Source organism: Actinoplanes sp. NPDC020271 (genome assembly GCF_044388125.1).
Lineage (GTDB): Bacteria > Actinomycetota > Actinomycetes > Mycobacteriales > Micromonosporaceae > Actinoplanes.
This window is the reverse complement of the sequence record NZ_JBIRWQ010000018.1, coordinates 116,404-173,416: the sequence shown is the minus strand read 5'-3', so window position 1 is coordinate 173,416 and position 57,013 is coordinate 116,404. Positions and strand designations below refer to the sequence as shown.

Annotated in this window: 52 protein-coding genes and 1 riboswitch (1 of these 53 cut by a window edge); of the genes, 31 read left to right on the top strand and 21 right to left on the bottom strand. The window is 71.8% G+C overall.

The window, feature by feature from the left end; genetic code table 11:
* Positions 1-391, top strand: partial view of a M20 family metallopeptidase gene (locus ACH442_RS32415; protein WP_396341940.1) — the 3' portion only. It extends 905 nt beyond the left edge of the window; the window shows 391 of its 1,296 coding nt (coding positions 906-1,296); its start codon lies beyond the left edge, outside the window; the stop codon is at positions 389-391.
* On the opposite strand, the gene ACH442_RS32410 is transcribed toward ACH442_RS32415, so the two are convergent.
* The gene (locus ACH442_RS32410) at positions 315-1,676 is read right to left on the bottom strand and encodes a sigma 54-interacting transcriptional regulator (protein ID WP_396341939.1); all 1,362 of its coding nucleotides are present in this window, start codon (positions 1,674-1,676) and stop codon (positions 315-317) included. The two genes, ACH442_RS32415 and ACH442_RS32410, sit on opposite strands and share 77 nt — an antisense overlap.
* Positions 1,677-1,971: 295 nt before the next feature.
* Between ACH442_RS32410 and ACH442_RS32405 the strand changes: the two genes are divergently transcribed.
* On the top strand, positions 1,972-3,213 hold the full coding sequence (locus ACH442_RS32405; RefSeq protein ID WP_396341938.1) for a hypothetical protein: 1,242 nt from the start codon (positions 1,972-1,974) through the stop codon (positions 3,211-3,213).
* Positions 3,214-3,286: 73 nt separating this feature from the next.
* Positions 3,287-3,368, top strand: a riboswitch (SAM riboswitch).
* Positions 3,369-3,412: 44 nt separating this feature from the next.
* Here the strand turns inward: ACH442_RS32405 and ACH442_RS32400 are convergent.
* Positions 3,413-3,919 carry a GNAT family N-acetyltransferase gene (locus ACH442_RS32400; RefSeq protein WP_396341937.1) on the bottom strand — a complete coding sequence of 169 codons (507 nt, stop codon included), beginning with the start codon at positions 3,917-3,919 and terminating at the stop codon, positions 3,413-3,415.
* Between the two features lie 5 nt (positions 3,920-3,924).
* Positions 3,925-6,987, bottom strand: coding sequence for an amidohydrolase family protein (locus tag ACH442_RS32395; RefSeq protein WP_396341936.1), 3,063 nt, complete (start codon positions 6,985-6,987; stop codon positions 3,925-3,927).
* Between the two features lie 50 nt (positions 6,988-7,037).
* Between ACH442_RS32395 and ACH442_RS32390 the strand changes: the two genes are divergently transcribed.
* Both ACH442_RS32390 and ACH442_RS32385 read left to right on the top strand, forming a co-directional pair.
* Positions 7,038-7,919, top strand: coding sequence for an LLM class flavin-dependent oxidoreductase (locus tag ACH442_RS32390; RefSeq protein ID WP_396341935.1), 882 nt, complete (start codon positions 7,038-7,040; stop codon positions 7,917-7,919).
* Positions 7,920-8,391: 472 nt separating this feature from the next.
* A complete protein-coding gene (locus ACH442_RS32385; protein WP_396341934.1) occupies positions 8,392-9,015 on the top strand; it encodes a PilZ domain-containing protein in 624 nt (207 codons plus the stop codon).
* Positions 9,016-9,017: 2 nt separating this feature from the next.
* Here ACH442_RS32385 and ACH442_RS32380 read toward each other — a convergent pair whose 3' ends face one another.
* From ACH442_RS32380 to ACH442_RS32365, 4 genes are all read right to left on the bottom strand, one after another.
* Positions 9,018-9,398 (bottom strand): hypothetical protein, encoded by a 381-nt coding sequence (locus tag ACH442_RS32380; protein WP_396341933.1) that lies wholly within the window; start codon positions 9,396-9,398, stop codon positions 9,018-9,020.
* Entirely contained in the window at positions 9,395-9,523 is a 129-nt protein-coding gene (locus ACH442_RS32375; protein ID WP_396341932.1) for a hypothetical protein, read from the bottom strand. Before ACH442_RS32375 ends, ACH442_RS32380 begins: the two co-directional genes overlap by 4 nt.
* Positions 9,520-10,644 (bottom strand): NAD(P)/FAD-dependent oxidoreductase, encoded by a 1,125-nt coding sequence (locus ACH442_RS32370; protein WP_396341931.1) that lies wholly within the window; start codon positions 10,642-10,644, stop codon positions 9,520-9,522. The genes ACH442_RS32375 and ACH442_RS32370 overlap by 4 nt, the downstream gene beginning before the upstream one ends.
* 74 nt (positions 10,645-10,718) lie before the next feature.
* Complete coding sequence (locus tag ACH442_RS32365) at positions 10,719-11,954, bottom strand: DUF4190 domain-containing protein (RefSeq protein ID WP_396341930.1); 1,236 nt, start codon at positions 11,952-11,954, stop codon at positions 10,719-10,721.
* A gap of 45 nt (positions 11,955-11,999) precedes the next feature.
* On the opposite strand from ACH442_RS32365, the gene ACH442_RS32360 reads away from it, so the two are divergent.
* Entirely contained in the window at positions 12,000-12,182 is a 183-nt protein-coding gene (locus tag ACH442_RS32360; RefSeq protein WP_396341929.1) for a hypothetical protein, read from the top strand.
* A gap of 101 nt (positions 12,183-12,283) precedes the next feature.
* On the opposite strand, the gene ACH442_RS32355 is transcribed toward ACH442_RS32360, so the two are convergent.
* Positions 12,284-13,399, bottom strand: coding sequence for a glutamate-cysteine ligase family protein (locus ACH442_RS32355; protein WP_396341928.1), 1,116 nt, complete (start codon positions 13,397-13,399; stop codon positions 12,284-12,286).
* Positions 13,400-13,694: 295 nt separating this feature from the next.
* On the opposite strand from ACH442_RS32355, the gene ACH442_RS32350 reads away from it, so the two are divergent.
* Together ACH442_RS32350 and ACH442_RS32345 are read left to right on the top strand one after the other, a co-directional pair.
* Entirely contained in the window at positions 13,695-14,261 is a 567-nt protein-coding gene (locus tag ACH442_RS32350; RefSeq protein ID WP_396341927.1) for a hypothetical protein, read from the top strand.
* Between the two features lie 111 nt (positions 14,262-14,372).
* Entirely contained in the window at positions 14,373-14,816 is a 444-nt protein-coding gene (locus ACH442_RS32345) for a hypothetical protein (RefSeq protein ID WP_396341926.1), read from the top strand.
* 217 nt (positions 14,817-15,033) lie between these two features.
* On the opposite strand, the gene ACH442_RS32340 is transcribed toward ACH442_RS32345, so the two are convergent.
* Entirely contained in the window at positions 15,034-15,564 is a 531-nt protein-coding gene (locus tag ACH442_RS32340; RefSeq protein ID WP_396341925.1) for a hypothetical protein, read from the bottom strand.
* Between the two features lie 180 nt (positions 15,565-15,744).
* Between ACH442_RS32340 and ACH442_RS32335 the strand changes: the two genes are divergently transcribed.
* From ACH442_RS32335 to ACH442_RS32325, 3 genes are all read left to right on the top strand, one after another.
* Positions 15,745-16,122 carry a nuclear transport factor 2 family protein gene (locus ACH442_RS32335; protein WP_396341924.1) on the top strand — a complete coding sequence of 126 codons (378 nt, stop codon included), beginning with the start codon at positions 15,745-15,747 and terminating at the stop codon, positions 16,120-16,122.
* A 417-nt stretch (positions 16,123-16,539) separates the two neighbouring features.
* Positions 16,540-17,580: a LacI family DNA-binding transcriptional regulator gene (locus ACH442_RS32330; RefSeq protein ID WP_396341923.1), complete on the top strand. Its 1,041-nt coding sequence runs from the start codon at positions 16,540-16,542 to the stop codon at positions 17,578-17,580.
* A gap of 228 nt (positions 17,581-17,808) precedes the next feature.
* Positions 17,809-18,156, top strand: coding sequence for a hypothetical protein (locus tag ACH442_RS32325; RefSeq protein WP_396341922.1), 348 nt, complete (start codon positions 17,809-17,811; stop codon positions 18,154-18,156).
* 139 nt (positions 18,157-18,295) lie between these two features.
* Here ACH442_RS32325 and ACH442_RS32320 read toward each other — a convergent pair whose 3' ends face one another.
* Positions 18,296-19,147, bottom strand: coding sequence for an alpha/beta hydrolase (locus ACH442_RS32320; protein ID WP_396341921.1), 852 nt, complete (start codon positions 19,145-19,147; stop codon positions 18,296-18,298).
* A gap of 119 nt (positions 19,148-19,266) precedes the next feature.
* Positions 19,267-20,226, bottom strand: coding sequence for an Lrp/AsnC family transcriptional regulator (locus ACH442_RS32315; protein ID WP_396341920.1), 960 nt, complete (start codon positions 20,224-20,226; stop codon positions 19,267-19,269).
* Between the two features lie 85 nt (positions 20,227-20,311).
* On the opposite strand from ACH442_RS32315, the gene ACH442_RS32310 reads away from it, so the two are divergent.
* From ACH442_RS32310 to ACH442_RS32280, 7 genes are all read left to right on the top strand, one after another.
* Entirely contained in the window at positions 20,312-21,721 is a 1,410-nt protein-coding gene (locus ACH442_RS32310) for an MFS transporter (protein WP_396341919.1), read from the top strand.
* An 85-nt stretch (positions 21,722-21,806) separates the two neighbouring features.
* A complete protein-coding gene (locus tag ACH442_RS32305; protein ID WP_396341977.1) occupies positions 21,807-22,373 on the top strand; it encodes a hypothetical protein in 567 nt (188 codons plus the stop codon).
* Between the two features lie 531 nt (positions 22,374-22,904).
* Positions 22,905-24,968, top strand: a complete 2,064-nt coding sequence (locus tag ACH442_RS32300; RefSeq protein ID WP_396341918.1) for a bifunctional aldolase/short-chain dehydrogenase — start codon at positions 22,905-22,907, stop codon at positions 24,966-24,968.
* Positions 24,965-26,344, top strand: coding sequence for a rhamnulokinase family protein (locus tag ACH442_RS32295; RefSeq protein ID WP_396341917.1), 1,380 nt, complete (start codon positions 24,965-24,967; stop codon positions 26,342-26,344). Before ACH442_RS32300 ends, ACH442_RS32295 begins: the two co-directional genes overlap by 4 nt.
* A gap of 2 nt (positions 26,345-26,346) precedes the next feature.
* Entirely contained in the window at positions 26,347-27,072 is a 726-nt protein-coding gene (locus ACH442_RS32290; protein WP_396341916.1) for a (Fe-S)-binding protein, read from the top strand.
* The gene (locus tag ACH442_RS32285; protein WP_396341915.1) at positions 27,069-28,487 is read left to right on the top strand and encodes a LutB/LldF family L-lactate oxidation iron-sulfur protein; all 1,419 of its coding nucleotides are present in this window, start codon (positions 27,069-27,071) and stop codon (positions 28,485-28,487) included. Before ACH442_RS32290 ends, ACH442_RS32285 begins: the two co-directional genes overlap by 4 nt.
* Positions 28,484-29,074, top strand: a complete 591-nt coding sequence (locus ACH442_RS32280) for a lactate utilization protein C (RefSeq protein ID WP_396341914.1) — start codon at positions 28,484-28,486, stop codon at positions 29,072-29,074. Before ACH442_RS32285 ends, ACH442_RS32280 begins: the two co-directional genes overlap by 4 nt.
* 317 nt (positions 29,075-29,391) lie before the next feature.
* Here the strand turns inward: ACH442_RS32280 and ACH442_RS32275 are convergent, their stop codons facing one another.
* Positions 29,392-29,724, bottom strand: a complete 333-nt coding sequence (locus ACH442_RS32275; protein WP_396341913.1) for a hypothetical protein — start codon at positions 29,722-29,724, stop codon at positions 29,392-29,394.
* Between the two features lie 131 nt (positions 29,725-29,855).
* Here ACH442_RS32275 and ACH442_RS32270 point away from each other — a divergent pair, with 131 nt between their 5' ends.
* The 6 genes from ACH442_RS32270 (at position 29,856) to ACH442_RS32245 (ending at position 35,348) form a co-directional block, all read left to right on the top strand.
* Positions 29,856-30,926 (top strand): efflux RND transporter periplasmic adaptor subunit, encoded by a 1,071-nt coding sequence (locus ACH442_RS32270; protein WP_396341912.1) that lies wholly within the window; start codon positions 29,856-29,858, stop codon positions 30,924-30,926.
* 57 nt (positions 30,927-30,983) lie between these two features.
* Positions 30,984-32,165, top strand: coding sequence for an efflux RND transporter periplasmic adaptor subunit (locus ACH442_RS32265; RefSeq protein ID WP_396341911.1), 1,182 nt, complete (start codon positions 30,984-30,986; stop codon positions 32,163-32,165).
* 3 nt (positions 32,166-32,168) lie between these two features.
* The gene (locus ACH442_RS32260; RefSeq protein WP_396341910.1) at positions 32,169-32,885 is read left to right on the top strand and encodes an ABC transporter ATP-binding protein; all 717 of its coding nucleotides are present in this window, start codon (positions 32,169-32,171) and stop codon (positions 32,883-32,885) included.
* A gap of 73 nt (positions 32,886-32,958) precedes the next feature.
* The gene (locus ACH442_RS32255; RefSeq protein ID WP_396341909.1) at positions 32,959-34,152 is read left to right on the top strand and encodes an ABC transporter permease; all 1,194 of its coding nucleotides are present in this window, start codon (positions 32,959-32,961) and stop codon (positions 34,150-34,152) included.
* Positions 34,153-34,184: 32 nt separating this feature from the next.
* Entirely contained in the window at positions 34,185-34,703 is a 519-nt protein-coding gene (locus tag ACH442_RS32250; protein ID WP_396341908.1) for a hypothetical protein, read from the top strand.
* A gap of 108 nt (positions 34,704-34,811) precedes the next feature.
* Positions 34,812-35,348: a hypothetical protein gene (locus ACH442_RS32245; protein WP_396341907.1), complete on the top strand. Its 537-nt coding sequence runs from the start codon at positions 34,812-34,814 to the stop codon at positions 35,346-35,348.
* Here the strand turns inward: ACH442_RS32245 and ACH442_RS32240 are convergent.
* The 4 genes from ACH442_RS32240 to ACH442_RS32225 all read right to left on the bottom strand — a co-directional run bounded on the left by ACH442_RS32240 (position 35,311) and on the right by ACH442_RS32225 (position 37,514).
* Entirely contained in the window at positions 35,311-35,538 is a 228-nt protein-coding gene (locus ACH442_RS32240) for an MMPL family transporter (RefSeq protein WP_396341906.1), read from the bottom strand. The genes ACH442_RS32245 and ACH442_RS32240 overlap by 38 nt on opposite strands.
* A complete protein-coding gene (locus ACH442_RS32235; RefSeq protein WP_396341905.1) occupies positions 35,532-35,774 on the bottom strand; it encodes a hypothetical protein in 243 nt (80 codons plus the stop codon). Before ACH442_RS32235 ends, ACH442_RS32240 begins: the two co-directional genes overlap by 7 nt.
* 126 nt (positions 35,775-35,900) lie before the next feature.
* A complete protein-coding gene (locus ACH442_RS32230) occupies positions 35,901-36,167 on the bottom strand; it encodes a DUF3040 domain-containing protein (protein WP_396341904.1) in 267 nt (88 codons plus the stop codon).
* Positions 36,168-36,356: 189 nt separating this feature from the next.
* Positions 36,357-37,514 (bottom strand): M20/M25/M40 family metallo-hydrolase, encoded by a 1,158-nt coding sequence (locus ACH442_RS32225; protein WP_396341903.1) that lies wholly within the window; start codon positions 37,512-37,514, stop codon positions 36,357-36,359.
* Between the two features lie 104 nt (positions 37,515-37,618).
* Between ACH442_RS32225 and ACH442_RS32220 the strand changes: the two genes are divergently transcribed.
* The 8 genes from ACH442_RS32220 to ACH442_RS32185 all read left to right on the top strand — a co-directional run bounded on the left by ACH442_RS32220 (position 37,619) and on the right by ACH442_RS32185 (position 47,830).
* Entirely contained in the window at positions 37,619-38,323 is a 705-nt protein-coding gene (locus tag ACH442_RS32220) for a GNAT family N-acetyltransferase (protein WP_396341902.1), read from the top strand.
* Positions 38,320-38,952, top strand: a complete 633-nt coding sequence (locus ACH442_RS32215; protein WP_396341901.1) for a MurR/RpiR family transcriptional regulator — start codon at positions 38,320-38,322, stop codon at positions 38,950-38,952. Before ACH442_RS32220 ends, ACH442_RS32215 begins: the two co-directional genes overlap by 4 nt.
* A complete protein-coding gene (gene menC, locus ACH442_RS32210; protein WP_396341900.1) occupies positions 38,949-40,049 on the top strand; it encodes an o-succinylbenzoate synthase in 1,101 nt (366 codons plus the stop codon). Before ACH442_RS32215 ends, menC begins: the two co-directional genes overlap by 4 nt.
* A 161-nt stretch (positions 40,050-40,210) precedes the next feature.
* A complete protein-coding gene (locus ACH442_RS32205) occupies positions 40,211-40,783 on the top strand; it encodes a DUF4956 domain-containing protein (protein WP_396341899.1) in 573 nt (190 codons plus the stop codon).
* Positions 40,780-41,514: a VTC domain-containing protein gene (locus ACH442_RS32200; RefSeq protein WP_396341898.1), complete on the top strand. Its 735-nt coding sequence runs from the start codon at positions 40,780-40,782 to the stop codon at positions 41,512-41,514. The genes ACH442_RS32205 and ACH442_RS32200 overlap by 4 nt, the downstream gene beginning before the upstream one ends.
* A gap of 191 nt (positions 41,515-41,705) precedes the next feature.
* Positions 41,706-43,373: a carbohydrate-binding domain-containing protein gene (locus tag ACH442_RS32195; RefSeq protein WP_396341897.1), complete on the top strand. Its 1,668-nt coding sequence runs from the start codon at positions 41,706-41,708 to the stop codon at positions 43,371-43,373.
* 99 nt (positions 43,374-43,472) lie between these two features.
* Entirely contained in the window at positions 43,473-44,549 is a 1,077-nt protein-coding gene (locus tag ACH442_RS32190; RefSeq protein ID WP_396341896.1) for a hypothetical protein, read from the top strand.
* Between the two features lie 140 nt (positions 44,550-44,689).
* Positions 44,690-47,830: an NB-ARC domain-containing protein gene (locus ACH442_RS32185; RefSeq protein ID WP_396341895.1), complete on the top strand. Its 3,141-nt coding sequence runs from the start codon at positions 44,690-44,692 to the stop codon at positions 47,828-47,830.
* A 45-nt stretch (positions 47,831-47,875) separates the two neighbouring features.
* Here the strand turns inward: ACH442_RS32185 and ACH442_RS32180 are convergent, their stop codons facing one another.
* The 5 genes from ACH442_RS32180 to ACH442_RS32160 form a co-directional block, all read right to left on the bottom strand.
* Positions 47,876-49,246 (bottom strand): transaminase, encoded by a 1,371-nt coding sequence (locus ACH442_RS32180; protein WP_396341894.1) that lies wholly within the window; start codon positions 49,244-49,246, stop codon positions 47,876-47,878.
* 39 nt (positions 49,247-49,285) lie between these two features.
* Entirely contained in the window at positions 49,286-50,014 is a 729-nt protein-coding gene (locus ACH442_RS32175) for an endonuclease/exonuclease/phosphatase family protein (protein WP_396341893.1), read from the bottom strand.
* A gap of 16 nt (positions 50,015-50,030) precedes the next feature.
* A complete protein-coding gene (locus ACH442_RS32170) occupies positions 50,031-55,640 on the bottom strand; it encodes a beta-propeller fold lactonase family protein (RefSeq protein ID WP_396341892.1) in 5,610 nt (1,869 codons plus the stop codon).
* Positions 55,641-55,856: 216 nt separating this feature from the next.
* On the bottom strand, positions 55,857-56,171 hold the full coding sequence (locus tag ACH442_RS32165; RefSeq protein WP_396341891.1) for a hypothetical protein: 315 nt from the start codon (positions 56,169-56,171) through the stop codon (positions 55,857-55,859).
* 148 nt (positions 56,172-56,319) lie between these two features.
* Positions 56,320-57,013, bottom strand: a 694-nt coding sequence (locus ACH442_RS32160) for a helix-hairpin-helix domain-containing protein (protein WP_396341890.1), incomplete at its 5' end; no start/stop codon positions are given.

Sequence of the window (57,013 nt, the reverse complement as noted above, 5' to 3'; positions counted from 1 at the left end):
CCGGTCACCGCTCCCGCCGGAGGAGATCCCGGCCGGGCGGGCCGGGTCGACCGATCTCGGCGACGTCAGCCACCTGGTGCCGGCGCTGCACCCCAAGCTCGTGATCGGACCGCCGGAGGTGGCCCAGCACACGCCCGGGTTCGCCCGGCTGGCGGCCGGACCGGCGGCGGACCGGGCCGTGCTCGACGGCGCCAAGGCCCTCGCGATGACCGCCGTGGACATCTGGCTCGACGCCCGCCTGCGTGCCGCCATGCAGGCCGCGTCCCGGCCCTCTCCTGAACGGCCGTCTCACGACCGGCCTTCGGGAGCAGCGCTCAGTCCGGCACCGCTGACAGCGCCGCCCGCGCGTCCCGCCACCCCGCGCGCCGCAACTGCAGTGCCCGCTCGGTGACCCCGAGGCGGGCGGCCGCCTGACGCACGTTGCCGCCCGCCTCGTCCAGCGCCACCCGCACCGCCGCGTCGGCCACCGCCTCCCTCAGCTCCCGCAACCCCATCCCGGTTCGCAACGCCCGGTTCACCACCTCGTCCAGGTCCGTCCCGTCCTGCTCACCGGGCACGCTCAGCGGACGTTCCTCCTCGGGAACGTCCCCCGCCGTGATCGGCCCCGGCCCCACATGCCGGCTGCTGAGCCGATGCGTCAACTGCCGCAGGTCCCGCACGTTCCCCGGATAGTCCCGGTGCAGCAGCAGATCCCGGACCAGCGGGTCCAGCCCCGGCGCCGGCCCGTCCGGGTTCAGTTCGGCCAGGAAGTGCTCGGCCAGCGGCAGTGTGTCCCCGGGCCGGTCGCGCAGGGCCGGCAACCGCAGCGTGGTCGCCGCGATCCGGTAGTAGAAGTCCCGCCGGAACCGCCCGGCCGCCTGCTCGGCGACGAGATCCCGGTTCGTGGCGCAGACCAGCCGGAACCGGGTCGGCTGCCAGCGGTTGCTGCCGACCCGCTTGAACGTGCCCTCCTGGACCACCCGCAGCAGCTCCGACTGCAGCTCCAGCGGCAGTTCGCCGACCTCGTCGAGGAACAGCGTCCCGCCGTTGGCCAGCGCGAAAGCCCCGTCCCGGGCCACCGAGGCCCCGGTGAACGCGCCGCGTTCGTGGCCGAAGAACTCGCTGCCGGAGAGCGTCGGCACCACCGTGGTGCAGTCCACGATCACCAGTGACCCGCGGTCCGGCCGCGGATCCAGCTCGTGGACCAGCCGGGCCAGCAACTCCTTGCCGGTGCCGCTCTCGCCGATCAGCAGCACCGGCGCGACCGTGTACCGCGCGACCTCCACCACCCGGCGCAGCACCGCCCGCCACGAGCGGCTGCGCCCGATCAGGCGCCCGGCGACGGCCGGACTGTCCAGCAGCGCGTCGACCTCCGCCCACCGGGTGAGCCGCGCGACGATCGCGTCGGCCCGGCCCGGTTGCCAGCCGACCACGTCCGCGGCCCCGGCGTGCAGCAGCCGCCACGCGTCGTCGGCGGCCGGCTCGTGTCCCGGACTCGACAGTACGAGCATCCGGGTCCGGCCGCCGTCGCTGAGCCGGGTCACCGCCGCGACGGCCTCGGCCATCGGCGTGGACGGGTCCAGCAGAAGCACGCCGGGCCCGCCACCGGACCGTTCGGAGCGCGTCACCCCGGCTGTGACCAGCGCATTCTCGATGTCGGTGCCGACCGCTCCGCCGAACCACGCGCTGACCCCCATCACGTCAGTGTCGGCCGCCGGACGTCCCCGCAGAAGTGACCGCTTCGTGCGTCGCACATTCTGACGACTGGTGACGGTGACACGAACGAGCTACACCGGAGGAGAGACCGGCGGCGCGGACCGCCTGGCGCTCGGTGCCGGGGCGTTGACTCCCGGGCCGGCCGCCGGCGGCGGGTCGTGCCGGCGGCCGGTCCCGGCGAGGGGGTGCCCTCGTGGCCGGCCCTGGTGGAGGGCGGTCGGCCGGAGCGCCAGCGTGCGCCTCGATCCCGACGACCAACCGACCGGAGCAACAGTCATGAACAATTTCGTCACCGAACCTGACAACGTCACTCCCGAAGAGGTGAAGGCAGCCGAGAGGATCGACAAGGAGCAGTTCGACAAGGCCCCGCTGCTGGCCGACATCATCAAGGACAAGGGCAACACCCTGACCGAGGCCGAGGTCCGGGCGATCGGCTCCGTCCTGGACGGCCTGGCCCGTCGTCCCGTCATCCGCCTGCTGGCCCGGCAACCGCACATCGCCGGCAGCTGCGTGGAGCGTTACGTCGCCGTCTACCCGGACGCCTCCCAGCGGACCGCTCAGCGGGGCGCCGACTTCGTGTGCGCCCGGATCGAGGACGCCGGCCTGCCGGAACACCTGGAGAAGGTCGTGCCGGTCATCCCCGGCTCGCCCTGCCAGGGCGGCAGCGTCGACCTGGGCGCGCTGGCCGTCCCGGAGTTCAGCAGCACCATCGACCCGAAACTGATCACCGCCGCGGCGGCCCTGGCCGACATCACCACGGTCGGTGACGCCATCGGCGTCTTCGAGGCCCGGGCGGCGCTGGTCAGCCGCTGGGCTGCCGGCGAGTTCCGGTTCACGAGCGACCGGGTCGAGACCCTGCTCTACTGCCTGCTGCGCGAGCCGCGGGACCTGACCGACGCCGATCGGCGCGGAGTGCAGGCCCGGGTGTTCGGCACGCCCGGCGCACCGGCCGGGACCGAGGCCAACCCGGCTTTCCCGGCGCTGTTCCAGGGCCTGGTCACAGCCCTGGTGAGTTTCGACCGCGAGCAGTACAGCACCGGCTACCCGGCCGGTAGGACGCCCAGCCCGGCGCAGGCCCGGGTCGCGGCCGAAGAGGTCCGCTACAACCTGGACCAGGCGGTCACCGGCGTGACCGGCCGCCAGATCCGCGACCTGCGGGCCGAACTCGACCGGGCGTTGTTCCTGCTGAAGAACGACGAGGTGATCCAGCAGGTGGCCGGCGGCGACCGGGACGGCATCTGGGCCGTGGTCAGCCGGCTGGTCGACCGGAACGGCGCCGGCTCCCGGGATCTCGTCGCGCAGTTCGCGGCGATGAAAGCCCGCCGGGCCATCTTCGCCTGGCTGGAGTTCGAGCCGGGCGTCGGCGGCGACCCCGAGAAGCAGGCCTTCGAGGCCGCGGTCGAGGCCGCCGTGACGCTGCGAGCACTCGAATCGGTGCCGCAGCGTCAGCAGATCCCCGCCACGATGAACGGCACCGACGGTCACGTGCCGCAGCGGCTGACCACCATGGCTCGCTGATCCTCGGCGAGGTCCGGCGGCGCAGTGTCGCCGGACCTCGCCGGAGTGCGACACCTCATACGGTGGCCGCCAAGGTCATGAGTGCCGGCGCAGAGCCCCGGCTTGCTGGCCGGCCACCCTCCAGCTTCACGGGTGGGGTGCCCCGGGTGACGACCGGGGCCCGTCGCGCGGTGCGCGGCCCCGTTGCCGGGCCGGGCTGTCACAGCGCCTTGCTGTAGATCCGGTACTCGGCCGGCCCCGTCAGCAGCGGGGCAAGCTGCGGATATTGCTCCTCCAACCGCCCCGCCCCGTGCAGTTGATACCCCAGCCGCGAGTACCACCCGTGCAGGAACTCTTTCGACTCCAGCCGAAACCCCCGCGGCACCAGCAGTTCGAGCCGCATCGTGTGATCGCCGAGCGACCGGCAGTGCTCCTCCGCCCACCGCACCAGCCCACCCCCGATCCCTTCACCGCGCCGCGCCGGGTCGGCGGCCAGCATCCCGAATTCCCCGATTCCCCCCGGTATCCGGCGGACCCGCACCACCCCGGCGAGCCGCCCGTCCCGTACGTCGGCGAAGACCTCACCCGCCTGGACAAGCTCGGTCACCTCAGCGACGCTGGTCCGATCAGTCCCGTCCTGCCACAACCCGCGCTCGGACTCCCGGTAGACCAGGTTGACCAGTGCAGCGGCGGTGGAGACGTGTTCCGGGGCGAGCGGCGTGATCATCCGCCCTACATTACGTCCGAGCAGCAGGCGTGCCGGCTGTGCTGCACATACGCCGGGTCGTGCCACCAGAACGCGGCCGGCGCCGGTTCACCTGCGATCGGGCTCTCGGCCGGCCCCGACCGCGGCGCGACGAACGGCGCCAGCAGCGAGGGCACGTCGTGCAGAACCCCGGCCGCCATCACCCGACGTACGTTCGCCGCCTGCTCGATATCGGTCAACGGGTCACCACCGAGGATCGCCAGATCCGCGTAGTACCCGGGCGCGACCCGCCCGATCGGCTCGTCGAGGAACTCTCCAGGTATCCGGGTGGCCGTGCTCAGCGCCTCCCACGGCGTCATCCCGTAGGCCACCATCGCCCGCAGGTTCAGGTGCGTGCTGACCGCGTTCGGCGAGATCGGCGAGTCGGTTCCGGTGATGACCCGCCCGCCTCCGCGCAGGACTCGGGCCACGTGTGCCACCTGCCGCGCGAGGTTGCGCCGGTTGACGGTCTGGTCGGTGGTCCGGGCCTCGTCCGCGATGGCTCGCAGCGCCGCCCGTTCCCAGCTCGGGTAGAGCGTCCGCACCCGCACGTCCTCCACGAGCGTGTCGTCGTCGCCGAGCAGCACGACCGCCCCGAACAGGGTGGGTGTGAGGGTCGCCCGGCTGTCCACGAAGATCCGGGCCACGTCGGTGTACGCCGACCCGAGCGCCGTGACCGTCCGCGAGTACCCGAACCGGTTGGTCGCCCCCACGTGCTCCTGCCCGTCCCCACCGAACGCGAAAGCCGGATAGTGGTAGTGCGACGTTGCGTGAATCCCCCGTCGATGCGCCCACGCGATGACCCGCCGCTGCCGTTCCGGCGACAACCGCACGTAGGACTTCATCAGGTCGTAGTCCAACGCCCCGGCCCGTGACAGTTCCAGCGCCACCTGCGCATCGCTGAACGTGGGCCGCATGAAGTTGTAGAAGATCCGCGCCCCGTCCACGGCTTCCCCGGTAGCGAAGTAGCGCGGTCCGATCCGAGCCCCCGATTGGATCGACTCCCGTTCCTCGACCATGTGATAGGCCGGGCTGCCCGGCGACCGCGTGGTCGTGATGCCGAGCGACAACCACAGCCGCCCCTGCCGGCCCCCGTACGCATATCCCTGCATCTCCCGGTGATGATGCATGTCAACGAGGCCGGGCGTGACGACCGAGTCCCGCGCGTCCACCACCCGCCCGTCCGCCGGGACGGAGGCGCCCGCCGAGACGATCCGATGCCCTTCGACCACGACGGTGACGTCCCGCGCGAGCGTCCGGCTCACACCGTCCCACAGCCGTCCGGCCCGGATCACGGTCCGTCCCCGCGGCGCGGTGTTCGCCCAGGTCAACTGCATCGGCACGTCGCGCGCCGCGCCGCCCCGGGCCGGCACCAGCCGCAGTCGCCCGTTGTTCAGGTACAGCAGCGCCGACGAGTCCCCGCTCCAGCTGGGCGCGTCGGTCACCTCGTCGGTGAGCTGCCGGGGTGTGCCCGCGAACGTCCCGTCGGCGTCCACCCTCACCACCCACAACACGCTCGCGACCACGAACGCCATCCGCGTCCCGTCGGGTGACCACACCGGCCCGTCGTCGCCGCGGGTCTGCAACGACCGGGACGGGAGCGGGTCCACGTACCGCCCGGTCCCGGTCTCCGTGTCCACCAGCAGGATCTTGCTGAGCCCTTCGCGGTAGCGCGCCGAGTAGGGCACGATCGCCGCCAGTGCGATCGTCCGCCCGTCGGCCGACCAGCTCGGACGCCCCGGCTCGAACGTGGCCGCGAACAGTTTCCGCACCGCCCCGCTCGCCACCTCGACGGTGTAGAGCGCCCCGGTCTGGTCGAGGAACGCCAGCCGCGAACTGTCGGCCGACCAGCTCCCGGACACCGCCGCGGCGTTCGGCAGCACGGTCAGCTGCCGGTCCACCCCGGTCGCCAGTTCACGCAGCCAGATGTCGAGTTTGCCGCCCCGGTCCGTCGAGTACGACAGGTACTTCCCGTCCGGTGACCACGCCGGATCCGACTTCCACCAGGTCAGGTCCTTGGTCAGCGGCTGCGGCGGCTGCCCGATCCGCATCGTCCAGATGTCGTTGAGCGCGCGGAACGCCACCGACCGCCCGTCCGGTGAGAGCACCGGGCTGCCGATCCCGAGCACCGGCCGAGGCCGGGTGGACGTGAAGTCACGACGGCGTTTGCGGTACTCCGGCGTGGTCAGCGTGATCGAGGCCGAGAAGCCGACCACCGACCGGGTCGCCGACCCGAGCGTCCGGCGGTGGATCGCGCCGTCCGACCCGTACAGGAAAGATCTCCCACCCGGACCGAAGGAGACCCGGAAGGGAAAGACCTCCTCTCCGGTGATCTCGGGTTTGCCGTCACGCCAGAGCTCGCTGCGGCCGTCGAGCGTGACCTGGTAGACGATGCCGGTGCCGTCCGGTGTCCACTCCGGCCCGTGGACGACCTGCCCGGCCGGCACCTGGACCCGAGTGGTCCGCGCGCCGGTGGCCGGCGAGACCACGTCGATCCGGGTGTTCGCGACGACGAACGCGACCTGCGTCCCGTCCGGTGACCAGGCCGGCTCGTACTCCTCCAGGCTCGTGTCCGTGATCGCCTCGATCGCCCCGGAGGCGAGGTCGAGCCGGTGGATCCCGTAGCTCCCGCCGCGATCACCGGAGAACGCCAGCGCCCGCCCGTCCGGCGAGAACCGTGGCTCCCGGTGATCGAACGGCCCGCTGGTCAGTTTCCGCAGCCCGGAGCCGTCGGGCCGGATCGTCCACAGGTCGAACGAGCCGGCCCGATACGACTGGAACGCGATCGCCGAGCCGTCCGGCGCCCAGTCCGGTTGCGCGATGTCGAACAGGTCCCCGGTCAGTCGCCGCGCCGTCCCGCCCGGTGCGGGCAGCACCCACAGCACGCCGACCAGGTCCATCGCGATCCGCTTGCCGTCCGGGGACAACCGGACGGCCAGGCCGGTGCCCTGGTCCAGCCCGGTGCGCCGGGCCGGCGTGGTGGCCGGGGGTCGCACGAGCGCCGCGCCGGCTGCCCCGGCCAGAAGCTGTCGTCTGCTGACTGCAGTCATCTCATTAATAGACACCTGTTGATTGGTTTGGGCAACGATAGGGTTACCGTATGCGCATCTCCATCTGGCCCGGTGCAGGTCAGCCCTGGTCCGACATTGTCGCGGCCGGACGTCACGCGGAAGAGACCGGCTGGGACGGCATCTGGATCGCCGATCACTTCATGCCGAACGCCGGCCCCGGCCGCGACCCGCTCGCCCCGACCCTGGAAGCGGGCTCGCTCGTCGCCGCTCTCGCCGCCGCCGTCCCGCGAGTCCGGATCGGCACCCTGGTCTACGGCAACACCTACCGCCACCCGGCCGTCGTCGCGAACATGGCCGCCACCGTCGACCACATCAGCGGCGGCCGCTTCACACTCGGCGTCGGCGCCGGCTGGCAGGTCAACGAGCACCAGCAGTACGGCATCGACCTGCCCCCGACCAAGCAGCTCCTGGACCGTTTCGTCGAGGCCCTCCAGGTGATCCACGGCCTGCTGCGCACCCCGTCGACCACCTTTGCGGGGGAGTACTACCAGCTCACCGACGCCGTCTGCGAGCCGAAACCGCTGCAGGACCCGCTCCCGGTCATGATCGGCGCCAAGGGCGAGAAGCGGATGCTCGACGTCGTCGCCCAATACGCCGACCAGTGGAACACCTGGGGCCTGCCCGACGTGATCGCCCGCAAATCCGCGATCATCGACCGCTTCTGCGCCGAACGCGGCCGCGACCCGAAGTCGATCCTCCGCACCGCCCAGGCCCTCACCGTCGTCGACGGCCCGCTCCCCGAAGGCCTCCCTGTGCCCGCCATCGGTGGCAGCCCGGCCAAGCTCGCCGACGCCGTCGCCGAGTACCGGGCCGCCGGCCTCGACGAGCTGATCATCCCGGACGGCTTCCTCGGCACCGGCCCCGAAAAGCTGAAGAACATGGACACCGTGCTGTCCCTCGTCCGCGCCTGACACCCTGAACGATCACATTCAAGAGCTTCTTGTCCCACGTCCGCCGTGGTCCTTCACCGTCGCTCCCGCGGGGACCCTTCCGGGCTGAGCAGGAGCGCGGGGCGCTCCTGAACGCTCAGCCCGCAAGGGCGACCTCCGTGGGTGGTCCCGCTCAGAGCACAGAACCCGCCGACGGCTTCGAGACGGCCGCCCGCAGTGACGTCCGCGGTCTGCGCGGTGCGGCACGGGGGGTCCGCTGCGCGCTTGCGGGCCGGACCGACGGCGGGCCTCGCGGAGGCGATGCCAGGGGCCGGGCTCACGACGTACCCGAGCAAGGATCTTGGAAGTGGGCGGAGCGTGAGCGGCGGCCGGGCCGCGAGACGCCGGTACCCGGATCGCAACCCGGTGACCTCTTACGTCGGCGGGCGTCGAGCCGACCTTGGACATTGACCCGCGCGGTGCGGGCCAAGGCGAGGTGAAAGGCCGACGTGTGATGGAGCTGCCCGAGATCGGTGCCCCGATGTTCCTGGCTCTCGGGGACGGCGTGAACTTCCGGTCACGGCTCGAATCCGTGGATGGGGACACCTTCAGCGTGGCTGCCCCGCTGGAGACCTCCGGCCCCACGGGGTTCCTGCCCGGCTACGAGTTCGAGTGCTTCTGGGTCCCGCCGCGCACCCGCGTCGTGATGCCGGTGCTGCTGAAGAACGTCAGCGACGAAGCCCCGTTCCGCTGGACGCTGTTCCCGACCGCCGAGCCGGTGATCAGCAACCGCCGTGAGTTCGCCCGTGGTGGCGCCGGCGCCCCGATCCGCCTGTTCGGCGAGTGGGGCCCGTCGTACCTGCAGGGCCGGATGCTCGACATCAGCGAGGGTGGCCTGCGGTTCTGGGTGCCGGAGTCGAAGATGTTCAAGGAGGGCGACTACATGCGCGCCCTGGTCTGGCTCGGTAACGGCGAGGCCGAGCTGAAGGGCAAGGTCTACGCGGTCCGCGAGGCCGGCGACGAGCCCGGTTACCACGTCGTGCTGATCTTCAAGACCGTCGACCCGCTGGCGCAGATGATCCGGCAGTACGTGATCGCGTGGGAGATCGGCGAGCGCCGCAAGGCTCGCCAGAAGTAACGTCACAGGTCCCGCACCACTCCGCCCTGCACCGCCGCCAGTTTGTCCGGGTTGGCGGTGTTGAGGATCGCCGCGACCCGGCCGTCGTCGTCCAGGTCCAGCGTCATGGTCCCGATGATCCGGCCGGCGCCGCTGATCACCAGGCCGGGTCCGCCGTTCAGATCGACGAGTTGCGCCACCATCTGGTCGGGCCGTACCCCCTGGTACGGCCGTGACCCGACCCCGGCCAGCCACGCACCGACCCGGTCGGCGCCGTGGACGGGCCGCATCGCCTGGCGCACCTTGCCGCCGCCGTCGGTCCAGAGTGTCACGTCCGGCACGAGCAGCTCCATCAGCGTGTTGATGTCGCCGCCGGCCGCCGCGGCGAAGAAACGCTCGGTCACCGCCCGCTGCCGGTCGCGGGTCGCCGGGAAGCGGGGACGTTCCGCTCGTACATGTTCCCGCGCCTGCCGAGAATCCGGTACGCCACCGAGAACAGCAGATTGCGGTGCTGTTCAAAGGCGGTCACGGGCGCCACACCATCGCCGAGGCGGGCAGCCGCAGTGCTCGGCGGAACACCGGCCACGGCGTGGAACTCACCGTCTCCTTGTACCAGACCGCGGCCCGCCCGGTCAGCGCCGCCCGCCCCGGCGACCCGTCGGCGTGGGTGAACTGCACGACCGCGTCCCCGCGGCCCAGACTGATCGGCGAGTGGTAGTAGCCGAACCGGAACGGCCGCGGCTGCCTGCCGTTCAGTTCGCGGGCGATCTGCGCGGCCGCGTGCGCACCGGTCGGCATCCCGCCCTGACAGGTCCCGTGCATCACCCCGTAGCGCTGAGTGATCGCGGCCGAGTCGCCGACCGCGTACACCGACGGGTGCGAGACGGACCGCAGCGTGGCGTCGGTGACGATCCGTCCGTGATCGTCAACGGTCAGACCGGCCGTGGACGCCAGGGGCGACACGCGCACGCCACTGGTCATGAGGATCACGTCGGCCGGGATGCGCCTTCCGCCGGTCAGGGTGGCGCCGTCACGGCGTACCGCGGCGATCTCGGCGACCTCGACCGAGACGCAGAGCCGGCGAAGAGCGGAGCGCATGTGGTCGCGGGCCTTGGGCCCGAGGTCCTTCCCGGGCCCGGCCCGGCCCAGCAGTGTGACCGTGAGCTGCGGAAACCGCTCGGCGATCTCGGTGGCGGCCTCCAGGCCGGTCAGCCCGCCGCCGCAGACCAGGACGCGACCCTCGCTCAGCTCACCGAGGCGGCGCGCGAACAACTCCGCGCCGTCCGCCGAGTCCAGGGTGTACGCGTGATCCGCCGCCCCCGGCACCGAGGCCGTGTCGGCCGAGCCGCCGAGCGGGTAGACCAGCGTGTCGTACCCGATCTCCCGCTCGTCGTCGATCCGCACGGTCCGTTGCGTGAGATCGATTCCGGTCACCCAGCCGACCTCGAGGTCGTCGACGAGCTGCCTGATCCCGAGGTGCTGGAGCCGCTGTCCGGTAGCGACCCGGTGCAGCCGCAGCCGCTCGGTGAAGCGGTCCGTGGCGTTCACGACGGTGACCGCCACGTCGTCGCGCCGCCTGGTCCGCCCGACCAGGCTGACCGCCGTGAGCATGCCGGCGTATCCGGCGCCGAGGATCACGATCCTGTGCATGGCCCTGCCCCTTCCCGAGGTGTTGACCGCGAGACGGGGCAGGGGTGCCACGACGTGACGTGCTGTGACCTAGGTCACTTTTTGACCATGGAGCCGGTCCACTTGCCCGATTTCGGCGCGGCGATGCAGGTGACCTTGCGATCCGAGCCCCACAGCGACTGCGTCGGGTAGATGTACCAGTACTTCGCGTTGGAGAACTTGCCGACCGCGAACTTGTCGAGCGCCGAGTCGCAGCGCTTCTGCGACTCCGACTCGACCTTCGACTCGCCCGGGTACGTGCCCTTCGGGAACGTGTACGTCGAGTAGACCTCACCGCCGTGCGACGTCTTGCAGGACACCACCGTGAACTCGTCGGCACTGGTGTCGTCGCTGATCTCGCTGATGCAGTCACCGGGCACGAGGTTCTCGGTCAGCGTCGTGCCGTCGTCCTTCGCGGTCGGCGCCGTCGTCGGCTCCTCCGTCGGAACAGCCGTGGACTCCGCCGTCGGCCGCCCGCCGGCGACGCTGTCGGACGTCGTGTCGGCCGGAGTGTCCGGGGTCAGCGCGACCACCGCGATCAGGACCGCGAACACCGCGACCCAGAACCCGGACAGGCTCAGCCCGGCGATGGCCAGACCCCGGCCGCGCTCGCCACGCCGGCGGATCTGCGACAGGCCGAGGAGGCCGAAGATCACGGCGAACAGGACACCGCCGATGATGCCGAAGACCAGCGAGGCCACGGCGGACGCGTTGAGGTCACGCTTCGCCGCCGGACCGTACATCGGGTAGCCGGGGTAGCCCGGGGGCGGGTACCCGCCCGGCGGGGGATAGGCGCCGGGCGCTTGATAGGCGGGCGGCGGGTAGGCCCCGGGCGCTTGATAGGCGGGCGGCGGGTAGGCGCCGGGCGCCTGATACGCCGGCGGGGCGTAGGCGCCGGGCTGGTCCGCCGGCGGCTGATGAGCGCCGGGCGCGGGGAAGGGGTCCGGCGGCACGGGGCCCGGCGGCGGGAACGCGGCCGTCGGTGGATAGACCGGCTGCTCAGGCAGCGGAAGCGGTGCCGTGGGCGGGGCCGGCTCGGACGGCGACGCGGCCGGCGGGCTGAACGGCACCGTGGGCGGGGCCGGCTCGGACGGCGACGCGGCCGGCGGGCTGAACGGCACCGTGGGCGGGGTCGGCTCGGACGGCGACGCGGCCGGCGGGCTGAACGGCACCGTGGGCGGGGCCGCCAGTGGGTCGCCCGCGAGTGGTGCGGGGGCCAGTGGATCGGCCGGCGGTGGGGGTGTCGCCGAACCGGGCGCCGGAGTCGGCTGCCCGGGGATCTCCTCGTTCACGCCGGGACGTTATCCCAGTAAGGATTGCTTTCGGTCGTCGCGGAGGTGTCGATTCCGTATCGACGTCGCCCCGACGGCTCACTGCCCGGGACGAACGTGCCGGCCGGCAGCGACGCCCACCCGGTCAGCGTCGGCATGGTGACCCTCGGACGGCCGCCCACGTTCGACGCGGTGCCGCCCGGAGGCACGGCGAGAACCAGCGCGCCGGCGCAGCCGGCGTGCCAGTGACGATCTTTCCTGTGCGGCCGGACGGTAGGCCGGCCGGATGAACCCCGCGCAACTCGGGCCGGCGGCGGCGCGGCCGGTGTGGCTGTTCGTGAGGGGGTGGGTCACACGGCGCGGGCGCTGTGGTCGAGGAAGTCGTCGGCGGGGCAGCGGCCCCGGTTGACGTAGGTCTCGGTGAACTCGGCGACGGCGTCGCGCAGGGCACGGCTGGCGCCCTGGCGGGCGAGCGCACCGTAGGCGGCGAGGAAGCACGCGCGGGCGGCGTCGGCGAGGACCGGGTCGGTGAGGGCGTCGCGGGCGGCGCGTTCCCACAGGTGCGGTTCGGCGGCCAGATGCGCGGTCGCGGCGTACGCCTCGGTGGCGGCTCTGGGGTCGTCGAGCAGCGCGGTGATCACGGCGAGGGGGATGCGCCAGCCGTTGCCGGGCTGACTGTCCACCGCGTCGATCTCCAGGTGACCGCGGGCGGCGACCGGCGGGCGCAGGCCGGCCAGGTGACGGTCGAGATCATTCGCGGTCAGGCGGGCGCCGGCACGGAAGCGATCGCGGAGGCTGCGGCCGGTGACCGTGGGCGCGTCCATGACGTGGGCGGCCCACGACGTACGCGGATCAAGGGCGAACCTGGACCCGACGCCTGCCGCAAGCGAATCCGGGATGCGCTGGATGGGGAGATCGCCGGGGTGACCGGGGAGGACCGGAAGATCGCGGCGCAGGGCCTGCCGGACGCTGCGCCAACCGGTCGGGCGGCCGTGGCGCAGCGGCGCGTTGGCGAACGCCGCGGCCAGCACCGGAGCGAGGGTGTGGGCGAGCACCCAGCGGCGCTCCAGCCCGAGCGGGCCCTCCTCGTCGAGCCCGGTCTCGAGGCCGATGCGGATGCCGGCGGTGCCGGTCGCGTACGTGTGCCCGGGGTCGGCCGGGCTTGCCTCGGCCGCGACCGGCAGCACGGTGAGCCCGTGCCGGTCCATGACGCGGGTGGCGGCGGCGAGGTCGTCGGACATTCGCCGGAGCGCGACCTCGAGCCCGGGCGACGGGGGCGTGCTGACCACGACGACCTGCGGCGATCGTGCGTCGAGGAAGCCGTGGCGCAACGGGCGGCGCCCGGTCGGCGCGGACGCCGGATCGAGCAGCAGGTCGACCGCGACCCCGACGAAGCCCGGCAAACCGGGAGCGAATGCCCGCGCCGCGAGGTGCTCCTCGGCGGCCTGCTCGGTCAGGGGTGTCACGCGATGCCTCCGCTGGCGCTCGAGTAGTAACAGGCCATTCAGATATCGGTCGGCCGGCCGGCCGGTCAAGCGTCAGTCGCCGGGACGGCGCCGGAAGCGGTCGGAGCGCCTCTCGGCGTCTCCGCTGCTCCGGCCACCGGCCCCGTGGCGGCGAGCATAGCATTCCTATCTGTGCGATAGGAATAACTGCCGCCGCCTTAGGGGTAGTGGCGCGCATCCCTCAGGGCGGGAATCAGGGCCGGCTCCGGGAAAGCGCCGGTGCTCCCGCGCATGCCGTCGGTCATAGCGTCGGCGTATGACATCGAACCCGGTCATCATTCGCCGAACCGCCCTGGCCGCTCCGGTGCTGCTGCTGCTCTACGGAATGCTCCGTTTCGCCGACGGACTCGACGGTCACCGCGGGCCCGGGCTGCTCTGGAACGCCGGTCACGTCGCGTTCTTCGCCGCGATGGCGCTGTTCGGAGTGCTCGCCGCCGGAGTACGCGAGCAGTTCCCACCGCATCATCGCGTCGCGACCGTGGCGACCGGCATGACGTTCGCCGGCGTGCTCTGCTTCCTCTGGGTCATCGCCGGGGATCTCTCCACGACCCTGCGGCACGACGCACCGATCCCGGACGTGCTGGAGACCGTCGGGCCGATGCTCTTTCCGCTCGGCGTACTGATCCTTTTCGGGCTGCTGGTGGCCGGGCGGCGGCTCCCGGTCTGGACACCGCTGCTCTTCGGCGCCGGGATTGCGGCGATCACGGTCGACCTGGATCTGCTGCCGTTCGCGGCGCTGGGCATCTTCGCGGCGTTGACTCCGCTGCAGCGCGCTGCCGGGCCGCATCAGTTGCGCCCGCGAGCGGCGATGGTGCTGCGCTGACGCCGGGCCGGGCCGGGACATGGGCTGCTCTCACCGTTCCGCGGCAATCTTCGAGACGTCGCGGGGTTCGGCGACTCGAAAATGTCGTAGGGGAGTGGCAGGCTCGCCGGCATGGAGATTCTTCCCGGAAAGGGAGTCGAGCTGGTCCGCGTCGGCGAGACGAGAGACGTGGTGGAGGCGCGTCTCGGCCCGCCGCCGCACCCCGGCATCGCGGCCCGCTCGGTCTACGACACCGAGCCGGCCCTGGTGGTGGACTATGACGGCGACGTGGTCGAGTTGGTCGAGGTCGGCTCCTCGGGCGACGGGGGCGAGCAGGCGACGCTCGACGGGGTCCAGTTGACGTTCCGGTTCATGGACGATGTGGTGGCCGAGCTGGTCGCGCTCGGTCATCGGCCCGAACGGGGCGACCTCGGGTATACGTTCCCGGCCGGGTTCACGATTTTCTCGACGGGGTCGCGCAGCGCCAGCGACCTCGACCCGTTCGCCGCGCCCGATGATCCGCGCGAGATCGTCGAGGGTGTCGGCATTGCTCCCGCGGAGTTCTGGATGGGCTGAGCTCGTTTTCTCCGGCCCGGCGGCCCTGCTTTCCAGGGCCGCCGCCCCCGCAGCGGCCCTGCCCCGCAGCGGCCCTGCCCCGCAGCGGCCCTGCCCCGCAGCGGCCCTGCCCCGCAGCGGCCCTGCCCCGCAGCGGCCCTGCCTTCGCGCGGTTCTACTCCTTGCGCGGCTCTGCCCTGCGCGGCCCGGGGTTGCCGGCGGTGCGGGCCGGGGTGCGTCAGAAGTTGATGGTCACGCCGACGGTCTTGCAGGCGGTGGTGAGTTTGCCGCTCAGCTCGTCGAAGCCGGCGTCGGCGGCCGCGGTGATCGGGTCCTTCGCGGTCGCGGCCTTGTTCACCTCGTCGGCGACGGCCCGCGCGGCCACGGTCACGTCCGACGGCTTGGCGAAGGCGAGCGCCGCGTCCACGGTGCCGTGGAACGACACGAAGGCCTTCTTCGCGTCGGCGGCCTCGACGTGACCGTCCGCCTTCTGGGCCCCCATGATGTCGTTCTTCATCGTGCTGCCGGCCTTGTTCACGGTGTCGCAGAGGCCCTTGTCGCCGGTCTCCTTCACGCCACCGTTCGCGGCGCTGTAGTCGGCCGCGTCGTCGGCCGCCTCCTGTGCCGCCGCACTGCTGAGCGGGGCCGGGCTGGCCGCCGCCGGGGCAGGACCCTTGGGGGCACTCGTGGTGTCCGAATCGCCACAAGCGGCGAGGCCCGCCAGGCAGGCGCAGAGCAGGGCGACGGGAACGATCCGGGAAAGCTTCACGGCCACGGACGGTAGCCGACGATCCTGAGAGCTGCCAGCAGGGTGCCGAGCCGCCGGCCGAGTTGTGGCGCCGGCGGCCGGTCCGTCGCTGGCCTGTTCCGAACACCACCGGCGGAACCTGGCTTCTGCCCTCGGCAGAGGTGGACGGGGTGCGGGCGGAAACCTTCCTACGCTGGGGAGGTGAACAAAGAGGAGCTGACCGCCGCGCTGCTCTCCGCCGAGCGACGCCTCCAGGACGCGCAGCGTAACGGGGATGTCGGCGAGCTGGACCGGCTGCTGGACGACCGATTGATCGCGATCGGGCCGGACGGTGGGCGGTACACCAAGGGTGACGACCTGGAGGCGTACCGCTCGGGCGGTTCGGTGATCACGGCGTTGACGCAGGAGAGCCTGGAGTCGCTGATCGTGGGGACGACCGGGGTCACGTTCGTCGTGTGCGCGGTGACGGGGACGTTCGGCGGGGCGCCGATGAGCGCGCGGCTGCGCTGTACACGGACGTGGTCGTACGGCGAAGATGGTGTCTGGCGAATTGTGGCCGCGCACATCGTCGTTCTCTGAGCTCGTCTCGAAGGCCGCTCGGGCAGCGCTGGGTGCCGGCCGAGGTCTCGCGGCTGGTGCCCAGGGGTGTTTCGGGGTGGCTTCGACGGCGCTGAATGCGGGCCGAGGTCTCGTGGCTCGTCTCGGGGTGGCTTCGACGGCGCTGAATGCGGGCCGAGGTCTTGTGGCTCGTCTCGGGGTGGCTTCGACGGCGCTGAATGCGGGCCGAGGTCTTGTGGCTCGTCTCGGGGTGGCTTTGCCGGCGCTCCGCGCCGGCCGGGCTGGTGGCTGGGCGGTGGGCGTGGATTGCGTGGTTTGTCCCGCTGCGAGTACCGCGGTTGAAATGTTTCATTCTCGGTGCGATGCTGATGTCTCCGGATGGGAGCGCTCACCCTAGAATGCGTTTCAATCCATCGTTCAAACGAGGGAGCAACTCGGTTGACTCAGCAGCCGCGCAACGGCCGCGCGCCGTCGGTCAAGGACGTGGCGGCCGCCGCCGGCGTCTCCCTCGGCACGGTGTCGAACGTGCTCAACCGGCCCGCCGTGGTCAGCACCGCCACCCGTGAACGGGTCGAGCGGGCCATGGCCGACCTCGGGTTCGTCCGCAACGAGTCGGCACGTCAGCTGCGGGCCGGCACCAGTCGCGCGCTGGCCTACGTGATGCTCGACGGCGGGAACCCGTTCTTCCAGGACGTCGCCGAGGGCATCGAGAACGCCGCCGACGCCGCCGACCTGTCACTGTTCGTCTGCAACAGCGGTGGTCGCTCCGAGCGCGAGTCCAAGCACCTCGACCGGCTGGTCCAGCAGCGGGTGCAGGGAATCCTGATCACCCCCGTCGACCCGGACGCCCAGCACGTGGCCGACATCGCCCGGCGCGGCATCCCGTTCGTGATGGTCGACCGGCTCAGCAGCGCCGGCGACCACTGCTCGGTGGCCGTCGACGACGTGCTGGGCGGCCGGATCGCCGTCGAGCACCTGATCGATCGCGGGCATGACCGGGTGGCGTTCGTGGGTGGGCCGGAGAGCATCGGCCAGGTGCGCGAGCGGTACCAGGGCGCGCGTGAGGTCTGGGAGGAGTTCGGCAAGCCCGCCGAGGACCTGATCCGGCTGCCGACCGAGGCGCTGACCGTGAGCGAGGGACGGTCCGCGGGCGAACGCCTCGCCGGCCTGCCGTCGCGCCGCCGGCCCACCGCCGCGTTCTGCGCGAACGACCTGCTCGCGCTGGGTCTGCTGCAGCATGCCGTGACCGCCGGGCTGCGGGTCCCGGACGACCTGGCGATCGTCGGCTTCGACGACATCGACTTCGCGGCGGCGGCGGCCGTGCCGCTCACGTCGGTCCGGCAGCCGCGGCAGGAACTCGGACGGACGGCCGCTCGGCTGGTCCTCGACGAGGCCACGAACCCGGACCACCAGCACGAGCAGGCCACGTTCGTCCCGGCGCTGGTCGCTCGGGCGTCGACGGGGACGGTTCGTCGCTGACCTGCGCTTCCTGCTTCCCCGGTTATCCACACCGGCGGGTCGTCCACAGGGCTGCACCGCGATCATGCCCGAGGCGGCGACAATGGTCGGCGGGCGGTCTGCCCCCTCGGTCGGGGTGGGGTCGGGCAGTCGGGCGGGCCGGGCCGGGTGTGGTTGCGGGCACGGGCCGGGTGAACGGGAGCAGCCCGGATTGATCGGGTGTTCGGGGAACTGGCAAGCTGTCCGGCTGTGGAAGCACTCCGGTTGATCCTGCTCTTCGTGCATCTTGTCGGCTTCGCTCTGCTGCTGGGCGGGGCGATCGCGCAGTTCCTGTCGGGGACGTTCCGGATCAGTCCGGCGGTCCTGTGGGGTTCGATCATTCAGCTGGTCAGTGGGCTCGGGCTGGCGGCGCCGCTGCGTGGTGGCGGTGACCACGAGCCGGATCCGATCAAGCTCGGGGTGAAGCTCGTGATCGCCCTGATGATCTTCATCATGGTGTTCATTCCGCGGAAGCGGGCGGCGGTCAACAAGGGGCACTACCTCGGGATCATCACGTTGACGCTGGTGAACGCGGCGGTCGCGGTCTTCTGGCGCTGACCCGAGCGCGCCGGCCGCCTGCAACTGCCCCGGCCTCGACTCGTGCCGGCCGCGAACCACGCTGACTCCCGGCAGGCTGACCCCGGCAACGCCGGCGACCCACGGTCGCCGGCGTTGGTCGTACGGGGAAATCGGTTGGTCAGGAATGCGGGCAGGTGTCGCGGTATTCCTGGATGGCCGACCCGGACGGCGCCGGGCACAGGAACTGCTCGTAGCGGGTGTCGTTGTCGATGAAGCGCTTCAGCCACGAGATGCTGTACTTCGCGATGGTGACGTTCGCCGAGGTCGGTGCCGAGTGGGTGGCGTTGTTCAGTTCCAGGTACGCCTTGTCGAGGGTGCTCGGCAGGCTGGTGTAGAACGGCTCGGCGTGGGACGCGACGGGCGCCGTGGTGTCGTTCTCGGCGCCGATGATCAGGGTCGGGACCTGGTCGGTGGTCCAGCTCTTGGTGGTGTGCCACGGGGTGAGCGGCACGGCCGCCTGCAGGGACGGACGGGTTTTCGACGCCGACAGGCTTCCGCCGCCGCCCATCGAGTAACCCATGACGCCCAGCCGTGTCGCGTCGATGCGGGTGCGCACCGGGCTGGTGCCGGTCAGGTAGTCCAACGCGGCGAGCAGTTGCGTGCCGCGGCTGTCCGGGAAGTCGTACACGCTGAGGGTGTCGATGACGATGACCACGAAACCCTGCGAGGCGATGCGCGGGCCGAGCCAGGCGACCGCGGACTTCGAGTTGGTGTATCCGGGGGCGATCGAGACCGCGCCGAAGGTGCCGGCGCTGGTGTCGGTGGGGTAGTAGATGGTGCCGCCGCCGAACGTGCTGGTGCGGGCGACGGTGGTGGAGGTGGTGGCGAACGGGCCGGTGACGGCTTCGATGCTGGCGGTGGTGGGAGCGGGGCCCCGCTCGTACGGATTCGCGGCCTGCGCGGGTGCCGCGGGGAGCGCGATCAGTGCCGCCGTCACCGAGACGGCGGCCAGTAGGGAACGCAGGGACATGTGGTTCTCCCAACGGGGGATGGTGTGTGGGAGACCGATCTAGATCGATGCTGATAGATATTTTTAACGAGTTTCTTACTTGCGGGTAATACCAGCCGCTCCCTGCTGCCGGCGGTATGTCAACGCACCCCGCCCATCTGCTTCACGTGCTTGAGCACCGGCGCCGACTCGATCCGCTCCACGCCGTCGAGCTGGCTGAGCTGCTCGGTCACGTACCGGTAGAAGGACGGCATGTCCCGGCAGATCGCGGTGGCCTGCAGATTCGTCGGGCCGGTGGTCGCCGCCGCGAACACGATCTCCTCGTGCCGGGCCAGGGCGTGGCCGACCGACGCGACCCGCGACGGCGCGACCGACAGCCACATCACCACGATCGCGCGGAAGCCGTACAGCTTCGGCTCGATCTCCACGTCCGTGTAGAGCGACCCCGCCTCGAACAGCTCCTGGACCCGGCGGCGGGCCGTCGACTCCGGCCAGCCGGTCGCGGCGGCCAACTCGGTGAAGCTGAGCCGCCCGTCCCAGGAGAGCGCCTCGATCAGCCGCCCGTCGGCCTCGGTCAGATGCGCGGCGGAGCGGCCGGCGGCCGGCGGCGACGGGGTCAGCGCCGCGATCTGCTCCGCGGTGAGCGAGTCGTCACGCAGGTCCGGGCCGACCGCGCCACCCACGTAGTTGTGGATCACGCAGTGCGCGCTCACCGAGGCCAGGCGGGGTGTCCGCGGCAGCTTCTGCAGCAGCAGCGCTTCCCGGTCGGCCGACGCGGGGACGTGCACGCTCGCAGTGATCTCGGTGCCGCCGGACGTGATCGACACCCAGGTGGTGTCCGGACGGCGGGCCAGCGCCGTGGCGATCGGCAGGGCCGCGTCGGGCGCCGCACGGAGGCGGAGCGCCCAGGTCTCGTACCCCAGCTCGATGGGGTTGGGCAGACCGACCACCCGCAGCCGCGCCTCCTCGCGCAAGCGGCGATAACGCCGCGCGACGGTCTGGTCGGAGACGCCGAGGACCGTGCCGATCTCCCGGTACCCGGCGCGGCCGTTGATCCGCAGCGCGTGCGTCACCTGACGGTCCAGTCTGTCGATTTCCACCGCTGGAGCCTAGCCAAAGTCGAGATCCGCAGCTTCAGTCGATCCGGTACGTCTTCTGCAACCCCAAGGGGGCATCCTTCGGGGCATGCGCAAATGGTCACCACTGATCGCCGTCTGCCTCGGCACCTTCCTGCTGCTGGTGGACGTCACCATCGTCGTCGTCGCGTTGCCGTCGATCGCCGACAAGTTCCAGGCCGACTACACCGACCTGCAGTGGGTGCTCGACGGATATGCTCTCGCCCTCGCCGCCCTGCTGCTCGGCGCCGGCTCCCTCGCCGACCGCTACGGCCGCCGCCGCACGTACCTGATCGGCATCGGCATCTTCGCGGTCTCCTCCCTGCTCTGCGCGGTCGCACCGAACGAGCAGGCCCTGATCGCCGCCCGGGTGCTGCAGGGCGCCGGCGGCGCGGCCATGTTCGCCTGCACCGCGGCCCTGCTCAACGTGACCTATCACGGACACGACCGGGGCGTCGCGTTCGGCATCTGGGGCGCCGTCAACGGCGCCGCCGCGGCCGCCGGCCCGCTCGCCGGTGGACTGCTCACCGAGCATTTCGGCTGGCGCTGGGTGTTCCTGGTCAACCTGCCGGTCTGCCTGATCGCGGTCTGGTTCACGGTCCGCGGCGTGACCGAGTCGAAGGCGCCGTGGGGCGGCCGGTTCGACCTGCCCGGCACGATCACGTTCACGGTGGCGGCCGGAGCCGTCACGTACGGCCTGATCCGCGCCGGGGATGCCGGCTGGACCGACGGGCTCGCCCTCACCGCGTTCGGTGTCGGTGTGGTCGCCCTGGTCGCGTTCATCGTCGCCGAACTCCGCTCCGACCACCCGATGCTGGACCTGGCCCTGTTCAAGCGGCCCGCGTTCGCCGCGCTGATCGTGGCGGCGTTCCTGACCCAGGCGGCCGCGTTCGGCTGCCTGCCGTTCGGCACCGTCTGGCTGCAGCAGGTGCTCGGATACGGCCCGGTCGACGCCGGCCTCTACGGCGCGCTGCCGATGGCCGCCGCCTCACTTGTCGTCGGCGCCGCCGCCGGCAAGTTCCTGCAGAAGGTCTCGCCGCGCTGGACCGTCGGCCTGGGCCTGCTGCTGATCGCGGCCGGCGACCTGCTCCAGGCGCGCCTGGACCCGGGCAGCACCGGCAAGGTGCTCATCCCCGGGCTGATCGTTGTCGGTCTCGGCGTGGGCTGCGTGCTGCCGTCGCTGTCGTCGGCGGTGCTCGGCGAGGTGCCCCGCGAGCGCAGCGGAATGGCCGGTGGGGCGCTGAACACGTTCCGGCAGCTGGGCTTCGCGCTCGGCGTGGCGGTGTTCGGGACGATCTTCGCCAACAAGATCGCGGATGCGCACGGGCAGCCGGCCGGCTTCGCCGACGGTCTCAACGGGACGCTCTACGTCGCGGCCGGGACCGCGCTGGTCGCGGGCCTGATCGTGCTGGTCGTGGTGCGTCACCACGCCGGACGCGACGCTCACCGCGAGGCGCCGGTGCCGGCCGAGGTCGGCTGACCCGGGACTTTCGTCCCGCCGAGTCAGGTGGTCGGACCCGGGTGCGGCAGCCTCGACGAGAGGATTGTCAATGGCAGAGAGATTGATGGAGGAGGAAGCGATGACCACCGTCGCAGCTCACCGCCTCGAGCAGGTCGAGGCCCCGGGCGCCATGCTCACCAAGGCCGCTGCCAAGACACTCGCCGTGCTCAGGGTCGCCACCGGATTCGTTTTCCTCTGGGCGTTCCTGGACAAGACGTTCGGATTCGGATATGCCACCCCGTCCGCCAAAGCCTGGATCAACGGCGGCTCGCCGACCAAGGGCTTCCTGTCGAGCGTCGAAGCGGGCCCGTTCAAGGGCCTGTTCCACAGCCTGGCCGGCAACCCGGTCGCCGACTGGGCATTCATGCTCGGCCTGCTCGGCATCGGCCTGGCTCTGATCCTCGGCATCGGCCTGCGCGTCGCCGCCGGCTCCGCGATCGCCATGATGGCCCTGATGTGGGCCGCCGAATGGCCCCTGGCCAGCGGCTCCAGCAACCCGGTCGTCGACTACCACGTCATCTACGCGATCACCGCCGTGGTCCTCGCCCTCACCTACGCGGGCCACACCTGGGGACTGGGTCGCTTGTGGGCCCGCCTGCCCCTGGTCCAGAAGAACCGCTGGCTCATCTGACCCGCACGACGAACCTCAAAGCCCGGGCCGTTTCGGCCCGGGCTTTTCCGTTGCCGCCGACTCCGCTTTCCCGGGACCCCTCTTCCCGTACGCCCCCGCGCCCCTCGCCGCGATCGTTCGCCCCCTCCATGGTCGTCATCCACCCCGCCACGTTCTGCCCCGCCGCCCGTAGCGCCCAGGCCCGGTCGCCCGTCGTCGCGAGTTCCGAGGCCGCCCGCCCGCCGATCCGTGGACGGCGGCCCGGTCGGGGCCGCGGCCGGCGTCCAGAGTTGCTTCACGGCCGCTGATACACCGCTCATCGCCGGCCGCGGAGCACCGGCTGGCGTTCTGGGCGGTTTCCTGGAGGCCGGGACAGCTCCGACCGCCGGTTGGCTTGCCGCATACGACCGACTGCCGGGCGGGCTGGGGTGGAGGGGCTGGTTGTGGTGGTGGCGGGCGGGCCGTCCGGCGCCTGGCGCGAATGGGGCGCTGCGGCCTTGACCACAGGTGCCGCTCTGCGTAACCTGTCGGTAATTCTGAAACGTTTCATACATGACCACTGCCTGCCGGACCGAACTGAGGGACGTCATGACGAATGCCGCCGTCGCTGCGCTCATCGCGCGATCGAATCGCCTTGGGGCGGATCCGCGCACCACGAACTACGCCGGGGGCAACACCTCGGCCAAGGGCAGCGACCTGGACCCGGTCACCGGGGAGAACGTGGATCTGCTCTGGGTGAAGGGGTCCGGCGGCGACCTCGGCACCCTGACCGAGAAGGGCCTGGCCGTGCTCCGGCTGGACCGGCTGCGCGCGCTGACCGGCGTCTACCCGGGGGTCGAGCGCGAGGACGAGATGGTCGCCGCGTTCGACTACTGCCTGCACGGCCGGGGCGGGGCGGCGCCGAGCATCGACACCGCGATGCACGGCCTGGTCGACGCGCCGCACGTGGATCACCTGCATCCGGACGCCGGCATCGCGATCGCGACCGCCGCCGACGGGCCGGCGCTGACCAAGGAGATCTTCGGCGACCGGGTGCTGTGGGTGGACTGGCGGCGCCCCGGCTTCCAGCTCGGGCTGGACATCGCCGCGGTGCAGAAGGCCAACCCGCAGGCCATCGGCGTGATCCTGGGTGGTCATGGCATCACCGCCTGGGGCGCGACCAGCGACGAGTGCGAGGCCAACTCGCAGGAGATCATCAACACGGCCGCGGCTTACATCGCGGAAAAAGGTAAGGAGTCGCCTTTCGGGAAGGTGAAGCAGCCGCTCGCCACCGCGGAGCGAAGGAAGCGCGCGGCCGAGATCTTCCCGATCATCCGCGGCCTGGCCTCCACCGACCGCCCTCAGGTCGGCCACTTCACCGACGACGACGTGGTTCTGGACTTCGTCGGCAGCGAGCGCCTGACCGAGCTGGCCGCGCTGGGCACGAGCTGCCCCGACCACTTCCTGCGTACCAAGGTCAAGCCGCTGGTCCTGGACACCGCCCCGGACGCGCCTCTGGAGGACGTGACCGCGAGGCTCAAGGAGCTGCACGAGGCGTACCGCGAGGACTACCGCGCCTACTACGAGCGTCACGCCACCGGTGAGAGCCCGGCGATCCGCGGCGCTGACCCGGCGATCGTCCTGGTCCCGGGCGTGGGCATGTTCTCGTTCGGCGCGAACAAGCAGACCGCCCGCGTCGCCGGCGAGTTCTACCTCAACGCGATCAACGTGATGCGCGGCGCCGAGGCGATCTCGCGCTACGCCCCGATCGACGAGTCGGAGAAGTTCCGCATCGAGTACTGGTCTCTCGAGGAGGCCAAGCTCCAGCGGATGCCGAAGCCGAAGCCGCTGGCCACCCGGGTCGCGTTCGTGACCGGTGGCGGTTCCGGCATCGGCCGCGCCATCGCTCTGCGCCTGGCCGCCGAGGGCGCGTGCGTCGTCGTCGCCGACCGGGACGCCGCCACCGCCGAGACCGTCGCCGGTGAGATCGGCAGCACCGACGCGGCCGTCAGCGTCGTCGCCGACGTCACCGACGCCGCCGCCGTCGAGGCTGCTCTGGACGCGGCCGTGCTCGCGTTCGGCGGCGTGGACCTGATCGTCAACAACGCCGGCCTCTCCATCTCGAAGCCGCTGCTGGAGACGACCGAACAGGACTGGGACCTTCAGCACGACGTGATGGCCAAGGGCTCGTTCCTGGTCGCCAAGGCGGCCGCGCGGATCCTCGTCGCGCAAGGCATGGGCGGCGACATCGTCTACATCTCCAGCAAGAACTCCCTGTTCGCAGGCCCGAACAACGTCGCCTACGGCGCCGCCAAGGCCGACCAGGCGCATCAGGTGCGCCTGCTGGCGGCTGAGCTGGGCGCTCATGGCGTACGCGTGAACGGCATCAACCCCGACGGCGTCGTGCGTGGCTCGGGGATCTTCTCGTCCGGCTGGGGCGCGAAGCGTGCCGCGGTCTACGGCGTGCCGGAGGAGAAGCTGGGCGAGTACTACGCGCAGCGCACCCTGCTCAAGCGCGAGGTGCTGCCGGACCACGTGGCCAACGCGGTGTTCGTGCTCACCGCCGGCGACCTGTCGCACACCACCGGCCTGCACATCCCCGTCGACGCGGGCGTGGCCGCGGCGTTCCTGCGATGACCCACCGGTTCGCGGCGGTCGACCTCGGCGCGTCCAGTGGGCGCGTCGTGGTCGGCACGTTCGACGAGGGCACGCTGGAGCTGGACGTCGTGCACCGGTTCGCCAACGAGCCGGTCCGGGCGGGCGGCACCCTGCACTGGGACATCCTCGGGCTGTACCGGGGGGTGCTCGACGGGCTGACGAAGGCCGGCCCGGTCGACAGCATCGGCATCGACTCGTGGGCGGTCGACTACGGTTTCCTCGACGCGGACGGGAAGTTGCTGGGGAACCCGGTGCACTACCGGGACTCCCGGACGGCCGGGATCGCGGCGGCGACCCGGGACCTCTACGACGTCAACGGCTTGCAGACGTTGCCGTTCAACACGGTCTACCAGCTGGTGGCGGCGGCCGGGACGCGGCAGTACGCGGCCGCCCGGACGATGCTGCTCGTGCCGGATCTCCTCGCGTACTGGCTGACCGGCGAGATCGGCGCGGAGTTCACCAACGCCTCGACGACCGGGCTGCTCGATGTCCGTACGGGGAATTGGGCCTGGTCCTTGATCGAGGAATTGGGGTTGCGGGCCGAGCTCTTCCCGCCGATCCGACGGCCGGGCGACGTGATCGGGCATGTCGGGGGGACCCCGGTGGTCGCGGTCGGCTCGCACGACACGGCGTCCGCGGTGGTCGCTGTTCCCGCAGATCACGACCATTTCGCGTACGTCAGTTCGGGCACCTGGTCGCTCGTCGGCCTGGAGTTGGAGCGGGCGGTGCTCAGCGCCGAGTCGCGGGCGGCGAACTTCACCAACGAGGGCGGGGTCGACGGCACCGTCCGTTATCTACGCAACGTGATGGGCCTGTGGCCATTGCAGGAGTGCATGCGCGAGTGGGGCTCACCGGACATCTCGGACCTCCTCGCCGCGGCCGCGCGCGAACCCGCGTTGCGCTACGTGGTCGACCTCGACGATCCGCTCTTCCTGCCGCCCGGTGACATGACCGGCCGCCTGCGCAGAGCCGCGGGACTGCCGGACGACGCCGGCACCGCGACCGTCACGCGGTGCATCCTGGACAGCCTGGCGCTCGCGCAACGGCGCGCGGTGCGCCAGGCCCAGGAACTCGCCGGCACGTCACCGAGCGTGGTGCATCTGGTCGGCGGCGGCGCCCGCAACGAACTGCTGTGCCGGTTGACCGCCGACGCGACCGGGCTGCCGGTGCTGGCCGGGCCGGTCGAGGCCACCGCGATCGGCAACCTGCTGGTGCAGGCGCGCGCCGCGGGGGTGGTCGCAGGCTCGCTCGGTGCGATGCGCGCGCTGGTGCGGCAGACTCAACAGATCGTGCGCTACGAGCCGACCGGCGACGACGCCCCCTGGCGGGCCGCCGCGTCCCGAGTGGGGAGGTGACCGTGCGGATCGCGCTGTTCGCGACCTGCCTCGCCGACACCCTGTTCCCGGAGGCGGCCAAGGCCACCGTCCGGCTGCTGGAACGCCTCGGCCACGAGGTGGTGTTCCCCTTCGAGCAGACGTGCTGCGGGCAGATGCATGTCAACACCGGCTACCAGAAGGATGCGTTACCCCTGGTCAAGCGCTATGTCAAAACCTTCTCGCCGTACGAGGTGATCGTCGCGCCGTCCGGGTCGTGCGTCGGGTCGATCCGGCATCAGCACGCCCTGGTGGCCTCCGCGGCCGGGGAGGCGGGGCTGGCGGCGCGCGCCGAGGATCTGGGCGCGCGCACCTACGAGCTGTCCGAGCTGCTGGTCGACGTGCTGAGGGTGGAGGACGTGGGGGCGTACTACCCGCACCGGGTCACCTACCACCCGACCTGCCACAGCCTGCGGATGACCCGGGTCGGCGACAAGCCGCTGCGGCTGCTGCGCAACGTCCGTGGCATGGAGTTGATCGAGCTGCCGGCCGCCGAGCAGTGCTGCGGGTTCGGCGGGACGTTCTCGGTCAAGAACGCGGAGACGTCGGCGGCCATGCTCGCCGACAAGATGACCGCCATCGAGTCGACCGGCGCGGGCGTGTGCTCGGCCGGGGACGCGTCCTGCCTGATGCACATCGGTGGTGGCCTGCGTCGAAGGGATTCCGCTGTGAAGACGGTCCACCTGGCCGAGATTCTGGCCGCCACATGACGACCTTCCTGGGCATGCCGGCCACCTCGCCGCGCGGCGTCGGGCACCTGCGCGGGGACGAGCCGTTCCCGGTCGCCGCGCACCGGGCGCTCGCCGACGACCAGCTGCGGCGCAACCTGCGGCACGCGACCACCACGATCCGCGGCAAGTCCGGCCGGGTCATCGCCGAGCTGCCGGACTGGCAGGAACTGCGCTCGGCCGGCTCGGCGATCAAGGCCGACGTCATGTCCCGCCTTCCATCGCTGCTGGAAGAGCTGGAGGCTCGCGTGGTGGAACGCGGCGGTGTCGTGCACTGGGCCGCCGACGCCAACGAGGCCAATGCGATCGTCACCGGCCTGGTGAAACAGACCGGCTCCGACCGGGTCATCAAGGTCAAGTCGATGGCGACGCAGGAGATCGCGCTCAACGAGGCCCTCGAAGCGGCCGGGATCCAGGCCGTCGAGACCGACCTCGCCGAGCTGATCGTGCAACTCGGCAACGACAAGCCCAGCCACATCCTGGTACCGGCGATCCACCGGAACCGCTCCGAGATCCGGGAGATCTTCCTCGCGGCGATGCCCGGGGTCGACCCGGCGCTGACCGACGACCCGCCGGTGCTGGCCGCGGCCGCCCGGAAGTACCTGCGCGAGACGTTCCTGTCGACGACGGTGGCGATCAGCGGGGCGAACTTCGGCATCGCCGAGACCGGGACCCTCGCCGTCGTCGAGTCCGAGGGCAACGGGCGGATGTGCCTGACCCTGCCCGAGACGCTGATCACCGTCATGGGCATCGAGAAGGTCGTGCCGACGTGGCAGGACCTGGAAGTGTTCCTGCAACTGCTGCCGCGGGCGTCGACCGGGGAGCGGATGAACCCGTACACGACCATGTGGACCGGGGTGACGCCCGGGGACGGGCCACAGAACTTCCACCTGGTGCTGCTCGACAACGGGCGCAGCGCCGTCCTCGCCGACGAGGCCGGGCGATCGGCGCTGCACTGCATCCGGTGCTCGGCCTGCCTCAACGTGTGCCCGGTGTACGAACGGACGGGCGGGCACGCGTACGGCTCGGTCTACCCCGGGCCGATCGGGGCGGTGCTGTCGCCACAGCTCACCGGCGTCGAGGACAACGCGTCGCTGCCGTTCGCGTCGTCGCTCTGCGGGGCCTGCTTCGACGCCTGCCCCGTGAAGATCGACATCCCGTCGATCCTCGTTCACCTGCGCAACAAGGCACCGCACAAGGCGGCCGAGCGGGCGGCGATGCGGGTCGCGGCGTACACCATGGACCGGCCCGAGCTGTATGCCCGCGCGCAGCGGGCGGCCAAACTCGCGCGGATCGCCGGTCGGCGCGGCCGGGGACTGCCGCTCGGCTGGAACGAGGCGCGGGACCTGCCGGAGATCCCCGAGCAGACCTTCCGGGACTGGTGGGCGTCGCGATGAACTCCAGAGACGTCGTCCTCGGACGGGTACGGGCCGCGCTGCGGTCCTCGGCCGAGGCCGGGCCGGTGCCGCGCGACTACCGGCGGACGTTCCCCGCCGCCGACCTCGACGTGCTGGTGGACCGGCTCGTCGACTACAAGGCCACGGTCCGGCGGATCGGCGCGGACGAGATCGCGGCGGTCGCCGCGGAGATCGCCGGCGGGACCGTCGTCGTACCGCCGGGACTGCCCCCGTCGTGGCACCCGTCCGGCGCTCTCGTCGACGACGACCTGACGCCCGACCGGATCGCCGGGGCCGCCGCGGTCCTCACCGCCGCCGCGGTGGCGGTGGCCGAGACCGGGACGATCGTGCTCGACGCGTCACCCGACCAGGGGCGGCGGATCATCACGCTGCTGCCGGACGTCCACATCGTCGTCCTGCGTCCCGACCAGGTCGTCGCCTCCGTGCCCGAAGCGGTCGCCCGGCTCGACCCCACGCGGCCGCTCACGTGGATCAGCGGCCCGTCCGCCACCAGCGACATCGAGCTGAAGCGCGTCGAAGGCGTCCACGGCCCCCGCCACCTCCACGTCCTCCTCCTGACCTCCTGACCCCACCGCCCCGCCGCGGCCACTGCAGCCTGGCGTGGGCGGGTTTTTTGCTCTGAGCCTGACCCGCCACGGAGGCCGCCCTGGAGGGCTGAGCGTTCTGGGCGCCCCGCGCCCTGCTCGGCCCGGAAGGGTCCCCGCGGGAGCGGCGGAGAACGACCACCGCGGACGGAGGACCTGAAGAATTTGATCTTCAGGCGGCTCGGGCGAGTTCGGCGGCGATCGACTCCATGACGGTGGAGATCTCGCGGGCCTGGGTGTGCAGGTCGCGGAGGAGTTCGATGGAGTGGGCCGGGTGGTTGTGGTTCACCGCAGGTTCGTCACTCGCCGGGGAGGAAGCCGGCCGGTGCGACGACGTCGGACGGTGCGGCCGTCGGCAGCACGTCTCCCGGCGCACCGACCGTTCCGGCGCCGTTGAGGCCCGTGCCGCGCGGGATGAACGGGGTGTCGTCGTCGCTGCCGGAGCCGCCGCCGGCGCCGGAGGGCCGCGCCCCACCGCAGTCCTCGCCGGGCGGGGGACAGGATGACGACGAGGTGCTGGTGACCGCGGGAGTCACGTCGTTGTCGTCGGAGGTGGAGGAGTTGCCGCACGCACCGATCAGGAGAGCCGTGGCCAGGGCGACCACGGTGCGGCGGAGGTGCGTGCTCGGCATGGGGGCTCCCGGGATTCTCGTCCGTTCGCGTACTGGAACAGCCACAATCTACGAACATGAGCAACCTGTCGGGGCAAATCCGGTCTAAACGACGCATTCGGTGGATAGGCGCCGGGATCGTCGTCGTGGGCGTGGCCACCGGCGTAGGCGTCGCGGTGGTGCATCACCGCTCCACCGACAGGAAGACCGCCACGATCGTCGCCGTCGACGTCGCCAAGGGTGAGGTCACGCTGGACGTCGCCACCACGGGCACGGTCGAGCCGGCCACCACCCGGGAGCTGTCGTTCGCGGTCAACGGCACGGTCGAGGCGATCAAGGTACGGGCCGGGACCAAGGTCAAGGCCGGTCAGACCCTGGCCACCGTCGACGACATCGACGCGACCAGCGACCTGGCCGACGCCGAGGACAACCTGAGCGACGCCGAGGACCGGCTCGGCGACGCCAACGACCAGGCCGCCGCGGTCACCGCGTCGGCGACCGCCTGCGCCGCGACCGCCACCCCGACGCGCGGGCGCCTGGCCGGGGTCAGTCCGGAACCGCAGGTCGTCGCCGCGGCCGCCTGCACGACCCGGGGCTACCCGGACACCGGCAACGACGCGATCCTCAACGCCCGCCAGGCGGTCAACAAGGCGGAGCAGGCCGTCGACAAGGCGCGGGCGGCACTGGCCGGCACGGTGATCACCGCGCCGATCGCCGGGACCGTCGTCGCCGTCTCGGGCAGCGTCGGCGACACCGTCAGCAGCGGCAAGACGTTCCTGACCCTGGCCGACACGTACGCCATGCAGGTCGAGGCGGACTTCCCGGAGGCCGACGCCGGTGCGCTGAAGGTCGGCCAGGCCGGCACGATCACGCTCGCCGACCACGACGAGGCCCTGACCGGTACGGTCGTGCAGGTCGACCCGATCGGCACCTCGGACGGCACGCTGGTCCGCTACGGCGCGGTGGTCTCGTTCGCGGCCCCGCCCAGCGATCTGCTCGTCGGCCAATCAGCCCAGGTCACAGTCCGCGTGGGTACGGCCACCGACGTCCTCCGGGTGCCGTCCACGGCGGTCCACGACATCTCCGGCGGTTCCGGCACCGTGCTGCTGCGCAACGGCTCGGCGAGCTCGCGCCGCACGGTCACCGTCGGCCTGCGCGGCGACCAGTTCACCCAGGTGACCGACGGGCTCGTGGCCGGGGACCAGGTCGTACGTTCTTGGTGATCGGGAATACCGGCGAACACCCCACTACGAACCGGTCGCACCGGACATGATGGGATCGTGAAAGCGCTTCGCACTCCCAGCACGGCGATCAACGCCCTGCTGGCCCTACTGATCGTCGGCGCCGCGATCTGGGGCGTCAACCTGATCCGGAGCACCTCCTCCGGCAACGAGGCGAAGGCCACCGACGTCCGCACCGTCACCGTCTCGCAGGGCACGGTCACCAAGACCGTCAGCGCGGACGGCACGGTCGGGAGCGCATCGATCGCCGCGGCGACGTTCACCACCTCGGGCACCGTCACCAGCATCAAGGTCAAGGTCGGGGACAAGGTGACCAAGGGTCAGTTGCTGGCCACGGTCGATGCCACCGACGCCCAGCGTGACCTGGACCTGGCCACCGCGAACCTGGACGCCGCGAACGACTCGCTGGACCGCGCGCAGGCCGCCGGCACCGACACCACCACCGCGGAGAACGAGGTCACCTCGGCCGAGCTGGCCGTGGCCGACGCCAAGGCCTCGGTCGCCGGCACCAAGTTGGCCGCCCCGATGGCCGGCACGGTCACCGCGGTCAACGGCGCGCTGGGCGGCTCTTCCTCCGGCTCCACCTCGTCCTCCAGCGGAAGCGGAAGCGGGAGCGGCAGCGGCGGCTCGGGCGCGTCCAGTTCGAGCAGCTCGTCGTCGGCCGGGTTCATCACCATCCAGGACCTGAGCCGGCTGCAGATCACCGCGGCCTTCTCCGAGTCGGACACCACCGCGCTCAAGGACGGGCAGTCCGCCACGATCACCTGGAACGCGCTGGAGAACGCCGAGACCACCGGCAAGGTGGTGTCGATCGACCCGACCGCGACGACCAGCAACAGCGTGGTGACCTACGGCGTGACGGTCAGCCTGCCCGACCCGCCGGACGGCGCGAAGCCCGGCCAGACGGTCAGCGTCGCCGTGGTCACCGGCAGCGTCGACAACGCCGTGAAGGTCAACTCGGCGGTGGTCACGGCGACCGGCCGGCGTTCCACCGTCACCGTTCTGACCAGCACCGGCACGCAGGAGGTCCGGCAGGTCGAGGTCGGGTTGCAGGGCGACGACGCCGACCAGATCACCTCCGGCCTGACCGCGGGGGAGAAGGTGGTCGTCCCGACCGGCAGCACCACCAGCAGCAACAGTGGCACCCGCACCGGTACCGGGAGTGGTTTCGGCACCGGCGGCGGCTTCAGCGGTGGCGGCGCCCCGCCGGGCGGTCGCTGAGCCATGGCCGGGACCCGGGCGGTTCTCGACGTCCGCGACGTGCGCAAGGTGTACGGGGTGGGCGAGACCAGGGTGCACGCCCTCGACGGCGTGACACTGCAGGTCGATCGGGGCGACTACGTGGCGATCATGGGGTCGTCCGGGTCCGGCAAGTCCACCCTGATGAACATCCTCGGTTGCCTGGACATCCCCAGCAGCGGGCGCTACCTGCTCGACGGCGTGGACGTGAGCTCGTTGAGCGACAGCCAGCTCGCGCTCGTCCGCAACCGGCTCATCGGGTTCGTGTTCCAGAGCTTCAACCTCATTCCCCGTACGTCCGCGGTGGCCAACGTCGAACTGCCACTGGCCTACTCGGGGATGCGGGCGGCCGAACGCCGCCGCCGAGCGATCTTCGCCCTGGACGTGGTCGGTCTGGCCGACCGGGCCGACCACGAGCCCCATCAGCTCTCCGGTGGTCAGCAGCAGCGGGTCGCGGTGGCCCGGGCGCTGGTCACCGAGCCGGCGCTGCTGCTGGCCGACGAGCCCACCGGCAACCTGGACAGCCACGCCACCGAGGAGGTGCTCACCGTGTTCGACGACCTGCACGCGGTGGGGCGCACGATCGTGCTGATCACCCACGAGGAGGAGGTCGGCGCCCGGGCCGACCGGTTGATCAGGCTGTTCGACGGCCGGGTCACCTCGGACGTCCGTCACGATCACGTCGGGAGGCATGCGGCATGACCGAGCGTGCGAGCGCACCGGTCGGCTCGGTGATCGGTTCACGGCGACGCCGGAGCGGAGCGGAGGTGGCGGCGTGAACCTCGCGGAGATCGTCCGGTTCGCGCTGCGCGGGCTGTCGGCGAACAAGCTGCGCTCGGTCCTCACCATGCTCGGCATCCTGATCGGTGTCGCCGCGGTCATCCTGCTGGTCGCGGTCGGCAACGGCTCGGCCCAGGCGATCGCCGACCGGATCTCCGCCCTGGGCACCAACACGCTGACCGTGATGAGCACCAGCCGCGGCACCAGCAGCGGCGGCCTGACCATGAAGGTCGCCGACGCGCTCGACGACCCGGTGCTCGCCCCGGACGTGAAGTCGGTGTCGCCGGTGGTCAGCACGTCGGCGACGCTCACCTACGAGGGCAGCGACCACGACGTCGGTTCGTTCGTCGGCACCACGCCGGACTGGTTCGGCGCCTCGAACTTCCCGGTGCAGACCGGTGCCCTGTTCACCGTCGACGACGAGGCGCAGGCCCGCCGGGTGGTCGTGATCGGTCAGACCGTCGCCGAGGAGTTGTTCGCCGACGTGGACCCGGTCGGCCGGCAGGTCACCGTCGGCGGCGCGCTGTTCACCATCGTCGGGGTGCTGGACGAGAAGAGTTCCAGTGGCTTCAGCGACTCGAACGACACCGCGGTCGCGCCGATCTCCGCCGTCCGCCAGGTGCTCGCCGGGTACGGAACGCTCAGCTCGATCCTGGTCGAGGCCCGCAGCAGCGCTCAGGTCGACACGGTGGAGAGCGAGATCACCACGATCCTCGACCAGAAGATGCCGGCCGGCAGTGACGGCACCACGACGTACCGGATCCAGAACGCCTCCCAGCTGCTGGAGACACAGACCGAGACCGCGGACACGTTCACCACCCTGCTGGGCGCCGTGGCCGCGATCAGTCTGCTGGTCGGCGGCATCGGGATCACCAACATCATGCTGGTCACGGTCACCGAGCGGACCCGCGAGATCGGCATCCGCAAGGCGCTCGGCGCACCCCGGCGGGTGGTGCTGAGCCAGTTCCTGATCGAGGCGACGCTGCTCAGCGTGATCGGCGGCGGCCTCGGGGTGGCCGCGGCGCTGATCGGCAGCAAGTTCCCGATCGTCGGCGTTCAACCGGTGGTGGTGCCCAGCTCGGTGGCGCTCGCCCTGGGCGTCTCGGTGCTGATCGGCCTCTTCTTCGGCGGGCTGCCGGCGGCTCGCGCGGCCCGGCTGCGGCCGATCGACGCACTTCGCTACGAGTAGCAAAATATCACTATAAAACGGGTAGGAAGCGTATGAACGATGACACCGAGGTGCTGCCCCGCACGCCGACCGAAGCCGAGCACGACGACCTGAACAGTGCCATCGCCCAGGCCGCGCCGAGACGCTGGTGGAACAGCACCACGCTGGTGCTGGTCGGCGTGGTGCTGCTGGTCGGCGGGTTCGCCGGTGGCGCGCAGGTGCAGAAGCACTGGGGTTCGTCGTCCACCGCCACCGGCACCCCGAGCGGCTCCACACAGGGCGCCTTCCCCAGCGGCGCCGGGATGCCCAGCGGCATGGCCGGATCCGCTCAGAACCGTCAGGCTGCGCCGGGCCGCGCCACCGCCGGGACGATCAGCAAGGTCGACGGCAACACCGTCTACGTGACGACCGCGGCCGGGGAGACGGTCACTGTGCGGGCATCGGACACCACCACGGTCAGCAGGACGACCGCCGCGACGATGGCCGACCTGACCGCCGGGCAGACGATCACCGTCGAGGGCGCCGCCGACGCCGAAGGCGTGGTCACCGCCACCGCGATCACCGCCGGCTGATAGCGATTTGCTGTGGATCGGGTTGCAAACCCAGAGCTTGCCCGGACGATCGCCGATGACATCCCTCGACCGCGACGACAGGCGTCACGGAAGGTACGGGGAGTCACGGTGACCTCGATCAGCAGCATCAGCAACTCGACGAACTACCAGGTGGCGCAGGCCCAGGCCGCGTACGGCTCGCAGCCGCGGCCGAAGGACGACCCGATGGCCAAGGTCGCCGAGACGCTGGGCCTGAGCCGCGACGAGCTGAAGGAACAGCTCGCCGGCGGCAAGAGCCTCAACGACCTGGCCACCGCGGGCGGCACCGCGCACGACGACCTGATAGCCGCCATCAAGGCGGGCATGCCGTCGTCGACCGCGATCACCGACGACGTGGCCGAGAAGATCGCCGACCAGCACGCCCGCAGCCAGAGCACCCCGCCCCCGCCGCCACCCGGTGGCCCGCGCGGCGAGAACGCCGGCCTGGCCGACCCGCAGAAACTCCGCCAGGTCAGCGATCTCCTCGACATGGACTCATCCGACGTCACCAGCGCCGCGACCAGTGCGTCCAGCCTGGTCACGCTCCTGCAGGACAAGGGCGTCGACTTCAGTCAGCTCCGCAACGTCCTCAACCAGACCGGAGATCTGCTGGACGTGAGCGCCTGACCGGTGTCCACCGGTTCGACCGGCCGAGCAGCACCATCGTGGCCGGGACCAGCGGCCCGCGGATCACCGTGGCGTCGACGGCGACCGCGACCGCCGGCCCGACGTCCATCATCTTCACGACCGGGCTCGGGCTCAGCACGAAATCGGCGAACACACCCACCATGATCAGCGCCGCCGAGCTGATCACCACCCCGGTCGAGGCGAGTGGAAGGGCTTCGCCCCGCCGAACCGCGGCCCGCAGATCTGATCGGCGCGAGCGTCCCGCGCGGGCAAGAAGATGATCCCGGCCCGGAGCCCGTCGCCGCGCAGCCGCCGGCACACCGCCATCCCGTCGCCGTCGGGCAGCATGACGGCGAGCAGCACCGGATCCGGCGGGCGAGCGGAGGCGGCGGCAACCGCCCCCGCCGCGGTGGCCGCGGTTCCCACGGTGAAGCCGGTGGAAGCGCAGCACGGTGTCGAGCAGGTCGAGAATGTTCGGCTGGTCGTCGCCGACCAGGACACGAGGGCTCATGGCCCGCCCAGCACAACACGCCCGGATGAGAACCGGCGCGGTCAGCGCAGAGCGCGGCGCCGGATCAGAACGACCGCAACGGCCGCCGCGAACAGGTCGAGGACGATCAGGACGCCGGGCCAGCCGAAGAAGAGCATGACCAGCGGGACGGCGATGAACAGCAACGCGGACAGCACGGGGACGGCCGGGGACGCGGGCTCCGCGACGGGTATGCCGGCGAGGGTGTTCATCCGGGCAGCGAAGTCCGAGTCCTGCTGCTCCAGGTGGCGCTCCAGATCGGCCAGGGCGCGGCGCTCGTGGTCGTTCATGATCGGTGTCACCTCCGGGAGGTCCAGTGGCCTCCTCGCGGGTACCCGGCAGTCTCCCCCACTCAAACCCGCCCGCGAATTGGTGCAAAAACGACAGCTGTCCTCAGCAGTCACCTCGAGGCCGCTCCCACTACACCGCCGGCCGTCAGCCCTGCTGCCTCGGCCGGCCGCGGTGTATTGGCCGGCGGGTCACGGGGTCCGGGTGAGCAGGGCGGTGAGCAGGGTGATCCGCTCGGTGATGCCGGTGGCGGAGACCCATTCGGTGCGGGCGTGAGCGCCTCCGCCCCGCGGCGCCAAGCCGTCGATCGTGGGGCGGCCCAGTGCTCCTGTGGTGTTGGTGTCGGCTGCGCCGTCCGCGGGACGACCGTCGAGCCTCTGGCCGATGCCGGCGGCGACGGCGACGATCCGGGTCAGCAGTTCCGCGCCGGACGGGCTCGGCTGCCAGGTCGGCCGGTGCGAGAGCAGGCGGGTGGCGACGCCGGCGCGTGGGTGGATCGGCTGGAGCGCGGTGAGCTCGGCGAGCACGGCGCGCTCGTCGTCCGGGTCGGCGAAGCGGAGGCCCAGGTCGGCGTGCGCCTGGCCGGCGACCACGTTGGTGCGTCCGCCGCCGGCGATCGTCCCGGTGTTGATCAGGACGGGCCGGTCGCGCCGGAGTTCACGGACCCGGATCAGCTGGTCGACCAGCTCGTCGATGGCGTTGGCGCCGGCGTCCGGGTCGAGCGCGGCGTGCGCTTCGACGCCGGTGACCTCGATGCGGGCGCGGGTGCTGCCGCGCCGGCCGGTCTTCAGGTCACCGCCCGGGTGGGGCGGCTCCAGGCCGAGCACCGCGTCGGCGCGCTGGGCCTCGGCCGTGACCAGCGCGGTCGCGGTGGGCGAGCCGATCTCCTCGTCGGCGACCACGATGACCCGGATCTCCGGCCGCGCGCCGTCGAGGGCGACGACGCCGGCCTGGTTGCCGGGGTCGGCGGTGGTGGCGGTCGGGTCCGCGGGTGCGGCGCTGAGGGCCGCGGCGGCGAGCAGGGCGGCGATGCCGGACTTCGTGTCGTAGACGCCGGGGCCGCGGATGGTGTCGCCGTCGACGGTCCAGGGCATGTGGCGCAGCGTGCCGACCGGCCACACCGTGTCGTAGTGGGTCAGGAACAGCATCGACCCGGTGGCGCCGCCACGGGCGGGGAGGGTCCAGAGCAGGTGGTCGCCGGTCGGGTGCGGCTCACGGGCGGTGGCGAAACCGGCGGCGGTCGCGTCCGCCTCCAGCATCGCGGCCAGCTCGGCGAGCGCCCGCAGATCGCCGGTGGGCGACTCGGCGTGCGTGTAGCGGTGCAGGGCCGCGATCACAGGTGACGACATATCCGAACGCTAAGATGCGTCACGACTGTTGTCAACGAGCGAAAATGCCGCCACGATGACACAGATACGTTCGCTATCTCTGGTGAACCCGGGGGAGGGCACTGATGGGCGTCACGGTGCGCGAGCTGGACGGCATGGCCGAGTGGACCGGCGCGGCAGCCCTCTACCGCGAGGTGTTCGGCTACACCGAGCCCGAGTGGGGTCTCAGCCCACGGCTGCTGGCCGCGCTGGGGGAGAACGCCGGGACGGTGATCGGCGCGTTCACCGGCGACGACATGCTGACCGGCTTCTGCTACGGGTTCACCGGCATCGAGGCCGGCGAGGTCTACCACTATTCGCAGGCCGCCGTGGTCCGGGCGGGCTTCCGGGGCGCCGGCCTGGGACGACTGCTGAAGTACGCGCAGGCGCGTGCGGCCCGGCGGACCGGCGCGCGGGCGATGCGGTGGACGTTCGACCCCTACGCGTTGCGTAACGCGCACTTCAACTTCGCCGTCCTGGGCGCGACCGGGATCCGGTTCCTGCCCGACTTCTATCGTGAGCCGGGGACCGACCGTGTCCTCGTCAGCTGGGATCTGACTGATTCCGATCAGAATCAGGATCACCGGCGTACGCGCCGATGGGGTAGACCCGGCGGCGAAAGCGTCCTGGTCGCGGCAGGCGAATCGTTCGCGGCCCCGGATCCGCAGGATCGGGCCTGGTTGCGGCAGGAGCTGGTGACCCGGTTCGCGACGGGCCGGCGCCTGGTCGGCGTGGTCCGGCCGGAGGGCGATCCCGGGCGCGTCGCCTACCTGTTCGAGGAGGAGGCGTGACCGACCGGACCACGCCCGCCGACCGCTTCGACCGCAACGTCCAGCGCCGTTCGGCGAAGGTGCTCAAGCAACGCGTGCTGGATCAGCAGCGGACCGAATTCGATCAGGCTCTGGAGTGGGCCGCGGGGCAGGAGTCGATCGAGCAGGCGGCCGCGCTGATCGTGTCGGCGCGGCGGCGCTACCTGATCGGGTACGGGAAGTCGCTGAGCTACGCGTCGCTGTTCGCGTCCGATCTGAGCGCGGGGCTCTCCGGGGTGCATCTCGTCGACGGGGTGCCGCTGCGGGCGCTCGACGTGCTCAGTGACATCCGGCAGGGTGATCTGCTGGTCGCGGTCTCGCTGGAACGGTACCGGCGGGAGACCGTCGACGTCGCTTCGGCGTACGTGCGGCACGGCGGCGACCTGGTCCTGATCACCGACGCCGAGGACGCGCCGCTGGCGGGGATCGCGACGGCGCGGATCGTGGTGGGGACGGGCAGCGCGTCGTACGTCAACTCACCGACCTCGATCGTTCTGGCGTTGCACCTGCTGGCGACGCTGACCATCGCCAGTGCCAAGGGTGCCGGCCGGCGCCTGCGTGACCGTGACGAGCTCGCGGCCGAGCTCGGTCTCTACTGGGAGGGTCCGTGATCCGGATCCAGCGGGTGGAACTGCGGCGGGTGCGGCTGCCGCTGGTGCACGAGTTCCGGACGAGTTCGCACGCCAAGCGCGAACTGGAGCACATCCTGGTCGCGTTCACCGATGCCGACGGGGTGACCGGGTGGGGCGAGATCGCGTCGCCGAGCGGCCCGTTCTACTCGGCCGAGACCGTGGAGAGCTGCTGGGCGGTGGCCCGTGATCACCTGGAACCGATCGTGCTGCGGACGGAGTGGGAGCATCCGGCCGAGCTGGCGGCGGCGATGGCGAAGGTGCGCGGGAACCAGTTCGCCCGGGCCGGGTTCGACATGGCGGCGTGGGCGCTCTGGTCACTGCGCGAGGAGGTGCCGCTCGCGAAGGCGCTCGGGGGGACCCGGCAGCGGGTGGAGGCCGGGGTCTCGCTGGGGATCGAGCCCTCCCTGGACGACCTGTTGGCGCAGGTCTCGTTGCGGGTGTCGGAGGGGTATCGGCGGATCAAGCTGAAGATCGCCCCCGGCTGGGACGTGGTGCCGGTGCGGGCCGTGCGGGCGGCTTTTCCGGCGATTCCGCTTCACGTCGACGCCAACGGCGCCTATCCGGCCGACGAGCGCGACGTCTTTCGCAGGTTGGACGGTGAGGGGCTGTTGATGATCGAGCAGCCGTTCGCACCGCGCGCCTTCTTCGCCCACGCTGAACTGCAGGAGTCGCTGGAGACCCCGATCTGCCTGGACGAGTCGATCGAGGAGCTGGACGACCTGGTCACGGCGATGGTGCTGAAGGCCGGCCGGGTGCTCAACCTCAAGGTCTCCCGGATGGGCGGGCTCACCCCGGCGGTCCGCGCCCACGACATGGCCGTCGCGCTGGGCGTGCCGGTGTGGTGCGGCGGGATGCACGAGTTCGGGGTCGGTCGCGCCGCCAACGTGGCGCTCAGCTCGTTGCCCGGGTTCACGCTGCCGTCGGACGTCTCCGGCTCGGACAAGTACTACGCCCGGGACGTCACCACTGAGCCGATCGTCTGCGATGACGGGTTCGTGACGGTACCGGAGGTTTCCGGGATGGGCTGGACGCCGGACATGTCGTTCCTGGAAGAGTGCACCATCGCCCGGATTTGACAGCTTCGGCACAGCACTCTTTGAGGCGTTTCTGAGGTCTCCGCCGGTGACCCGGGCACGGGAAAGCGCTTACCGTGTCCATCGAAGTTCACCGATACGTAACCCTGCGGCCGGGTCCCGTTCAGCGGGCCGGCCGGGAACCCTCGGGAGGTCGCCGCGTCATGCACCGGATCGCGCTGTTCGGGATCGATCTTCTGGCGGTGTCCCTGCTCGTCTTCGGACTCTACTTCCCACGGCACCGGCGACGGGACCTGGTCGTCGCGTATCTCGGCGTCAACGTCGGCGTGCTCGCCGTGGCCGGGTCGCTCAGCTCCAGCACGGCCGGTGCCGGGCTCGGACTCGGGCTGTTCGGGGTGCTGTCGATCATCCGGTTGCGCTCGACCGAGCTGGACCAGCACGAGGTGGCGTACTACTTCTCGGCGCTCGCGCTGGGCATCCTCGGGCCGCTCACCGACGGTGACACGTGGCTCGGGCCGACGCTGATGGCCCTGATCCTGGTCGTCATCTACGTGGGTGACCATCCCCGGCTGTTCCGCTCCTACCAGCGTCAGGTGCTGGTGCTGGACGCCGCCTACACCGACCGGACCGCACTGATCGCCCAGGTCGAACGGGTGCTCGGCGCCCGGATCCACGCGGTCGCGGTCGAACGGGTCGACCTGGTCAACGAGACCACCGTGGTCGAGGTCCGGTACTCGACGCCGGTCGGTGCGCTGGTCGAGGCGGCGCGGCGGTGAACGCGGTGGCGTGCCTCGGCGCGATCGGGCTGGCCGAGCTGACCGCGAAGGCGGCGTTGCAGACCCGGGTCGACCGCAAATACGTGCTGCCCCTGGCGGACGCCCTGGACCTGTTGCCCGGGCTCGACCCGGCCACCCGGGTGCTGGAGATGCGCGGGATCCGGACGTTCCGCTACGCCTCCGTCTACTTCGACACCCCGGACCTGACCAGCTTCCGGCTCACCGCACAGCGCCGCCGGCGTCGATTCAAGATCCGCACCCGTACGTACGTGGACACGGCCGAGTGCTGGCTGGAGGCGAAGACCGAGGGCTGCCGTGGCGGGACGGTGAAGAGCCGGCTGCCGTACGACCTGGCCGACCGGGACACGGCCGAACCGGGCCGCTGGTTCCTGGAGGGTGTGCTCGGTGCCCGGGCCGTGACCCGGCTCGCCCTGGTCCTGTCCACGCACTATCGCCGGACCACGTTCTATCAGCCCGCGGGTGGCTCCCGGGCCACCCTCGACACCGATCTGAGCTGGATCGGCACGGACGGCTCCGCGCTGCACGTGCCGGACCTCGCGGTGATCGAGACCAAGACCGGCGCGGCCGCCTCCCCGGTGGACCGGCTGCTCTGGGCGCACGGGCACCGGCCCGCCCGGATCTCCAAGTACGCCACCGGGCTGGCCGCGCTGCGCCCCGAGCTGCCCGCCGTGCCCTGGCGGCGCACGTTGCGTCGGCACTTCACCCGCTGAGGATCTCCGGGGTGACCGTGCCCCGCCACGGAGGCCGCCCTTGTGGGTTTCGCGTTCTGGGCCGGCCACGGCCCTGCGAAGCCCGCAAGGGTCCCCGCGGGAGCGACGGCCCGGACCACAGCGGAGGCAGGACATCAGGATCCTGAATTTGATCTTGATGGTGACAACCGTCCCCAACGGAAAGGTTTCCCATGCCCAGCATCCCCCGGCTGGTCGCCCCGGTCGCCGTCGCCGCGGCCGCGGTCGCCCTGCTCAGCGCACCCGCGCAGGCCGCCGGAACCGCGGCCGCCACGGCGCTCGCGGCGAACCAGGCGAGCCACGACAGCGCGGCCGACCGCGTCTGGAACGAATCCGACGTCGCCACGGTCGGCCTCACCGGCAGCGGCGCGACCAGCACCAGTCCGAACGTGACGGTCTCGGGCAGCACGGTGACGGTCACCGCGGCCGGCACCTACCGGTTCTCCGGCACGCTCACCAACGGTCAGATCGTCGTCGACAGCACCGGCACCGGCATCGTGCGCATCCTGCTCAACGGGGTGACGGTCACCGGCAGCGCGGCCGCGGTGAACGTCGTGGCCGCCGACGAAACCCTGATCCACCTGCAGTCGGGCACTACCAACCGGCTCAGCTCGTCGGCCGGCAACGCGATCGACGCGGCCTCCGACCTCACCGTCGACGGGACCGGCGGGCTGGTCCTGAGCAGCACCGCCGGTGACGGGGTCAACAGCTCCGACGGCCTGGTGATCGACGGCGGGACGATCACCGTGACCGCCGGTGACGACGCGATCCGCGGCAAGGACTACGTGATCGTCAACGGCGGCACGATCACCGCGACCGCCGGCGGCGACGGGCTCAAATCGGACAACGCCGAGGACGCCACACGCGGATACGTGTACGCCGGAGCCGGTGCCGCTGTCATCACCGCGGGCGGTGACGCGGTCACCGGGCAGACCGACGTGCTGCTGGCCGGGGGCACGATCAGCGCCGAATCCGGCGGCGGGAGCACCGTCACCCCCGGTGAGGCGTCGGCCAAGGGGCTCAAAGCCGGCGTCCTGGTCGCGATCAGCGGCGGCACCGCGACCCTGGACGCCTCCGACGACGGGGTGCACTCGGACGGGGCGATCACCGTCGACGGCGGCGCGACCACCATCGCCACCGGGGACGACGGGGTCCACGCCGAAGGAACCGTCACGGTCAGCGCGGGGACGGTCGGCGTGACCAAGTCCTACGAGGGGATCGAGGGCCTGAAGGTCTACGTGACCGGTGGCTCGGTCAGCGCGACCGCCTCCGACGACGCGGTCAACGCCTCCGACCCGGCGTACGGGGAGATGCAGAACTCACCGAACGCGCTGGTCTCGGTCACCGGCGGGACCGTGGTGGTGGACGGCGGCACCGACGGGCTCGACTCCAACGGCGCCCTCACCATCGGCGGCGGCACCGTCGTCGTCGCCGGCTCGGCCACCCGGGGCGGCGGCGAGGGCGGACTCGACTCGAACGGCGCGCTGACCATCACCGGCGGTACGCTGATCTCGACCGGGATCAGCGCCACCACCAGCACACTGCCCAGCTCCGGCCAGGGCTGGGTGTCCGTCACGTTCAGCGCCGGCCAGGCGGCCGGGACGATCGTGCACCTGGCGACCACGTCCGGGACACAGCTCGCGGTGTACCGGTCGACGAAGGCGTTCAAGGGTGTGGTCTTCTCGTCCAGCCAGATCACGCGGGGGACGACCTACGCGGTCTACACCGGCGGCTCGGTCTCCGGCACCGCGGTCGGCGGTGGGCTCTACACCGGCGGCACGCTCTCCGGCACCCAGGTGACCACGGTGACCGCGGGCAGCCAGTCCGACACCCGTCCGTGACCAGCGGGTCCCTCCGGCGGTGGGCGGCCGGCGGGACCCACCCGGGCGGCGGCGAGGTGACGGCTCTCGATAGATTGGCCGGCACTGACGGGGGAGGACATGGCAGTGGACGGTACGGGGACAGCGCCCGGAGAAGACAGCAAACCGGATCCGACGTTCGTGGCGGGGCCGGTCGAGCCGCCGGTTCCGGATGCGGTCTCGCCGGCGCCTTCGGACGGCCCGGCCGCGGAGCCGGTCTCCGAGTGGGCGCGGCCGGCTGACCGGCCCGCGGTGCCGCCGCCCGTCGAGGCGTGGAGCCCGCCGGTTCCGCCGCCGAACGATCAGCCGGTTCCGCTCTTCCCGTTTCAGCCGCCGCCTCCGCCGTTCGGTGGCGCCTACCCGCCGCCCGGCTATCAACCCGGCTATCAACCCGGCTACCAGCCCGGCTGGCCGCCACCGGCCGCACGCCCCCGCCGGCGTGGGCTGCTGGCGGGCGTGATCGTCGCGGCCGTCGCGGTGATCGGCCTGCTCTGCACCGGCAGCATCTACCGGGTGGCCGAGGACCAGAAGGACACCACCCGGGCCGACGGCGGTTTCGCGCAGGACGATCCGTTCACCTGGCCGACCGATCTCCCGTTCCCGTCCGCGCGGCCGACCGGTCAGCCGGCCCCCGAGTCGACCGAGCCGCAGCCGGCCGCGAGCCCGCTGAAGGACACCTACGACCTGAACGCGGTCTGCGACGACAACGCCTACTTCCCGGACTCCCCGAAGCACACCGGCAAGGCCCCGCACCCGGTCGTGCTGCTGATCAAGGAGGGCGAGGACGCGATCCGGTGGAACAACCGGACCTACTACATGGACGACATCGGCACCGGCAAGGCGGCCTCCGACACCTGGGGCCCGGCCAGCCCGGCCAAGGTGCAGCTCGCCGCCTGCCTCGACCGGACCAGCCCGGGCGCCAAGCTGCGCACCTGCAAGTACGACGACCCCGAGCCGGACACCGTCACCCTCTACCGGGCGAGCTGGCGGCTGCGCGTCTTCGAGGTGGCGACCCACCAGCAGCTGCTCGACAAGAAACTGGCCAGCACCGAGACCGCGTGCCCGTTCTCGGTGCTCGTCGGCCCGGACAAGAAGATCTACGCCGAGGTCAGCGATCACACCCTGGTCACCACCCTGAAGACCCTGGTCACGAAGTAGGTCCGGTGCAGTGACCTGCCCGTCGCCACGCCGTTGGTCCAGGTGTGACAGACGGCTTACGGTGGCGGCGATGGGCCGGACGCCGGCGCAACCCCACGGTGCCCCCGGCGCCGGTCCCGCGTCCCCGCGAAGCGCCGTGGATGGCGGCCGGCCCCGGCGACGGCCTGGTGGAACGCTCCGCGCTTCAGGCCCGCCTGCGGGAACGGCTGCTCGCCGGGAACGTCGCACTGCACGGGCTCGGCGGCACCGGCAAGTCCACGCTGGCCCGGCAGGTCACCGCTGACCTGCGCGGACACTTCCCCGGCGGGGTCCTCTGGGCACACGTCGGGCAGGAAGCCACCGGCCCCGCCCTCGCCGCCGTCCTCGCCGACCTGGTCACGCACCTGACCGGGGCGCCGCCCGGCGTCGTCACCCCGGCCCAGGCCGGTGACCGGCTCGCCGCCGAACTGCGGTGCCGCCCGCCGGTGCTGCTGGTCGTCGACGACGTGTGGACCGCGGACCAGCTCACGCCGTTCCTCGGGGCCGGCGCCCGGCTGCTGATCACCACCCGGGTCGGCGGGGCGCTCCCGCCCGGGCTGTTCCGGATCGACGTCGGCGAGATGACCCACGACGACGCGACCGCGCTGCTCACCCGGGACCGGCCCGGGCTGCCCCGGCCGGACCTGACCGCGCTGCTCGCGATGACCGGGCGGTGGGCGCTGCTCGCCGCCGTCGCCAACGGGATGCTGCGCGACGGCGTGGCCGCGCACCAGCTGATCGACCAGGTCGGCGCGGGAGGCTGGGTGGCGCTGGACCTGACCGTGCCCGGCGAGCGCGAACGAGCGGTGGACGGGCTGGTCAGCGCCGCACTGGACCGGCTCGACGAGGCGGATCGGCGGCGATTCCTCGAACTCGGGATCTTTCCCGAGGGCGGGCCGGTTCCCGACCCGATCATCGACGCGCTGTGGTCCGGCACGGGCGGCACGTCACCCTCCGCGGCAGAAGAATTGCGTACGGCGTACGCGCGCCTTGGTCTCGTGCAACGGGACAAGGCCGGGCTGTGGATGAGTGGGGTGCTGCGGACGTACCTCCGCAATCGCCTGCCCGACCAGGAGATCGCGCAAGCGAACCGCCGCCTGGTGGAAATGTCCCGCCCGCGCAGCGGCGGGCCGTGGTGGACGATGCCGGCCACCGACCGCTACCTGTGGCGGCACCTCGCGTTCCACCTGCAGGAAGCGCGCTGGTGGGACGAGCTGTTCGCGGCCGTCACCGACCTGCGGCGGCTCGCCGTGCAGATCCCGCTCGTCGGAGTCGCGGCCGCCGTCGCCGACCTGTCCCGGATGCCCGACCCGCGCGCCACCGCCCTGCGCGCACGGCTGTCCCGCAGCGCCCACCTGCTGCACCCGATCAGCCCCGTGGACGCGCTCACCGACGTGCTGCTGTCCCGCCTCGGCGGAGCGCCCGAACTCGCCGCCGACGTCGCCGCACTCACCGCCGGCCAACGCTCCCGGGCCGGACTGGTCGCGCGCCGGCCGCTGCCCGACGTCGGACCGGACAGCCTGACCAGGGTGATCGCCGGCGACGCGGGATGGCTGGACTGCGTGGCGATCTCGCCCGGGCCGGAGTGGATCGCGACCGGCGGCGACAGCGGGGTGATCACCCTCCACGATTGGGCCGACGGGACGACGCTCACCCGGTTCACCGGGCACGTCGGAGCGGTGAAGGCGCTCGCCGTGACGTTCGACGGCGGCCATCTGCTGTCGGCCGGCAGCGACGGAACGTTACGGGTGTGGGATGTCGCCCGCCGCCAGGGGCGCGTGCTGTGGACCGCGGGCGGGGAAATCCTCGGCTGCGCGGCGTCACCGGTCAGCCATCGGGTCGCGGCGGTCAGCGCGGTCGGCGAACTCATCGTCCTCGACGCGGTCGGGAACTGGCGGATCCTCGGGCATCACGCCGGGGAGAAGCTGATCGGGTGCGCCTTCCTCGACGACGACCGGGTGATCACCGTGACCGAGGAAGGCGCGGTGTCCGGGCACGAGATGCGCAGCGGGCGGCGGAAAACGCTGGTCGCGGGCGGGAAGGCCGGGGTCACGGAGTTCGCTCTGGACCCTGCGTGGGTTGCGGTCGGCGGGATCGACGGGGAGGTGCGGGTACATCCGCTGCGCGGGGGCGGGGCGGCGGTGACGCTCGGCGGGCATCGGGGCTGTGTCAGCGCACTGGCCGCGTTCGGTGACCGGATCATCAGCGGCGGGGAGGACGGGACGGTCCGGGTCTTCGACCGGTACGGGGAGGAGGTAGCGGTCGTCCGGGCGCATCCGAGCTGGGTCACGGGGTGCGCGATCGCCCCCGATCGCCGGACGCTGGTGACCACGGGCAGTGACGGGTCGGCCCGGGTGTGGGACCTGCCGCGCCTGGTGCAGGAGACGGTGGGCGGCCCGGTCGACTGGCTCAACTCGTGCGCGGTCGCCCCGCGTTCCCCGGTGGCCGTCTCGGCGGACTCGGCCGTGTCGCTGGTGACCGGCGGGCAGGACGGCGTCGTCCGGCTGTGGACCGGCGCGACGAGCCGGCCCGTCTGGAGCTGGGACGAGCCCGTCCGCCGGTGCACGTTCGGCCCGGACGGCACCTGGCTCGTCGCCGTCTGCGCCACCGGCACCGCGCTGCTCCGCGACGTCGGCGACGGCTGGGCCGACACCGTGCACCCCGGAGCGGTCGACTGCGCGGTGGCCACGGACCTCTTCGCCCGCTGGGACGCCACCGGCCAGCTGGAGATCCGCTCGGTGAGCGGCCCGGACGTCTACCGCCGGGCGCATGACCACGCGATCCGCGCCGCCGCGTTCCTGCCGCGCAACCGCATGATCATCGCCGACGCGGCCGGCGAGCTCGCCGTCTGGCACTACACCCGGGACCGCCTCCGGCCGCTGCCGCCGGCCCTCCCGGGCGAGGCCCGGACGATCCACCAGGTCGCCGGTCAACTCATGGTCATCTGCGATGCCGGCCTGGCGATCGTCGACGCACGGACACTGCGTCCGCTGACCATCGCCTCGTTCCCGGACGCCGGAGTGACACACGGGTCCGTCTCCGGCGACGGACACTGGCTGGCCACCACCAGCTCGTCCGGTGACCTGCGGATCTGGTCCCTGTCGGACGCCGGCCCGGCATGGCAGCCGATCGCCGCGATGCGCGTGGACGGTCCGCTCTTCGAATGCGCCTGGCTCCCCGGCAGCCTCGACCTGTGCACCGCCGGCCGTCGCGGCCTCTACGCCTTCACCTTCCGTCCACCGCGCACGCCGTCGACCTCGTGACATCGCCCTCCGCACCCGACCCTGACCTCGTGGACCGGGTGCTTCTCATCCGGCCGTGAGCTCGGCCAGCGCCTCGTCGAAGATCTCGTGGTGGCGGGCGACGTCGTCGAGCGTCGTCTCCGGGCACATCAGCGCCATGTTGTGGAACGGGGTCAGCAGCACCCCACGGTTCGTCAGGTAGACGTGCAGGAAGTCCTCCAGCTCGGCATCCGCACTCGCCGCGGACTCGGTGCCGTTGCGCGGGGCAGGGTCGGCGAACCGGTATTCCACCCGTGCGCCGAGACGACTCACGGACCAGGGCACCCCGTACGCCGAAATGAGCTTTTGGATGCCCTCGGCGAACGCCGTCGCCGTGGCGATCATCGTGGCGAACGCGCCCTCGGTCAGCACCTCCGCCAGCGTCGCGCGCGTCGCGGCCATCGACACCGGGTTGCCGGCCAGCGTGCCGCCGACCCCGCCCATGTCGACCAGGTCGAGGTCACCGCGGCCGGTCAGCGCGTCGGCCAGCTCGGCGGAGAGACCGTAGGCCCCGACCGGCACGCCACCACCGATGGCCTTGCCGATGGTCAGCACATCCGGCTGCAGATCCCAGAACCGCGTCGCGCCGCCCGGCCCGGCCGAGAACGTGTGCGTCTCGTCGTTGATCAGATAGCTCCCGTATTTCCTGGTCAGCTCGCGGACGCCGGCCAGATAGCCGGGCTCGGGCAGCACGATGCCGATGTTGGTCAGCGCCGGCTCCATCAGCACCGCGGCGACGTCGCCGTGCGCCAGCTCGCGCTCCAGCATGGCCAGATCGTTGAACTCGGCGACCCGGCTCGTCGCGGTCACGTCGACCGGCGCGCCGACGTTGCCCTCGCGGCTGCGGCCGTGCCCGTCGGGGCCGACGACGATCAGCGACTCGTCCACCGAGCCGTGGTAGCAATAGCTGTTGACCAGCACCTTCGACCGGCCCGTGATCGCGCGCAGCAGCCGGATCGCCCAGCGGTTGGCGTCGGTGGCAGTCAGCGCGAAACTCCAGAACGGCAGCCCGAACCGGCTCGCGAGCTCGGCCCCGACGACCGCGGCGTCCTCGGTCGGCATCATGGTGGTGGCGCCGCCCAGCTCGCCGAGCCGGCGGGTGACCGCGGCGACGACCGGCGCGGGGGAGTGGCCGGCCATCGCACCGGTGTCACCCAGGCAGAAGTCGATGAACTCGTTGCCGTCGAGGTCGGTCAGCCGGTTGCCGCGGGCCGTCTTCAGGTAGACGGGGAAGCCGGCCGCGGTCTTGTTCATCCATGTCATCGGGACGCGCCCGAAGAGATGGTCGGCGCGCCCGTAGGCCGCCGCCGAGCGGGGGTGCCGCTCGGCGAAAGCGGCCCGCTCACGCTCGGCGAGCTTGCTGAGTCTGAGGCGGTCGACGCCGGATTCCGTTGCCATGCGGCGAAGTTACCAGGCGATCCCTGCCAGAAAACCCTTCTAAAGAACTATTTCCGCGGTCACTCCGAAGTGGTCGGATAGGTGCGCACGCCGCCCGCCGGGCAGGGCCACCTCGTCCTGCAGGACCAGATCGGCGTGCCCGATTCCGGCGTTACGCACCAGGAGATGATCAAATGCGGGTGGATGCGGCCATTGCGGCAACGGGCGATAGGTCGGGCGCGTGTCACCGGCCATGGCGTCCACGAGCCCGGCACGCTCCCGGAAATCAGCCAGCACCGCGGCCTCCCGGGGGAGGTTGAGGTCCCCGGCGACCACCACCGGGCGCGCCTGATCGATCGCGGCCAGCTCCCGGGCCAGCACGCCGAGCTCACCCCGCTCGACGATCGTGTAACGGTTGCCCGGCGACCAGTCGTCGTCACGGTTCGCCGACAGGTGGGTGTTGACCACGACCAGCCCACCGATCTCCGCGATCAGCGCCCCCTTGCGCATGAGGAACTCCGGGCGAGCCGGCCCGGCCAGCGGAAACCGCACGAAACGCCACCGATCGATCGGCCGACGAGACAGGACGACAAGACCCCCTTTCAGTACGACCGTGCCCGCGCACGCCGAGTGCGGGAAGTGTCGCCGGAGCAGCGCCGCGTTGCTCCGGTACATGACCTCCTGGAGGCAGACGATGTCGAAACCGGACGCGCGCAGGATCTCGCCGAGCGCCCGCAGCCGTAGCCGGACATCCCCGGTGAACAGGGTGTTGAAGGTCAGCAGACGCATCCGCGGAGCCTACCGGTCAGCCCTCCGCCGCCTTCAGCACCGTGATCGCGCCGTCCCGCCCCGCGGTCACGTAAAGCCGCAGCCCGTCCGGCGACAACGCGACCACCCGGGGACTGTCGCCGACCTTGACCGTGGCCGCCACCTTCCGATCCTTGAGGTCCAGCACCGACAACGTGTCCGAGCCCTCGTTCACCACGTAGGCATGGACGCCGTCGCCCGAGACGATCACCGCCTGCGGCAGCTTGCCGACCGTGTACCGCTGGATGAGCCCGAGCGTCGTGGTGTCGTAGGTCTCGACGGTGTTGGCGTCGTAATTCGTGACCACGACCGTCTTGCCGTCCGGCGTGACGGCCACACTGTGCGGCGAACGCCCGACCGAGATGTTGTCGAGCACCCGCAGGCTCGTCGTGTCGATCACCGACATCTTGCTGGACTCGTGATCCGAGGTGAACGCGCGCGTGCCGTCCGGCGTGAAGTCGATCCAGTGCGGGTTCGGTGGCACGCTGATCTGCTGCTGCCTCGCCAGCGTCTGCCCGTCGTAGATCTCCACCCGCGCCCCGTTGTGGATCGGCAGCCAGACCCGCCCGTCCGGCGCGATCGCCGGCTCGAACGGCCGGGGCCCGGTCGGCACCGACGCGATCACGCTGCGCTTCGCGGTGTCGATGACCGCCAGGGCGTTCGCGCTGAAGTCGTTCTCGAACATCGAGACGTAAAGTCGCGAGCCGTCCGGGGACAGAGCCAGGAAACGGGGCGTGTTCGGCACCGCGACCGAACTGACCTTCTTGCTGGCCGCGTCGACGAAGAACAACGCCTTGGCGCCCTGGTCAGCGACGTAGACGGTGGTGTTGTCGGGCGCGACGACGACGCCCTCCGGCTCCTTCCCGACGCCCGGGATCGAATCCACCACGACCGGCACGGGCAGGCTCGCCACCACGGGCGCCTGAGCCGACGGGCTCGCCGCGGCGGACGGCTGCGAGGACTCCTGCTGGGTCGCGGTCGCCGTCGGTGCCGCGGCCGGTCCGGGCCCGTTCCGGCTGGCGGTCCAGCGGATGCCGAGGTAAGCACCACCGGCGAGAAGCAACGCCAGCAGCAGGATCCCGGCCACCCTGAGGCGCCGCCGGCCATGCGGCGGATTCTGGACGTACGTCGTGTCGGCCGCCCCGGGCGGCTGCTGCCAACTCGGCGAGGCCGGCCAGCCGGCGGGCGACGTGGGCCAGGTGGTGTTTCCACCGTTCTGCTGCCAGCCGCCCTGCCCGGTGGTCGCCGCCCGGCCGGGGCTGCCGGGGGAACCGGCGAGGGCGGCGCCCTGAGCCCAGTCGTCCGGGCCGCTCCACGAAACCCGGCTGGAGGACGAGCCCGCGAGCCCACCACCAACTCCGGGCCCGCTGACGCTACCTGGCCCGTCGAAGTTGCCCGCGCCGCCCGGCCCGTTCGTGGTCGGCACACCGCCCGGCCCGGTCGTGCCGGCCATACTGCCGGGCAGGTTTGTGCTGCCTGCATGTCCTTTGAATCCCCTGGGGCCGGCCAAGCCCCGAGGCTCCTCTGCGGCGGCGAACTGGGTCGTGCTCGCGTCTGCGTTCGTGCCGGCGAGCCCCGTTCCCGGCCCGGTCGTGGCGGTGGGGCCGTGCGACGCGGCGAATCCGTTGCCCGCGGTGGGCGCATCGGGGAGAACGCCGCTCGGCCAAGTGCGTTCATCCCCGGTTCCAGCCCGGCCCGGGGCGGCAGCCGCTCCCGCGGGCGGGGCTGCGGTCGCAGGCCAGTTGGCGCCCGCGACGGTTGTCTCGTCACCCTGCTCGGCCGGGTAGGTCCAACTTCCGGCCGCGGTTGCCGCCCAGGGGTCGGCCGGGTCGCCGAGCCGAGTCCGGTCACCGGGCTGGTCCGTCTGGGGGTGCCCGGGCACCGTGCTGTCCGGGTCGCCAGATGTCCCGGAGGCCGCGCCCGGCCAATCACCGGGATAACGGGCTCCCGGCGTCGTCGCGCCCGGCCAATCATCGGGATAGCCGGCTCCCGGCGTCGTCGCGCCCGGCCAATCATCGGGATAACCGGCTCCCGGCGTCGTCGCTCCCGGCCGGTCATCGGGAAGACCCGCCCCCGGCGTCGTCGCACCCGGCCACCGCGGGGCGAAACTCGGCTGATCGGCCGGCGTCGCAGTGGTCTCGGGGTGTTGTCCCGTGACGTCCGTGCCGGCCTGCACGTTGTCGACCGGCTCTGGTCCAGTCGTCGAGCGCCCGTCCCCGAGACCTGCGCCGCCCTGCGCGGCCACCACCGGCTGTTGCCCGGTCTCCGGACCCGGGCTCGGCGAACCGCTCGAGGCCGGCTGGTGATGCTCCGGGACTCGCTGGATCGGGAGCCTCGGACCGGATGTGGCCGGGCCAGGGCTCTGTTCGGTGGGGGCCGGGGCGGAAGATCCCGGCTGCTGGGCGGTGCGGCCCACGGACCCGGGCCGCCATCCGAACCCGTGCTGGGACTGCTCGAACGGGCTCCGCCCCGCCGCCTGATCCCCGGGCCACGATCCGGCGGGAGTTCCGGTTTCCACGGCTGCTACCGGGTCGCTGACATCCGGCGTGCTCCCGGCGTTCGGGGCGGGCGCGGGACGATCCTCGTCCTTCGGCTGGCTCGACAGTGCCTGTGCGGCCAGCCAACTGCCGACGAAGCCACCGGCCGCAGCGGCGGCCACCCCTGCGCCCGGGTGCTCCTCGGCATCGTCCGGTTCGGCACCGGCCCGCTCGACGCCGTTGCGGGACCCGCTCTCCGAGGTTGAACTGATGGAAGCGGGTTCGACCTGCAGCAGGTCGGCGTCCGTGAGCTCGGTGCCGGCGGCAACACTGCCGGGCTGGTCGCCGACGGTCTCGGCCTGGCTGATGGGACGGCCGTTCTCGTCGGCGGGGTCCGGGCCACCGGCGGCCGCGTCCGACCAGGCAGGAGCGATACCTGACCAGGTGGGCGCGGGCTCAGGCGCAGCTGGCGCGCCGTTCGAGGACCGGGTGTCCGATTCTGGCTGCTCACTGGCCGACGGGTGCGCGTCGTCCGGTGGCCGGTTCACCGGCGCTTGCTCGTCGTCCGGTTGCCGGTTCACCGGCGGGTGCGCGTCGTCCGGTGGCCGGTTCACCGGCGGGTGCTCGTCGTCCGGTGGCCGGTTCACCGGCGCTTGCTCGTCGTCCGGTGGCCGGTTCACCGGCGCTTGCTCGTCGTCCGGTCGTCGGCTCACCGGCGCTTGCTCGTGGTCCGGCTGCAGCTCTGACGTCGGATCAGCGGTCGTGGTTCTGGGCGAGGTCGGCCAAGGGCCGGAGCTGTCCGCGGTGATGTCCGGCTCGGCCGGCGAGCCGGGCCAGATGTCCGCCGATGTGGTTCCCGCAGTAGCACCCGCTCGGCTCGTCTCGTCGGCCGCCTCGCCATCCGGCGTCACGTCGGGTTCTGCTCCCGCCCCGTCGACGGCCTCGACCACCTCGGGAACGGCGGTGTCAGCAGGCTCGGACACCTGCGGCGGCGCGATGGAGTCGAGCGAAGCTTCTTGCGGCGGCGCGCTGGAGTCGGACGCGACCGCCTGCGGCGGCGCGATGGAGTCGAGCGAAGCTTCTTGCGGCGGCGCGCTGGAGTCGGACGCGACCGCCTGCGGCGAGGCAGCGAAGTCCCGCTGGTCTGCCTGCGCCGGGGCGGCGCCGAAGTAGGTCGGTTGCTCTGGAGCGGCAGTGTCCGGCTGGGCTGCCTGCGGCTCGGCGTCGGTGTCCGAGGTGGACGGCCACGCCGCGCTCGCGGAGGTGGACGGCGGACCGGAGCGCTGGCCGGCCTCGGCGGACTGCGCCCACCAGGTGCCGCTCGGCGGGGACTGGTCCCTTGCGGCCGTGCCGGATCGTGGACCGGAGGAGGTGCCGGGGCGATGCGGTGTGCCTGACCAGGGGCCGCGCGGCGTCTGTGCTGTCACCTCCGCCTCGGCTGCCGGACGGCGTGTGTCAGCGTCTCCGGTGGATCCGGCCCGTTCCGGGTGTCGACCCTGCGGTTGCACGGCCTCCGTCGCCGAGGGGCGCGCCTGATCCTGATCCGGGATCGCCGAAAACTCTCTGTCCTGCGACGCGTGCGGCGCTGGGGTCTGCCTGTCCTGCGACGCCTGCGGCGCTGGGGTCGGATTGTCCGGCGGCGTCGCGGCCTGCCGGTCCTCGGCGGCCGGCCACCGGCCGGTCGGGGCGCCGGACGTCGGCAGAGCGAAAGGCTCGCCGGGCGGCCTCGGTGGTGCCACCGGTTGGCCGGGCGGGGTGAAGGATCGGCCGGGCGGCGCAGGGGCCTGAGGGGCCGGTGCCGGAGCAGTGAACGGCCGACCCGGAGTCGACGGCTGACCGGAGGCCGGTGAGGCCAGGGGCTGGCCCGGCGGCGTCGGCGAACTCGGCTGGGTCGACGCCGGCGGCTGGGTTCCGGGCCAGTTCGGCTGGGGGCCGCTCGGCGCACCGGGCCAGACGGGCTGGGAGGTGACCGGCGCCCCCGACGTGGGTTGCCCGGGCCACGGAGCGGAACTGCCGCCCGGAACTTCAGGGCGCGCCGCCGGGTCCGACACCTCGCCCGATGCGGTGAGCCGGGCGGACCCGGCCGGCCCGTCGATGCTGACGGTGCCCGCGAGCCGGCCCGCGGTCGGAGACCACGACACCCGGAGCTGGTCGCCTTCGATGGCCGCGTGCAGGCCGTCACCGGACACGACGACCGTGGACGCTGCCAGCAACGGCGGGCCGGTGAGCGGGACCCGTACTGTCAATTGTTGGGTTCCTGGGGCGACGTGGCCGAAATCGATCGCGGATTGGGTGAGGCGCAGGGAGGTCCGTCGCAACGCCGCGGAAGCGGCGGCGGCGACTCGGTCGTTGCCGGTGGCCATCCGGTTGAGCGTGGCGCGGGCCTGCGCGGCCTGGTCGAGGTCGTGGCCGGCCGCGGCCGACGCGAGGTCGGCGATCAACCCCATCTGGTCGCTGCCGGGCTTGCGGACCTTGGAAACATACGGCTGGCGGCCGGTTCCGAAAACCCAATGGCGTACGGACGGATCCCGTTCCCGCAGGTGGTCGAAGACTTCGTCGATGCCGACGTACCCGTCGCGGTCCCGGTCGGCGGCACCGCCCCGGATGCCGTCGGCGAGCAGGCCGGCGAAGGTGGGCGGCTCGGGCCGGGCGGCCGCGGTGATGACCACGCGGCTGCGGGACTCGGCGGCTCGGGCGGCGGGAAAGTACGCGCCGGCGTCGACCGGGCCGCCGGTGCGCCCGTCGAGGACGATCATGACCTGGCCGGCGAGACTGCGATGGATCAGCGCGTCGAGGCGGGTCACGTCGACCGCGGTGTCGGCCGGTCGCTGCATGACGGTGTCCGGTGTGGCCAGGTAGAGGCCGCCGCTGGGCCCGGTCAGCAGGATGCCGCGGAAGTAGACCAGCAGGCAGTCGTCACCGGCCCGGCCGTCGCACAGGGCTTGCAGCCGTTGGTAGACGTGCCAGGTCTCCGGGTCCTGGAGGAACTCCATCTCGAACCCGCCCAGACCGGGGTCGCCCACGACGGCGGCGAGGGACCGCACATCCGCCGAAGGAACCGCGTATCTGCGCAGGACCGGATCGTCGTGGTGTTCGACCGTCACCACAACTGCCAGCCGTCGCCCGCTCATCGCATCACCCTTGGTCCATGGTGCGACGTTCGGGGCCGAGCCGGAACCCCTGGAAGATTACGAACTGTTCCTGAGTGATGACCTTCCGTTGTTGATCTTTGTCGGTTTCTGGCTGTTGTGCGGCGATCTAGCTGGTCCGATGTGCTCTTGGAGGCGGCTCCGCGAGTAAACGCGGAGACGTGCCGATTTCACCGGATCCGGCATGTCGGGGATCCGTCAGACCGTCACGTCGAGGGAACGACCGTACGGCAGTTCCTTCTTCGTCTCGGTGACCGTCCGCTCTTTCGCCACCGCGGCGCTCTCGGCCTGCACGGCGACGTCGGCCGCCTTGGCCGAGGGGGTGTTACGGAGACCGGCGATCCGCGCGACCTCGGCCTCGGCCGCGGCGACGGCGGCCCGGTCAGCGGTGATGGTCCGTGAGTCGGCCTGCACCGGGATCAGATCCTGCGCCAGCTGACGGCGGGAGTTCTGGAGTCGCGCCCAGGCGGCGTGGCTGTCGGTCGACGACGCGGTGGCGGTGATGGTGCTCATCGGGACCTCCTGAAGAACTTGCTGGCAACCGGACAGCCCCTCACATCGGCGGGGCCGCTCCTGACTTGCTACTTCTTCGGGGTCAAGTTCGCGTGACCTGGGCAACAGCGATGGGTCCGGCCACCCGGAGGAGGCCGGACCCATCCGGTCAGCCGGCGGCGCCGGCCAGATCGCGCGCCCTGGCGGGCCAGGTGATCAGGCTCGCCGAGCCACGCATACCGGCCGCGGCGATTGCCTGCTTCAGCTCGATGACGTCGGTCCCGGCCAATTTCTCGTACGTCGTGATCCCGGCCGCGGCCAGCGCCATCGCGACCTTCGGGCCGATGCCGGGAATCTTCGTCAGGTCGTCCGGCTCGTGCACCGGGGCGGGGACGATGTCGTCGACCGTGATCGGCTCGACGATGGGGGACGCCTCCTCGGCCTCCTCCGCGACGGGCTCCTCGATGACCTCGGCGCCGACCGGCGTGGGGTCGTCGGTGGTGGCGACCGGCTCGGCGGCGGCCACGGGCTCCGGGGCGACGACGGGTTCGGGGGCGGTGACCGGCTCGGCCGCGGCGGCGGGCTCCGGGGCGACGACGGGTTCCGGGGCGGTGACCGGCTCGGCCGCGGCGGCGGGCGCGGCGGCGATGGGCTCGGCGACGATGACGGGTTCAGTGACCGGCTCGTCGACCGGCTCAGTAACGACGCGCTCAGCAACGACCGGCTCGTCGACGGGGGTGGCCTCGGCGGCGGGCTCGGCGACCTCGGCGGCGGGCTCGATGACCGCGGTGGTCTCGGCCGTCTCGATCACCACCGTCTCCGCGACGGGCTCGACGGCGACCGGCTCGGTGACCGCGTCATCC

Excerpts from the sequence above, each read along its gene's own strand:
- ACH442_RS32230 (WP_396341904.1), bottom strand. The coding sequence starts at position 36,167 with ATGAACGACCACGAGCGCCGCGCCCTGGCCGATCTGGAGCGCCACCTG.
- ACH442_RS32280 (WP_396341914.1), top strand. The coding sequence starts at position 28,484 with ATGAACTCCAGAGACGTCGTCCTCGGACGGGTACGGGCCGCGCTGCGG.
- ACH442_RS32300 (WP_396341918.1), top strand. The coding sequence starts at position 22,905 with ATGACCACTGCCTGCCGGACCGAACTGAGGGACGTCATGACGAATGCC.
- ACH442_RS32410 (WP_396341939.1), bottom strand. The coding sequence starts at position 1,676 with ATGGGGGTCAGCGCGTGGTTCGGCGGAGCGGTCGGCACCGACATCGAG.
- ACH442_RS32405 (WP_396341938.1), top strand. The coding sequence starts at position 1,972 with ATGAACAATTTCGTCACCGAACCTGACAACGTCACTCCCGAAGAGGTG.
- ACH442_RS32195 (WP_396341897.1), top strand. The coding sequence starts at position 41,706 with ATGCCCAGCATCCCCCGGCTGGTCGCCCCGGTCGCCGTCGCCGCGGCC.
- ACH442_RS32320 (WP_396341921.1), bottom strand. The coding sequence starts at position 19,147 with ATGTCCCTGCGTTCCCTACTGGCCGCCGTCTCGGTGACGGCGGCACTG.
- ACH442_RS32390 (WP_396341935.1), top strand. The coding sequence starts at position 7,038 with ATGCGCATCTCCATCTGGCCCGGTGCAGGTCAGCCCTGGTCCGACATT.
- ACH442_RS32180 (WP_396341894.1), bottom strand. The coding sequence starts at position 49,246 with ATGGCAACGGAATCCGGCGTCGACCGCCTCAGACTCAGCAAGCTCGCC.
- ACH442_RS32250 (WP_396341908.1), top strand. The coding sequence starts at position 34,185 with ATGAACGATGACACCGAGGTGCTGCCCCGCACGCCGACCGAAGCCGAG.
- ACH442_RS32370 (WP_396341931.1), bottom strand. The coding sequence starts at position 10,644 with ATGCACAGGATCGTGATCCTCGGCGCCGGATACGCCGGCATGCTCACG.
- ACH442_RS32185 (WP_396341895.1), top strand. The coding sequence starts at position 44,690 with ATGGCGGCCGGCCCCGGCGACGGCCTGGTGGAACGCTCCGCGCTTCAG.
- ACH442_RS32275 (WP_396341913.1), bottom strand. The coding sequence starts at position 29,724 with ATGCCGAGCACGCACCTCCGCCGCACCGTGGTCGCCCTGGCCACGGCT.
- ACH442_RS32175 (WP_396341893.1), bottom strand. The coding sequence starts at position 50,014 with ATGCGTCTGCTGACCTTCAACACCCTGTTCACCGGGGATGTCCGGCTA.
- ACH442_RS32170 (WP_396341892.1), bottom strand. The coding sequence starts at position 55,640 with ATGAGCGGGCGACGGCTGGCAGTTGTGGTGACGGTCGAACACCACGAC.
- ACH442_RS32165 (WP_396341891.1), bottom strand. The coding sequence starts at position 56,171 with ATGAGCACCATCACCGCCACCGCGTCGTCGACCGACAGCCACGCCGCC.
- ACH442_RS32205 (WP_396341899.1), top strand. The coding sequence starts at position 40,211 with ATGCACCGGATCGCGCTGTTCGGGATCGATCTTCTGGCGGTGTCCCTG.
- ACH442_RS32350 (WP_396341927.1), top strand. The coding sequence starts at position 13,695 with ATGACATCGAACCCGGTCATCATTCGCCGAACCGCCCTGGCCGCTCCG.
- ACH442_RS32395 (WP_396341936.1), bottom strand. The coding sequence starts at position 6,987 with ATGACTGCAGTCAGCAGACGACAGCTTCTGGCCGGGGCAGCCGGCGCG.
- ACH442_RS32295 (WP_396341917.1), top strand. The coding sequence starts at position 24,965 with ATGACCCACCGGTTCGCGGCGGTCGACCTCGGCGCGTCCAGTGGGCGC.
- ACH442_RS32285 (WP_396341915.1), top strand. The coding sequence starts at position 27,069 with ATGACGACCTTCCTGGGCATGCCGGCCACCTCGCCGCGCGGCGTCGGG.
- ACH442_RS32260 (WP_396341910.1), top strand. The coding sequence starts at position 32,169 with ATGGCCGGGACCCGGGCGGTTCTCGACGTCCGCGACGTGCGCAAGGTG.
- ACH442_RS32385 (WP_396341934.1), top strand. The coding sequence starts at position 8,392 with ATGGAGCTGCCCGAGATCGGTGCCCCGATGTTCCTGGCTCTCGGGGAC.
- ACH442_RS32225 (WP_396341903.1), bottom strand. The coding sequence starts at position 37,514 with ATGTCGTCACCTGTGATCGCGGCCCTGCACCGCTACACGCACGCCGAG.
- ACH442_RS32305 (WP_396341977.1), top strand. The coding sequence starts at position 21,807 with ATGGAGGAGGAAGCGATGACCACCGTCGCAGCTCACCGCCTCGAGCAG.
- ACH442_RS32220 (WP_396341902.1), top strand. The coding sequence starts at position 37,619 with ATGGGCGTCACGGTGCGCGAGCTGGACGGCATGGCCGAGTGGACCGGC.
- ACH442_RS32345 (WP_396341926.1), top strand. The coding sequence starts at position 14,373 with ATGGAGATTCTTCCCGGAAAGGGAGTCGAGCTGGTCCGCGTCGGCGAG.
- ACH442_RS32310 (WP_396341919.1), top strand. The coding sequence starts at position 20,312 with ATGCGCAAATGGTCACCACTGATCGCCGTCTGCCTCGGCACCTTCCTG.
- ACH442_RS32190 (WP_396341896.1), top strand. The coding sequence starts at position 43,473 with ATGGCAGTGGACGGTACGGGGACAGCGCCCGGAGAAGACAGCAAACCG.
- ACH442_RS32400 (WP_396341937.1), bottom strand. The coding sequence starts at position 3,919 with ATGATCACGCCGCTCGCCCCGGAACACGTCTCCACCGCCGCTGCACTG.